General features: G+C 49.1%; 57 protein-coding genes, 1 tRNA gene and 1 pseudogene (1 of these 59 only partly in view). 42 read left to right on the forward strand and 17 right to left on the reverse strand.

What is annotated here, in order from left to right; all coding sequences use genetic code 11:
• Positions 1 to 219 precede the first annotated feature (219 nt).
• From QJ036_RS07850 to QJ036_RS07860, 3 genes are read left to right on the forward strand one after another with little or no spacing between them, the layout of a single operon-like run.
• Entirely contained in the window at positions 220 to 1,323 is a 1,104-nt protein-coding gene (locus QJ036_RS07850) for an ABC transporter ATP-binding protein (RefSeq protein ID WP_283230839.1), read from the forward strand.
• Positions 1,307 to 3,565, forward strand: a complete 2,259-nt coding sequence (locus QJ036_RS07855; protein WP_283230840.1) for an ABC transporter permease — start codon at positions 1,307 to 1,309, stop codon at positions 3,563 to 3,565. The genes QJ036_RS07850 and QJ036_RS07855 overlap by 17 nt, the downstream gene beginning before the upstream one ends.
• The gene (locus QJ036_RS07860; RefSeq protein ID WP_283230841.1) at positions 3,562 to 4,122 is read left to right on the forward strand and encodes a DUF4340 domain-containing protein; all 561 of its coding nucleotides are present in this window, start codon (positions 3,562 to 3,564) and stop codon (positions 4,120 to 4,122) included. Before QJ036_RS07855 ends, QJ036_RS07860 begins: the two co-directional genes overlap by 4 nt.
• A gap of 150 nt (positions 4,123 to 4,272) precedes the next feature.
• On the opposite strand, the gene QJ036_RS07865 is transcribed toward QJ036_RS07860, so the two are convergent.
• From QJ036_RS07865 to QJ036_RS07875, 3 genes are all read right to left on the reverse strand, one after another.
• Complete coding sequence (locus tag QJ036_RS07865) at positions 4,273 to 4,920, reverse strand: helix-turn-helix domain-containing protein (protein WP_283230842.1); 648 nt, start codon at positions 4,918 to 4,920, stop codon at positions 4,273 to 4,275.
• Positions 4,886 to 5,584, reverse strand: a complete 699-nt coding sequence (locus QJ036_RS07870) for a DUF3990 domain-containing protein (protein WP_283230843.1) — start codon at positions 5,582 to 5,584, stop codon at positions 4,886 to 4,888. Before QJ036_RS07870 ends, QJ036_RS07865 begins: the two co-directional genes overlap by 35 nt.
• A 213-nt stretch (positions 5,585 to 5,797) precedes the next feature.
• Positions 5,798 to 6,871 (reverse strand): LacI family DNA-binding transcriptional regulator, encoded by a 1,074-nt coding sequence (locus tag QJ036_RS07875; protein ID WP_331487515.1) that lies wholly within the window; start codon positions 6,869 to 6,871, stop codon positions 5,798 to 5,800.
• A 246-nt stretch (positions 6,872 to 7,117) separates the two neighbouring features.
• Between QJ036_RS07875 and QJ036_RS07880 the strand changes: the two genes are divergently transcribed.
• The 7 genes from QJ036_RS07880 (at position 7,118) to QJ036_RS07910 (ending at position 14,280) form a co-directional block, all read left to right on the forward strand.
• Entirely contained in the window at positions 7,118 to 8,314 is a 1,197-nt protein-coding gene (locus QJ036_RS07880) for an ABC transporter substrate-binding protein (protein WP_283230844.1), read from the forward strand.
• A 156-nt stretch (positions 8,315 to 8,470) separates the two neighbouring features.
• Positions 8,471 to 9,649 carry an amidohydrolase family protein gene (locus QJ036_RS07885; RefSeq protein WP_283230845.1) on the forward strand — a complete coding sequence of 393 codons (1,179 nt, stop codon included), beginning with the start codon at positions 8,471 to 8,473 and terminating at the stop codon, positions 9,647 to 9,649.
• Positions 9,650 to 9,714: 65 nt separating this feature from the next.
• Positions 9,715 to 10,593: a branched-chain amino acid ABC transporter permease gene (locus tag QJ036_RS07890; RefSeq protein WP_283230846.1), complete on the forward strand. Its 879-nt coding sequence runs from the start codon at positions 9,715 to 9,717 to the stop codon at positions 10,591 to 10,593.
• A 15-nt stretch (positions 10,594 to 10,608) separates the two neighbouring features.
• The gene (locus tag QJ036_RS07895; protein ID WP_283230847.1) at positions 10,609 to 11,652 is read left to right on the forward strand and encodes a branched-chain amino acid ABC transporter permease; all 1,044 of its coding nucleotides are present in this window, start codon (positions 10,609 to 10,611) and stop codon (positions 11,650 to 11,652) included.
• A gap of 11 nt (positions 11,653 to 11,663) precedes the next feature.
• The gene (locus tag QJ036_RS07900) at positions 11,664 to 12,419 is read left to right on the forward strand and encodes an ABC transporter ATP-binding protein (protein ID WP_331487512.1); all 756 of its coding nucleotides are present in this window, start codon (positions 11,664 to 11,666) and stop codon (positions 12,417 to 12,419) included.
• A complete protein-coding gene (locus QJ036_RS07905; protein ID WP_331487513.1) occupies positions 12,416 to 13,120 on the forward strand; it encodes an ABC transporter ATP-binding protein in 705 nt (234 codons plus the stop codon). The genes QJ036_RS07900 and QJ036_RS07905 overlap by 4 nt, the downstream gene beginning before the upstream one ends.
• Positions 13,121 to 13,131: 11 nt before the next feature.
• Positions 13,132 to 14,280, forward strand: coding sequence for an amidohydrolase family protein (locus QJ036_RS07910; protein ID WP_283230849.1), 1,149 nt, complete (start codon positions 13,132 to 13,134; stop codon positions 14,278 to 14,280).
• A 211-nt stretch (positions 14,281 to 14,491) separates the two neighbouring features.
• Here the strand turns inward: QJ036_RS07910 and QJ036_RS07915 are convergent, their stop codons facing one another.
• Both QJ036_RS07915 and QJ036_RS07920 read right to left on the reverse strand, forming a co-directional pair.
• Entirely contained in the window at positions 14,492 to 15,616 is a 1,125-nt protein-coding gene (locus tag QJ036_RS07915) for a PTS transporter subunit EIIC (protein ID WP_283230850.1), read from the reverse strand.
• A gap of 12 nt (positions 15,617 to 15,628) precedes the next feature.
• Positions 15,629 to 16,591, reverse strand: coding sequence for a D-isomer specific 2-hydroxyacid dehydrogenase family protein (locus QJ036_RS07920; RefSeq protein ID WP_283230851.1), 963 nt, complete (start codon positions 16,589 to 16,591; stop codon positions 15,629 to 15,631).
• 205 nt (positions 16,592 to 16,796) lie between these two features.
• Between QJ036_RS07920 and QJ036_RS07925 the strand changes: the two genes are divergently transcribed.
• Positions 16,797 to 17,171, forward strand: a complete 375-nt coding sequence (locus tag QJ036_RS07925; protein ID WP_283230852.1) for a metal-sensing transcriptional repressor — start codon at positions 16,797 to 16,799, stop codon at positions 17,169 to 17,171.
• Positions 17,172 to 17,252: 81 nt separating this feature from the next.
• On the opposite strand, the gene QJ036_RS07930 is transcribed toward QJ036_RS07925, so the two are convergent.
• A complete protein-coding gene (locus QJ036_RS07930) occupies positions 17,253 to 18,359 on the reverse strand; it encodes an alanine racemase (RefSeq protein WP_283230853.1) in 1,107 nt (368 codons plus the stop codon).
• A 143-nt stretch (positions 18,360 to 18,502) separates the two neighbouring features.
• Between QJ036_RS07930 and QJ036_RS07935 the strand changes: the two genes are divergently transcribed.
• On the forward strand, positions 18,503 to 19,453 hold the full coding sequence (locus tag QJ036_RS07935) for a 3'-5' exonuclease (RefSeq protein WP_283230854.1): 951 nt from the start codon (positions 18,503 to 18,505) through the stop codon (positions 19,451 to 19,453).
• 27 nt (positions 19,454 to 19,480) lie between these two features.
• Here QJ036_RS07935 and QJ036_RS07940 read toward each other — a convergent pair whose 3' ends face one another.
• Entirely contained in the window at positions 19,481 to 20,965 is a 1,485-nt protein-coding gene (locus tag QJ036_RS07940) for a D-alanyl-D-alanine carboxypeptidase family protein (protein ID WP_283230855.1), read from the reverse strand.
• Positions 20,966 to 21,120: 155 nt separating this feature from the next.
• Between QJ036_RS07940 and trmB the strand changes: the two genes are divergently transcribed.
• From trmB to QJ036_RS07960, 4 genes are all read left to right on the forward strand, one after another.
• A complete protein-coding gene (gene trmB, locus QJ036_RS07945; protein ID WP_283230856.1) occupies positions 21,121 to 21,774 on the forward strand; it encodes a tRNA (guanosine(46)-N7)-methyltransferase TrmB in 654 nt (217 codons plus the stop codon).
• A gap of 63 nt (positions 21,775 to 21,837) precedes the next feature.
• Positions 21,838 to 21,969 (forward strand): hypothetical protein, encoded by a 132-nt coding sequence (locus QJ036_RS07950; protein WP_283230857.1) that lies wholly within the window; start codon positions 21,838 to 21,840, stop codon positions 21,967 to 21,969.
• A gap of 118 nt (positions 21,970 to 22,087) precedes the next feature.
• Positions 22,088 to 22,160: transfer RNA gene (locus QJ036_RS07955), tRNA-Lys, on the forward strand.
• A 205-nt stretch (positions 22,161 to 22,365) separates the two neighbouring features.
• Positions 22,366 to 23,043 carry a beta/alpha barrel domain-containing protein gene (locus tag QJ036_RS07960; protein ID WP_283230858.1) on the forward strand — a complete coding sequence of 226 codons (678 nt, stop codon included), beginning with the start codon at positions 22,366 to 22,368 and terminating at the stop codon, positions 23,041 to 23,043.
• Here QJ036_RS07960 and QJ036_RS07965 read toward each other — a convergent pair.
• Both QJ036_RS07965 and QJ036_RS07970 read right to left on the reverse strand, forming a co-directional pair.
• The gene (locus QJ036_RS07965; protein ID WP_283230859.1) at positions 23,040 to 23,702 is read right to left on the reverse strand and encodes a hypothetical protein; all 663 of its coding nucleotides are present in this window, start codon (positions 23,700 to 23,702) and stop codon (positions 23,040 to 23,042) included. The genes QJ036_RS07960 and QJ036_RS07965 overlap by 4 nt on opposite strands.
• Positions 23,703 to 23,753: 51 nt before the next feature.
• Positions 23,754 to 24,659 (reverse strand): alpha/beta hydrolase, encoded by a 906-nt coding sequence (locus QJ036_RS07970; RefSeq protein ID WP_283230860.1) that lies wholly within the window; start codon positions 24,657 to 24,659, stop codon positions 23,754 to 23,756.
• Between the two features lie 189 nt (positions 24,660 to 24,848).
• On the opposite strand from QJ036_RS07970, the gene QJ036_RS07975 reads away from it, so the two are divergent.
• The 3 genes from QJ036_RS07975 to bioB all read left to right on the forward strand — a co-directional run bounded on the left by QJ036_RS07975 (position 24,849) and on the right by bioB (position 27,063).
• A complete protein-coding gene (locus QJ036_RS07975) occupies positions 24,849 to 25,409 on the forward strand; it encodes a chromate transporter (protein ID WP_283230861.1) in 561 nt (186 codons plus the stop codon).
• Positions 25,406 to 25,975: a chromate transporter gene (locus QJ036_RS07980; RefSeq protein ID WP_283230862.1), complete on the forward strand. Its 570-nt coding sequence runs from the start codon at positions 25,406 to 25,408 to the stop codon at positions 25,973 to 25,975. The genes QJ036_RS07975 and QJ036_RS07980 overlap by 4 nt, the downstream gene beginning before the upstream one ends.
• Before the next feature lie 86 nt (positions 25,976 to 26,061).
• Positions 26,062 to 27,063: a biotin synthase BioB gene (bioB, locus tag QJ036_RS07985; RefSeq protein WP_283230863.1), complete on the forward strand. Its 1,002-nt coding sequence runs from the start codon at positions 26,062 to 26,064 to the stop codon at positions 27,061 to 27,063.
• A 58-nt stretch (positions 27,064 to 27,121) separates the two neighbouring features.
• Here bioB and QJ036_RS07990 read toward each other — a convergent pair whose 3' ends face one another.
• Positions 27,122 to 28,348, reverse strand: a complete 1,227-nt coding sequence (locus QJ036_RS07990) for a DUF401 family protein (RefSeq protein WP_283230864.1) — start codon at positions 28,346 to 28,348, stop codon at positions 27,122 to 27,124.
• Between the two features lie 183 nt (positions 28,349 to 28,531).
• On the opposite strand from QJ036_RS07990, the gene QJ036_RS07995 reads away from it, so the two are divergent.
• Complete coding sequence (locus QJ036_RS07995; RefSeq protein WP_283230865.1) at positions 28,532 to 30,985, forward strand: HAD-IC family P-type ATPase; 2,454 nt, start codon at positions 28,532 to 28,534, stop codon at positions 30,983 to 30,985.
• A 50-nt stretch (positions 30,986 to 31,035) separates the two neighbouring features.
• Positions 31,036 to 31,476: a MarR family winged helix-turn-helix transcriptional regulator gene (locus QJ036_RS08000; protein ID WP_283230866.1), complete on the forward strand. Its 441-nt coding sequence runs from the start codon at positions 31,036 to 31,038 to the stop codon at positions 31,474 to 31,476.
• A gap of 51 nt (positions 31,477 to 31,527) precedes the next feature.
• Here QJ036_RS08000 and glgB read toward each other — a convergent pair whose 3' ends face one another.
• The 3 genes from glgB to QJ036_RS08015 all read right to left on the reverse strand — a co-directional run bounded on the left by glgB (position 31,528) and on the right by QJ036_RS08015 (position 35,061).
• Positions 31,528 to 33,408 carry a 1,4-alpha-glucan branching protein GlgB gene (glgB, locus tag QJ036_RS08005; protein WP_283230867.1) on the reverse strand — a complete coding sequence of 627 codons (1,881 nt, stop codon included), beginning with the start codon at positions 33,406 to 33,408 and terminating at the stop codon, positions 31,528 to 31,530.
• Positions 33,409 to 33,412: 4 nt separating this feature from the next.
• Positions 33,413 to 34,762 carry an alpha-amylase family glycosyl hydrolase gene (locus QJ036_RS08010; protein WP_283230868.1) on the reverse strand — a complete coding sequence of 450 codons (1,350 nt, stop codon included), beginning with the start codon at positions 34,760 to 34,762 and terminating at the stop codon, positions 33,413 to 33,415.
• 77 nt (positions 34,763 to 34,839) lie between these two features.
• The gene (locus QJ036_RS08015; RefSeq protein WP_283230869.1) at positions 34,840 to 35,061 is read right to left on the reverse strand and encodes a DUF2508 family protein; all 222 of its coding nucleotides are present in this window, start codon (positions 35,059 to 35,061) and stop codon (positions 34,840 to 34,842) included.
• 364 nt (positions 35,062 to 35,425) lie between these two features.
• Here QJ036_RS08015 and QJ036_RS08020 point away from each other — a divergent pair, with 364 nt between their 5' ends.
• From QJ036_RS08020 to QJ036_RS08080, 13 genes are all read left to right on the forward strand, one after another.
• Positions 35,426 to 35,974 (forward strand): DUF3786 domain-containing protein, encoded by a 549-nt coding sequence (locus QJ036_RS08020; protein ID WP_283230870.1) that lies wholly within the window; start codon positions 35,426 to 35,428, stop codon positions 35,972 to 35,974.
• Between the two features lie 145 nt (positions 35,975 to 36,119).
• Positions 36,120 to 36,653, forward strand: a complete 534-nt coding sequence (locus QJ036_RS08025) for an A24 family peptidase (protein ID WP_283230871.1) — start codon at positions 36,120 to 36,122, stop codon at positions 36,651 to 36,653.
• Positions 36,654 to 36,670: 17 nt separating this feature from the next.
• Positions 36,671 to 37,696, forward strand: a complete 1,026-nt coding sequence (locus tag QJ036_RS08030) for a hypothetical protein (protein WP_283230872.1) — start codon at positions 36,671 to 36,673, stop codon at positions 37,694 to 37,696.
• Positions 37,693 to 38,886, forward strand: coding sequence for a CpaF family protein (locus tag QJ036_RS08035; protein ID WP_331487514.1), 1,194 nt, complete (start codon positions 37,693 to 37,695; stop codon positions 38,884 to 38,886). Before QJ036_RS08030 ends, QJ036_RS08035 begins: the two co-directional genes overlap by 4 nt.
• Positions 38,876 to 39,562 (forward strand): type II secretion system F family protein, encoded by a 687-nt coding sequence (locus tag QJ036_RS08040; RefSeq protein ID WP_283230873.1) that lies wholly within the window; start codon positions 38,876 to 38,878, stop codon positions 39,560 to 39,562. Before QJ036_RS08035 ends, QJ036_RS08040 begins: the two co-directional genes overlap by 11 nt.
• A gap of 13 nt (positions 39,563 to 39,575) precedes the next feature.
• A complete protein-coding gene (locus tag QJ036_RS08045; protein WP_283230874.1) occupies positions 39,576 to 40,934 on the forward strand; it encodes a hypothetical protein in 1,359 nt (452 codons plus the stop codon).
• Positions 40,935 to 40,956: 22 nt separating this feature from the next.
• Complete coding sequence (locus QJ036_RS08050; RefSeq protein WP_283230875.1) at positions 40,957 to 41,172, forward strand: Flp1 family type IVb pilin; 216 nt, start codon at positions 40,957 to 40,959, stop codon at positions 41,170 to 41,172.
• Positions 41,172 to 43,064 (forward strand): DUF5702 domain-containing protein, encoded by a 1,893-nt coding sequence (locus tag QJ036_RS08055; protein WP_283230876.1) that lies wholly within the window; start codon positions 41,172 to 41,174, stop codon positions 43,062 to 43,064. Before QJ036_RS08050 ends, QJ036_RS08055 begins: the two co-directional genes overlap by 1 nt.
• Positions 43,065 to 43,362: 298 nt before the next feature.
• A complete protein-coding gene (locus QJ036_RS08060) occupies positions 43,363 to 44,070 on the forward strand; it encodes a hypothetical protein (protein WP_283230877.1) in 708 nt (235 codons plus the stop codon).
• Between the two features lie 16 nt (positions 44,071 to 44,086).
• Positions 44,087 to 44,524, forward strand: coding sequence for a prepilin peptidase (locus QJ036_RS08065; RefSeq protein ID WP_283230878.1), 438 nt, complete (start codon positions 44,087 to 44,089; stop codon positions 44,522 to 44,524).
• A gap of 43 nt (positions 44,525 to 44,567) precedes the next feature.
• Positions 44,568 to 45,026, forward strand: a complete 459-nt coding sequence (locus QJ036_RS08070; RefSeq protein WP_283230879.1) for a TadE/TadG family type IV pilus assembly protein — start codon at positions 44,568 to 44,570, stop codon at positions 45,024 to 45,026.
• Positions 44,998 to 46,158: a DUF6382 domain-containing protein gene (locus tag QJ036_RS08075; RefSeq protein WP_283230880.1), complete on the forward strand. Its 1,161-nt coding sequence runs from the start codon at positions 44,998 to 45,000 to the stop codon at positions 46,156 to 46,158. Before QJ036_RS08070 ends, QJ036_RS08075 begins: the two co-directional genes overlap by 29 nt.
• 24 nt (positions 46,159 to 46,182) lie before the next feature.
• The gene (locus QJ036_RS08080) at positions 46,183 to 46,830 is read left to right on the forward strand and encodes a rhomboid family intramembrane serine protease (RefSeq protein ID WP_283230881.1); all 648 of its coding nucleotides are present in this window, start codon (positions 46,183 to 46,185) and stop codon (positions 46,828 to 46,830) included.
• Here the strand turns inward: QJ036_RS08080 and QJ036_RS08085 are convergent.
• The gene (locus QJ036_RS08085; RefSeq protein ID WP_283230882.1) at positions 46,765 to 47,559 is read right to left on the reverse strand and encodes a sensor histidine kinase; all 795 of its coding nucleotides are present in this window, start codon (positions 47,557 to 47,559) and stop codon (positions 46,765 to 46,767) included. The two genes, QJ036_RS08080 and QJ036_RS08085, sit on opposite strands and share 66 nt — an antisense overlap.
• A gap of 142 nt (positions 47,560 to 47,701) precedes the next feature.
• Here QJ036_RS08085 and QJ036_RS08090 point away from each other — a divergent pair, with 142 nt between their 5' ends.
• The 3 genes from QJ036_RS08090 to QJ036_RS08100 all read left to right on the forward strand — a co-directional run bounded on the left by QJ036_RS08090 (position 47,702) and on the right by QJ036_RS08100 (position 50,704).
• Complete coding sequence (locus QJ036_RS08090) at positions 47,702 to 49,786, forward strand: SpaA isopeptide-forming pilin-related protein (protein ID WP_283230883.1); 2,085 nt, start codon at positions 47,702 to 47,704, stop codon at positions 49,784 to 49,786.
• Positions 49,783 to 50,199, forward strand: a complete 417-nt coding sequence (locus QJ036_RS08095; RefSeq protein WP_283230884.1) for a single-stranded DNA-binding protein — start codon at positions 49,783 to 49,785, stop codon at positions 50,197 to 50,199. Before QJ036_RS08090 ends, QJ036_RS08095 begins: the two co-directional genes overlap by 4 nt.
• Positions 50,200 to 50,284: 85 nt before the next feature.
• On the forward strand, positions 50,285 to 50,704 hold the full coding sequence (locus tag QJ036_RS08100; RefSeq protein ID WP_283230885.1) for an HIT family protein: 420 nt from the start codon (positions 50,285 to 50,287) through the stop codon (positions 50,702 to 50,704).
• A gap of 22 nt (positions 50,705 to 50,726) precedes the next feature.
• Here the strand turns inward: QJ036_RS08100 and QJ036_RS08105 are convergent, their stop codons facing one another.
• Both QJ036_RS08105 and QJ036_RS08110 read right to left on the reverse strand, forming a co-directional pair.
• Positions 50,727 to 51,794, reverse strand: coding sequence for an undecaprenyldiphospho-muramoylpentapeptide beta-N-acetylglucosaminyltransferase (locus QJ036_RS08105; RefSeq protein WP_283230886.1), 1,068 nt, complete (start codon positions 51,792 to 51,794; stop codon positions 50,727 to 50,729).
• Between the two features lie 16 nt (positions 51,795 to 51,810).
• Positions 51,811 to 52,059, reverse strand: coding sequence for a TIGR03905 family TSCPD domain-containing protein (locus tag QJ036_RS08110; protein ID WP_283230887.1), 249 nt, complete (start codon positions 52,057 to 52,059; stop codon positions 51,811 to 51,813).
• Positions 52,060 to 52,205: 146 nt separating this feature from the next.
• On the opposite strand from QJ036_RS08110, the gene QJ036_RS08115 reads away from it, so the two are divergent.
• Positions 52,206 to 52,904, forward strand: a complete 699-nt coding sequence (locus QJ036_RS08115; RefSeq protein ID WP_283230888.1) for a 5'-methylthioadenosine/adenosylhomocysteine nucleosidase — start codon at positions 52,206 to 52,208, stop codon at positions 52,902 to 52,904.
• 228 nt (positions 52,905 to 53,132) lie between these two features.
• Positions 53,133 to 53,966 (forward strand): hypothetical protein, encoded by an 834-nt coding sequence (locus QJ036_RS08120; RefSeq protein ID WP_283230889.1) that lies wholly within the window; start codon positions 53,133 to 53,135, stop codon positions 53,964 to 53,966.
• 130 nt (positions 53,967 to 54,096) lie between these two features.
• Here the strand turns inward: QJ036_RS08120 and QJ036_RS08125 are convergent, their stop codons facing one another.
• The gene (locus tag QJ036_RS08125; RefSeq protein ID WP_283230890.1) at positions 54,097 to 54,366 is read right to left on the reverse strand and encodes a hypothetical protein; all 270 of its coding nucleotides are present in this window, start codon (positions 54,364 to 54,366) and stop codon (positions 54,097 to 54,099) included.
• 203 nt (positions 54,367 to 54,569) lie between these two features.
• Here QJ036_RS08125 and QJ036_RS08130 point away from each other — a divergent pair.
• The 3 genes and pseudogenes from QJ036_RS08130 to QJ036_RS08140 all read left to right on the forward strand — a co-directional run.
• Positions 54,570 to 54,779: pseudogene (locus QJ036_RS08130) on the forward strand (transposase); the annotation flags it as partial.
• 288 nt (positions 54,780 to 55,067) lie between these two features.
• Positions 55,068 to 56,156: a hypothetical protein gene (locus QJ036_RS08135; RefSeq protein WP_283230891.1), complete on the forward strand. Its 1,089-nt coding sequence runs from the start codon at positions 55,068 to 55,070 to the stop codon at positions 56,154 to 56,156.
• 82 nt (positions 56,157 to 56,238) lie between these two features.
• Positions 56,239 to 56,454 carry the 5' end (the start) of a C39 family peptidase gene (locus QJ036_RS08140; protein WP_283230892.1) on the forward strand. Its footprint extends 1,095 nt past the window's final position, so the window shows 216 of its 1,311 coding nt (coding positions 1-216); the start codon lies at positions 56,239 to 56,241; its stop codon lies off the right edge, out of view.

The following is a 56,454-nucleotide window of genomic DNA, read 5'->3' on the forward strand; positions in this document are numbered from 1 at the left end:
CTGACGCATAGTATAATTAGTACTGGTATTGTTATTTAGTAGCATAATTAATTATACCAAAAAATCGCTCAGACCTCACGGTCTGGGCGATTTTTCTGTCAGGGGAGTTTTTTTACAGCCCCTGTTTTTTTAATCACAGAATTTTCACAGATTGGTTTCATAATGGGCACAATTTCCCCTTACAATAATTACGGATAATGTCTAAAAGGAGGATGAACCGTGATTGAGGTGAAAGATCTGGTGAAGCGGTATGGGAACCATCTGGCGGTGGACCATCTGAGCTTCACGGTGAAAAAGGGGCAGATTTATGGTTTCCTGGGACCCAACGGGGCAGGAAAGTCGACAACAATGAATATCATTACGGGATATATCGCGTCTACGGAGGGGACAGTTCTGGTAGACGGCCACGATATTCGGAAGGAACCGGAGGCAGCGAAGCGATGCATCGGTTATCTGCCGGAGCAGCCGCCTCTGTATTTTGACATGACGGTGCTGGAGTATCTGCGGTTTGTGGCGGAGCTAAAGCGGGTAAAGAAGAGCGAACGGGACGACATGGTGGAACAGGTCATGGAAATGACCGGCATCACTCCGGTGGCGGGCCGAATGATCGGGAATCTCTCCAAGGGCTTCCGGCAGCGGGTAGGCCTTGCTCAGGCTCTGGTTGGATTTCCGGAGATCCTGATCCTGGATGAGCCGACGGTGGGACTTGATCCGAAGCAGATGATCGAGATCCGGGAACTGATCCGGGATCTTTCCAAAGATCATACGGTGATCTTAAGCTCCCATATTTTGTCGGAGGTCAGTGCCGTCTGCGATCATATTCTGATCATATCCAAAGGGCGCCTGGCTGCAAGTGATACGCCGGAGAATCTGAGCCGTACCATGGCCGGAGCCCAGAGGCTGTCCCTGCTGGTAAAGGGAACGGAGGAGACTGTCATGGAGCTTTTGCAGGGGGCAGATCAGACCATGGGAATTGCCGGATATCAGACGGAGCCCTCCGGTGAAGCGGGAGTCCTCAGCGTTTCTCTGACTGCGGAGCCGGAGCGGGATATCCGGGAAGCAGTATTTTTCCTTATGGCAGATGCCGGTCTTCCGATCCTGGAGATGAAGGCGGCGGGCAGAAGTCTGGAGGATGTATTCCTGGAGCTGACGCAGGACGGCGGTGAACAGCCGGAGGAGCGAGAAACCGGAGCTGACAGCGAGTATCCGGCGGATAATGAGTGTCCGGCAGATGATGAGTATCCGGCTGACAACGAGCTTCGAAATGATGAGGCATCCGAGAATGAGAAAGAGGAGGGAACAGGCCATGAAGGCGATTTATAAAAGAGAGGTGAAGGCATATCTCACCTCCATGATCGGCTATGTGTTTATTGCCCTGAACCTTTTGCTGGTGGGAATCTATTTTACTTATTATAATCTGCGCTACGGTTATCCTTATATGGATTATACCCTGTCGGGTGTCAGCTTCATTTTTCTGATCACGACTCCCATTCTGACCATGAAGGTCATGGCGGAGGAGCGGAAACAGAAAACGGATCAGCTGCTTTTGACTTCACCGGTCCGCCCGGTGGAGATCGTGCTGGGAAAATACCTTGCCCTGGTGACCATTTTCCTGATCCCCATGGCGGTCATCGGTCTGTATCCGCTGATACTCTCTTCTTTCGGAACAGTGCCGCTTTCCGCTGCCTATACAGCACTTCTCGGCTATTTCCTTCTGGGCTGCGCCTATCTGGCACTGGGGCTTTTCCTGTCGTCAGTGACGGAAAGTCCGGTGCTTTCGGCGGTACTGACCTTTGGAGCCTGTTTTCTGTGCTATATGGCCGGTTCTCTGGAGAGCTTCTTTTCCGGCTCTTCCTTTGCAACCTTTATTGCATTTCTTGTGATTGCCCTTCTGGTCTGCCTATTGGTTTACAGCCTCACAAAAAGCGCGGCTGTCTCCGGAGGGGTTCTGGCTTTGGCAGCGGCAGCTCTCTGTCTTTGCTATTTTGTGAAGCCATCCCTGCTGTCCGGCGGCATCCAGAAGCTGATGGGAATCTTTGATTTCGGGGAGGCCTTCAATTCCTTTTTAAACGGGATCCTGGATCTCAGATCTGTGCTTTATTATCTTTCGGCCATCGGACTTTTCTGCTTCTTTACGGTGCAGTCCATTGAGAAGCGGCGGTGGGGGTATCATCACGGCTCCTACAGCATTGGCTGGATGGCGGCAGTGGTGGGAATCGTCCTGGTGGTGAATCTGACAGCAGCGGAGCTTCCTTCCCGGTTTACCAGCCATGATATGACTGCGAACCAGTATTATACCCTTTCTGATCAGACGAAAGAGCTTTTGGACGGTCTTTCCGGGGACGTGACCATTTATCAGCTGACGGAGGACGGAAGCTCGGACGGAATGGTGGAAAATCTGCTGGATCAGTATGCAGGACATTCCGGACATGTGAAGGTGGTAAAAAAGGATCTGGTTCAGTTTCCGACCTTCGCGTCCAATTACACGGATGATACGCTGCAGGCGGGCAGCCTGATCGTGGAATCGGCGGACAGGTACAAAGTGATCTCCTCCGCAGATTTGTATGAATATTCCTATGATTCCTATTATCAGATGTATCAGTCCGGATTTGACGGGGAAGGACAGATCACCAGCGCGGTGGCCTATGTGACATCTGAGGATATTCCGGTCATTTATGTTCTGGAGGGCCACCGGGAGGAGGGGCTGAGCACAGAGCTTACCGGTCAGATCGAAAAGGAAAATCTGGAGCTTGAGTCTCTGAATCTGGTCTCTCTGGAGGCCGTTCCGGAGGACGCGGCCGCGCTTCTGATCTGTTCGCCGCAGACGGATTTTTCTGAGGAAGAGACGGAAATGATCCTGAATTACCTGAAGGCGGGAGGAAGAGCTTTTATCACCAGCACCTATGCGGGAGAAAGCCTGCCCAACTTTAATTCGATTCTGGAGTATTATGGGATCTCTGCCATGGATGGTGTGGTCGCAGAAGGCGATTCGTCCTATTACCATCCGCAGAGCCGCCTGTATCTGCTTCCGGAGCTTGAAGCCGATGAATTGACTTCTTCCCTTTTGGCAGATAACCGACTGGTGTTTATGCCGGTATGCCAGGCAATCGAGCATCTGGAAGAAGTGCGGGATACGGTAAAGATCACAAGCCTTCTTACAAGCTCGGCGTCCTCCTATTTTAAGGCAGATGCCAGGAACATGACCACCGTGGAAAAAGAGGCGGATGACAAAGAAGGCCCCTTTGATCTGGCGGTAAAAATCACGGAACAGGCGGAGGACGCGGAACAGGAAACCCAGATCCTGTATTTTGCTTCGGGTTACCTGCTCGATGAGCAGATGAACCAGACAGTCTCCGGCGGAAATTACGAGCTTGTCATGAACGGTATCAGCAGTCTTGCCGGCCATGAGAATACGGTGGCCATTGCTGTAAAGAGTATGGAGGTTGAATATCTCACCATAACGGCGGCAGGCGTCAATACCTTCAGCATTGCAGTGACAGCGATACTTCCCGGTCTTCTTCTGGTGACAGGAGGAATCATCTGGTACAGGAGGAGGAAACGATGAAAACAAAACGGCTTATTGCAGCAGTCCTGATACTGATTCTCTGCATCGGCGGTTATCTGGCGGTGAAGAGCCTCGATCTTTCGGAAACCGGTGAAGAGGAGCCGGCCGCAGAATACGTGTTTCAGGCAGAGGAGATCACAGGCTTTTCCTTTGAAAGCGGCGGCGAAACGCTGACCTTTACCAAGGAGGAGGATACCTGGGTCTACGGAGACAACAGCGCACTTTCCATGAAACAGACTCAGCTGTCTGCCATGGAGTCCTGTCTGAAGGAGATAGAAGCGCTGAAAACGCTGGAGGAGCCGGAGGCGCTCTCGGAATACGGACTGGAGGAGCCGTCCAACCGGATCACCATAGTCACGCCGGAGGCAGCGACAGTACTTCTTTTAGGCAATGAAAATCCGGCGGCCGGCGGTTATTATGCCATGGTGGAAGGGGAAAGTACCGTCTATCTGATCCCGGACACCATCCCTGACAAGTTCTCACTTTCCCTGGATGATCTGAAGGAAACAGAGGCGGAGACGTCAGCGGAGGAAACCTCGCAGGAAGAAAGTCAATAGAACGATTGAAAGGTGTACAGAAAAAGACCTTTGCGGGATGGGATAAAACCCGGTGCAAAGGTCTTTTTTCAGATGGTAAAATTATCGTCCCGACCGGTTTTGTCTCAGCGTGACCGGAGCCGGAAAGGCGGGGATTTTGAAAGCGATTGGTTATGATTCCGGATTTTCCAGTAAATCTTCAATTGTACAGCCAAGAACTCTTGAAAGCTTATAAACTGTTCCGGCGTGCGCTTTATCAATATCATTCACTTTTTGCTCGTACATTTGAATAGAACGAAGCTTGACTCCTGAAAGCTTTGCAAGCTCCGCCTGCGAGATTCCCCGATTTTCACGAATCGTTTTTAATCGCGTCTCCTGTTCGACAGTGTGATATTTCCTGTTCATATCTTCAATGAAATGGTCGATATCCATTTCATGATATACCCGATACATGGAAATGATTTCTGACAGTGGAATTCTTGAAAAAATGTCTCTGAAACGTTTACCTGTTGCCCATTGATATTCAGCCAATGCCCACCCGGCCCAATATACGTTTGTACGCTCTTCGTAAAAGACTCTCTCCGGAAATTTCCTGTTTGGATAAGCATACAGGATTACTTTTTTTGCCAATTCTATACCAGACATTCCGGAGACAATTGCAGGGTTTCCGCGCTCAAATTTATCCGCATATCCAGATTGAACGAAAAGCTTTGAAAACAAATCTGCATCAAAATCACAGGTAGTGACTGCATAATCAAAAAATTCAGCCAGATTTTGTTTTGCGTCACTCAGATATAATTCGTTGTATGCGCGGATCATTATTTTTCATCTCCTCTCTGAGGATATCCAAAACGAAGATATCGTCTTTGTAAGAGCGGCTTTTTCGAATTTCTTTTGTGTACGTTTCTCTGGCACGGAAATCTCTTGTTATAAACCTGGGGTAATATATCGTTTTATCTGCGGACTCTGCGCCTTCGAAGGATAAGCTTGAAAAAGCTTTTTCTGAAATCAGAACGGTCTGTTCTCCCAGCTTTCCAAGCCGGAGTGCCTGATTTAAACTGCGAAGGGATAATCCGTTTTGAACAAAGGATTCTGCAAATGAGAAATAGGAGTCATCTGCTCTGTAACCAACGACAACATCATAGTATTTTAAATCAATTAAGAAATTATCAATGATATAATCACGGGCATCGACAGCAATTTCATTAGAAAGACGAAAGGTTCTGTTTTTTAATAATAATGCCATCCAATGCAGAATATTATAATCGCCGTCTAAGAGATTTAAAACTTTCAAAGTACCCTGTTCAAGAGCGTATTTATTTACAAATCCGTCTGTATTTTGTTTGCAGGCCCATTCCATGGCCATTTGCAATTCCCGTGTGCAATAAAATCCCCTGCCATAATCGTTGTTTCTTCTGCCGAGATGAAAATCCGGTTTTTCGATGATATGATCAGAACCATGAAATAATTGTGTGGTACTCATTCGGCTCCTCCTTGAATATCATTGTGATGATACGCTTTATTGTATCATTACAATGATATAAAAGCAATAAAAATATTTTGACAACCGATGGCAATCAGGTGGTTGATAGAAAGAGGGGGATAAACAAGACTGACTTTTGATTGAAATCTGATATGTTCTTGCATCACTCCGACTTACTGGCTATTATGAAGAAACCGGAGTGATGCAATCCTATTATGAAATGATTGTATTGGCTTCAATGGGGGTGAGGGGCTTTACTGTGTTTCCGTCGTGGAAAAATGCCGGAAGCTTGAAGATCCGTTTTGGAAGTCTCTTTTTGGTTTCAATTCGTTCCAGAATTAAACGAGCCAGCCGTTCACCCATCTCCTCGAGATTAGTTTCCATATAAGTCGGAGAAATATAGAGATAGTCAAGCTCGTGGCGGTTGCCGATGGTTACAACAGATAAATCATCCGGAATTTTAATCTGTTGTTCACTACAATACTTGAGAACACCTTTCATCATTTCGTTATTGGTTACAAGAAGAGCAGTGGGACGCATTGATGCAGAGGACAACATTTTTTTTGCCGCAAGATAACCGCTGGATACATCGAAGGATCCTTCATAAACCAATGGATTGTCGATATTTATCGTCATACCAAGCACAGCCATTGCATCCTGATATCCGCGGAATCTTTCCCTTGACACGACAAGATTATTAGGACCGTTGATAATTCCGATTTTTCTGTGACCGTTAGATAGCAAATTGGAGGTCAGCATATAAGAGGCTGCATGGTTATCGCTGTCTACAAAATCTCCTATGAAATTTGGATCAGATATATCATTACCAGTTAAAACAACAGGAATTTTTTTGTTGAGCTGAATAATCGACTGTGTGTTGGTACAGGAATTTAAAATTGCTCCATCGATTTTCTGCATCGAGATAAAGCGTAAAATAGAAGCTTCTTTGTCGGGATCTCCATTTGTGGAAAACAGCATCATAGAATAATTATATTCCCAAAGTACATTTTGAATTGCAGCCATCAAGAAGGTAAATACAGTGTTTCGGATATCGGTAACGACATATCCGATGATGTGAGTTCGATCTGTTTTGAGGCTGCTGGCAATTCCGTTCGGAGAATACTCCAGTTCATCTATGACGGACTGAACTAATTTTTCTGTTTCAGGATTAACAGTTCCGCTTGCGTTCATAACACGGGAAACCGTAGCTACAGAAACACCAGCTTTTGCTGCTACATCTTTGATGGTAATATTCTTTTTAATGACGCACCTCCGTGAAAATGTGATGTAACGTTACATGAAGATATTATAATTCGACTTTAAAAATAATACAATAGAAAAACAAAGTTTTGAGAAAATCCTCATAAATTCAGCAAAATAAACAAATATAGAACAAAAAATATATCTGATATGTCAATTTACACTAAGAAAATGAAGTGATAAAATGTGGTAAACGATTACATAAAGTTACATGTGTTTTACAGAGGCGATCGTACAGAACTATTATTCAAGGAGGTATCAGGTATGAGAAAGATGAAAAAGGCAGTATGTTTGATTGTAAGTGTAATGTTATTGGTTCTGGCAGCTGCAGGATGCGGAAGTAAATCCGAGACTCCTGCAAAGGATGAAACAAAAAAAGCAGAGACAGAAGCGAAGGGTGACGGTAAAGCGGAAGACACCTCAAAACCGATTAAGATTGCTCTTTATGGACCACTGACAGGGAATAATGCACAGTATGGTTTGACTTATCAGGCAACAATCAATGCTCTCTGTGAGAAGGTTAATGCTGAAGGCGGAATCAATGGACGAGAAGTAGTAGTGGAAGTATTTGATGATAAAAACGATCAGAAGGAAGCTTTGAACGTTGCAAACCTGATCGTTTCCGATCCGGAAATTGTTGCTGTAATAGGAAGCCAGACATCTTCTCCTACTCTTGCAGCAGCTCCCGTTTTTGAAGAAGCCGGAATTCCGATGATTACTCCTCAGGCCTCTCACGTTGATATTACACCCACAGGAAATCACATTTTCTCAATGTCTTGTCTTGCAACCTTTGAGGGTGGCGTGATCGCACAGAGAATGATCGAGGATAAATACACTAAAGTGGCTGCAATTTATGCCAATGACGATTATGGCCTTAATATTATTGAAAAGTGGAAATCTGATATTACTGAAGCAAATATTGAGATCGTAGACACCGAGGAATACATTTCCGGACAGACTTCCGATTTTACTCCGCTTCTTTCTAAGATCAAAGAGTCTGGGGCAGAAGCACTTTACATCGTACCTTCTTATGCAGATGCCGCAATGATCTGTACACAGATGGATCAGCTGGATATGGGAAACATCCAGAAATATGCATGCTCCATGTGCTATACAGACTCCTTCCTTGAGGCGGCAGGAGAGGCAGCGGAAGGCACAAAGGTATGTAACTTTATTTATCCTGAAACCACAGATGAAACCTTCCTTGCACTGAAGAAACTGCTGACTGAGAAGACAGATATGGAAAACATTGATGTTTACGCGACCAATTCTCATGATGCATTTATGCTTCTTGTAGATGCAATGAAAGAAGTTGGAACTGATGGTGATGCGATCGCACAATGGCTGACTGATGTTAAGGATTGGCCTGGCGCTTGCGGACCGATTACCTTTGATGAAACGAGACATCCGGACAAGCAGTTATTCTGGTTCCAGGTTGAAGGCGGACAGTTTAATTATCTGGGAGAATAAGTAATATTGAAAACAGCAAAAACAGCTTTGATAAAATGATAAAGTTGGTTGATATGCCTGTATATGGATAGGAAAAATGGCGTTGCCTCCCAAGGGCGGGATGGTCGGAGGAGGGCAACGCCATAACTATACTATTTTTCAAAAGTTATGTAATGTGTGGAGGAAAAAATGAAAATTGATTTATCTAATATTCCGGTAATTGATAATCATTGCCATCCGTTCGTATTAGGACGAGAGCCGGAGGTATTTGCAAAGAATTTTTGTATTGGACTTTACCCTGTATCTGAAGAGAATATGAAAAGTACCATTTATTATCAGCAGGTAATCAATGCATTGAGAAAATTTTTTAATCTTCCCGAGACTGCGACAGAGGAAGAAGTGGTTGCTCTCAGAAACAAATATGCACAGGAAGATCGAGTTAATTATGCCCATAAGTTATTTGAAAGCCAGAATATCAAAGGATTTCTTTGTGATTTTGGATTTCCGATTTCACAGATCACCAATCCGGAAAATAAATTGACGGACAGTGAGATAAAAGAATATCGGGATGCCTGCGAAGGTTATACCGACATATATAATATTGATCGAATCGAGTGGGTTGCAAATAGGATTGTTGAAGAAGAACCTTCCTTTGATGAGTTTGAAAGCCGTCTTGTAAAAGACACCAAAAAGCTGGTGCAGGAAAAGAACCTGATTGCGTTAAAATCAGTTGTTGCATACTATACAGGATTGGATGTTCGGCCGCTTTCCAGAGATGAATTTAAAAAAGGCTATTATTTATATCTTTATGATCCGGACAACTGGGAATACAGAAAAATGTTCCATGATTTTATTTTTATCAAGGCATGTGAAATCTGCCGTGAGTTAGATATCCCGCTTCAGGTACATACAGGACTCGGGGACACGCCTCATTGCCATATTGTCCGCGTAAATCCGGCAAATTTGACAGATGCACTGAATGACCCTAGAGTAATGGGGACAACCATTGTTCTGATCCACGGAGGCTATCCTTATTGTGAGGAACTGGGAATGCTGGTGAATCATTTTGAACATGTATATTGTGACTGTTCATCCTTTATTCCGTTTGCCGGAATTGCTGCATATGACAAGCTGAAGGCCTTGCTGGAGCTTTGTCCTACAAAGAAGCTGTTCTTTGGAACGGATGCAGGATTAATTCTGGAAGGATTATGGTTTGGTACAATGAACTTTAAAAAGGTATATGCCCGGATTCTGGAAGAATTAATTGATGATGGATATATCACGTATGAGTTTGCAATGCAAAGTGCTGAAGATATTTTATATAACAATGTTAAGAGAGTGTATAAATTGAAGTAGTATATTGTCCGGTGCTGATAAGGCACCGGACGATACACCATGTTAAGAAAAGGAGGATGTCTTAGGTGTTTCTCCAACAGATTGTAAACGGATTAACAATTGGATCGATATATGCCTTGGTTGCCATTGGCTATTCGTTGGTGTTTGGTGTATTAAGACTGATCAATTTTGCAAATGGTGCAGAATATATGCTGGGTGCATATTTTGTATTTATCATGATGACCACCTTTGGAGCGAAAGCACCTCTTGCCATACCGCTTGCGATTATCGCATTGGGCGTCGTTGGCTATTGCGTTGATCTGGTCGGATTAAGAAGACTGAGAAAGAAAAATGCTCCCAGAATGTCTGCCCTGATTGCTACGTTAGGTGTTGGAACCTTCATTGAAAATGCAATCCAAATATGGGTCGGGACGGAGACAAAATCTTATCCCAATTTCCTGAATTTTGGTAAGATCACTATTGGCAATACAATTATCAGCTGGACACAGATTATTATTTTTATCACCTGTATTTTCTTTATGCTTGCGGTATCTTTTGTAGTGTATAAGACCAAGATAGGAAAATCCATGCTTGCCGTATCTCAGGATCAGATGTGTGCCCGATTGATGGGAATCAATGTATCCTTAGTCATAGCTTTGACATTTGTAGTATCGGCCATGCTTGCCTGTGTTTCCGGTATTTTGGTTGGATCCTATTATCAGAATATTGACACGAATATGAGCTTTACTGTTGGTATGAAAACATTCGCGGCCGCTGTGCTGGGCGGTGTAGGATCTCTCCCGGGTGCTGTAGTCGGCGGATTGATTGTAGGACTTGCTGAGTCTATTGGAGCAAGCTATATCAGTGCCGGATACAGGGATGCTATTGCATTTGCAATTCTGATCATTGTTCTGCTTGTAAAGCCTTCCGGCCTTTTCGGTAAGAATAATGTGGAAAAAATGTAAGGGAGGTAACGGCAGATGAAAAACAACAATTGTTTCAAAAAAGCTTGGAACGGAATCGTTGAGTTCATAGCGATGCACCAGCTCCCGATCATGGCAGTTTTGATTGTGCTGGTCATAGCATTCCCATTTATGACGACCAACAAGTATTTTTTGCGAATCGCTACATTGTGTCTGATTAATATTGTGCTTGGCCTTGCCCTTAATCTTGTTCAGGGATATATGGGGCAAATGTCCTTTGCAACGGCGGCCTTTTGGGGAATTGGCGCATATGCAGGAAGTATAGGCGTTATGAGGCTGGGAATGTCTTCCATGGCAGGAATGGTGTTTGGTATGGCTGTAGCCGGAATGTTTGGTATGCTCATTGCTCTTCCAACATTAAAATTGAAAGGCTATTATTTGTCGATTGTAACCATGGGGTTTTGTGAAATTATCCGAATCGTTGAAATGAACTGGAAGGAGCTGACAAGAGGCTCTCTTGGCATCATGAATATCCCGCCGGTTACCATTTTTGGACATAAATTTAAGTCAGGAAGCGAAACATATATCATTGCGCTGATCATCCTGTTTATCGTTACGATTCTTGTTAAGAATCTTGTAAATTCTAATTTTGGTCTTTCTCTGAAAGCAATTCGGGATGATGATTCTGCTGCCGAAACGATGGGAATCAACATTGTTCATGTAAAACGGGTGAATTTTGTGATTTCTGCATTGATCTGCGGTTTTGTCGGTGCATTTTACGCACAGTATGTTACCTTTATTCACCCCTCTAGTTTTGCCAGTGGAGTATCACAGGAATATATTGTCATGATAATTTTTGGCGGTTTGGGAAGCATCCCCGGAACCTTCTTGGGATGTATTGCGCTTACTGTTCTTCCGGAGATGATGAGAGGTCTGCTGCAGTATCGTCTTCTCATTTATGGAGCGCTTATGGTTATCATGATGAATTTTATGCCCAGTGGGCTTCTGGGAAATCTTGATCTGGGACTTGTTAAGAAAAAGGTGCTGGAAAAAAGAAGAAAAAAGTCGATTGCACAGAAAACAGGAGGTGAAGCAAAATGAGCGCGAACCTTGTGGTGACAAATCTGACTCAGAAATTTGGTGGATTGACAGCATTAAACAATGTTAATATGGAGGTTAATTTCGGCGAAATTGTTGGCGTTATTGGACCAAACGGTGCGGGAAAGACAACTTTATTTAATGTGATTACAGGAGTGTATCATGCAACCTCCGGGACTGTCGTATTAAATGGAAAGCAAATTAATGGCTTGAAACGATATCAGATTACTCGGTTGGGCTTTGCACGTACATTTCAAAACATTCGATTGTTTAAGCAGATGACTGTTTTGGATAATGTTAAAATGGGAATGTGCTGTCGTTCCAAATGTAATATTTTCGATAATATTTTAAATACACCCAGGAGAAGAAGGGAAGACAAAGCGCAGGAAGAAAAAGCATTGGGAATCCTTGAACGTTTAAATCTTCTGGATTATAAATATGATTCTCCGGCAAGTCTTCCATATGGAGAGCAGAGAAGATTGGAAATTGCAAGAGCGATGGCAACAGATGCCACGATTCTGCTTTTGGATGAGCCGGCGGCTGGTATGAATGATCAGGAGACAGCTGAACTGTTAAAGACTGTAAGCGGACTCAGGGACTCCGGATATACGATTATTCTGATTGAACATGATATGAAGTTTGTTATGAATGTATGTGACAGAATTTATGTTTTAAATCATGGAGAACTGATTTCAACCGGAACTCCTGATGAGGTGAAAAACGATCCGGAGGTTATCAATGCTTATCTTGGAAAGGAGGAAGAGAAATGAGTATCCTTTCTATCAAAGATTTAAAGGTACAATATGGAGGCATCCAGGCACTTAGGGGTGTTTCCTTAGAGGTTGATGAGGGAGAGATCATCACATTGATCGGGGCAAACGGAGCCGGGAAATCCACACTGGTCAATTCTGTGATGGGAATCGTACCGAAAAGCTCCGGATCAGTGACCTATAAGGGAACGGATATTACAAAAAAAGACACAAGGCAAATCGTAAAAAGTGGTATTATATTAGCACCGGAGGGCCGTCATATTTTTCCCGGATTCACCGTTAGAGATAACCTCATGATGGGTGGATATTTTGGAAAAGCAGATGCCAACGACAGGGAATTGGAGACAGTATTTAATCTTTTTCCCATCTTAAAGGAGAGAATCAATCAGATGGGAGGAACCTTATCCGGAGGTGAACAGCAGATGCTTGCAGTGGGAAGGGCTCTTATGGCAAAACCGAAGATTATGATGTTGGATGAGCCTTCACTTGGACTTGCCCCTCTTGTGATTGCAGATATTTTCAAACTGTTTGACCGTATTCGGGAAATGGGAGTTACCATTATCCTGATTGAACAGAATGCGCGCATGGCATTGAAGGTCGCAGACCGCGGTTATGTGATTGAATCCGGTCGGATTGTATATGAAGATACGGCACAAAATCTGCTTCGCTCTGATGCTGTTGTGAAAGCATATTTAGGATAAAGGAGATGCTTATGTTAGATTTTTCTCATATTCCGGTTGTCGATGCCCATGCGCATCCATTTGTGCCGACGAGAGAAAAAGCGGATTATTCCTATGCATATTCCATGTGTGTGCACAAAGGCTTCGGCGATTTTCGATATTTGACGTCTTATCGCATGGCTCTTCAGGAATATAAAAGATTGTTTCAGCTTCCCAATGATGCTTCTGAAATTCAGGTGGTTGAGCTTCGCAACAGGACTGCTCAGGAAGACTACAAGAGCTTTGTAAAGCTGTTATATGAGGATGCAGGAATAGAGGCAATGATATCGGATTTTGGATTTCCGATAACAGGAGAAGGTCTCACGGCAGATGAATTTAAAGTGTTTGAAGACGCAGCAGGACCGGTTTGCGATATCTATGATATGATCAGAATCGAAACGACCTGTGATCGGTATCTTTACCGTTATGATATGTCTTTTGAAGACATGATCAATGCCTTTGATTCCTATGTGGAAGAGCATGTCAGGACACACAAGACAGTAGGAATTAAAACAGTAGTAGGATATTATACCGGAATAAAGTGGGAAGCAGTATCCTATGAAAAAGCAAAAAAGAATTTTGAGTCTGCTTATCGTGGGAAATATCTGCCGGGAAGGGAGGATAAAGCCTTTCGGGATTATATGGTATATCATGGACTGGAGCTTGCGGAAAAATATCGCATTGCATTCCAGATACACACAGGAGTTGGCGATCCGCCGGCCTGCGATTTGCGGCTCATGAATCCCAATGACCTTTATGAACTGCTGAATACGGGACTGGCGTCCAAAACAAAGATTGTGATTGTCCATGCGGGATTTCCGTATGGATATGAGGCAGCCTTTCTTGCAGCAAATTATCCGGGGGTTTATACTGATATTTCATCTACCGTTTCCTATCTTGGCAGAGCTGTTGAAGGTGAATTCAGGAAAATACTGGACGTTTGCCCGCACAATAAGATCATGTTTGGGTCTGACGGAGGCGGGTATGCTGACCAGTCGTGGTTTGCGGCAAATTATTTTAAAAGGGTACTATCCGAGGTGTTACAGGAATACGTTACAGATGGCTGTTTCACAGAAACCTATGCCAACAAAATCGGAAAAATGATTTTGCATGATAATGCGGTGAGAGTTTATCAGTTATAACAAACAAACGCCAAATATCAGGGAAGATAATATTACCCTGATGTCTGGCGTTTGATTTTTATGAGTTGTGTTCGTTTCATAATCCTAACATCTCCATTTCCGCTAATATTATACTCCTTTGGGAGTATAATATAAATACTGCTTTAAAAAATTGGCTTTTCTGCAGTTATTCCTTGTCGGAGGAAATGCTTTTCATTGGATCTCGTCTGCTCTATTCTGTATTTTGCTGCTTCTCTTCGCCGTGAAGAACCTTGTCCTCAAAGCCCAGGATCCAGGTCAGGACAAAGGTCACTGCAATGGTGACAGCCACGGCAAGGAGAGTGAAGGGGAAGGTATCCCCCAGAAAGATCGGCAGAGTGATAATGCTGGGCGAGGCGTAGGCCACGGAACGGATCCCTGTCAGACCGGATACGACTCCGCCGATGGAGGAGCCGATGATACTGGCGATGAAGGGCCGCTTGAGGGGAAGGAGAAGCCCGTAGATGGAGGGCTCTGTGATACCCATATAGGCCACAACGGAAGACTGAAGGGCCAGACTTTTTGTTTCGCGGTGCTTTGATTTGAGGGATATGGCGAGGGCAGCGGTGGCCATGGCAATATTTGCCGTCAGAAAAGCCGGACGACTGAAGGCGTCATAGCCCAGAGTCTCAATGGAAGCCAGCGCCGGAGGGAGAAACGCCAGACCGAAGCCGGCCGTCACGAGAAGCGGGGTCAGTCCGGCCAGGAGGACCACCGCAGGCCACCCGATCTTATCGTGGATAAAGATCAGACTGTTGCTCAATGCGTCCCCTATGATCAGGCCCACAGGCCCCAGCACAAGCAGCGTGAGAGGAGCCACGATCAGGGTCGTCAGAAGCGGCACGGCAAAAAAGGAAATAATATCGGGAAGCCATTTCCTCAGATGCTTTTCCACGAATGAGGAGCCCCATCCGATGAGAAAAGCGGGGATAACGGTGGAGCTGTAGGGTTTCATGGTCACAGGCAGCGTGAGGAAGGTCAGGCTGCCGCCATTTTCCACCAAAGAGGTGAAATCCGGGTGGAAAAGGATGGCTGTGAGAAACATGGCCAGATAAGGATTGCCGCCGCACCGTTTGGCTGCGGAGTAAGCCAGCAGGAACGGAAGAAAATAAAAGCCTGCATTTGATACAAAAGAAAAAATATAATAAGTGCTGCTGTCTGACTTCAGAATACCGAGAGAAGCAAGAAGAAGGATCAAAGCCTTCAGGATTCCGGCGGCCGTGATGACCGGAAGGGTAGGGGTAAAGATTTCAGAAACGAAGGCGATCGCCCTGTCCATGGCCGACGGCTTTTTTCTGTCATTTATGGGTTCCATCATGAATATCTCCTGTCATCTGCCGTTTCGGACTGTATTTACGCAGTGTTCAATGGAATAGCGAACCATGTCTCCCACTGCTTCGTCGGTAAAGAAGGCCGTATGGGGTGTCATGAGAACATTGGGCATGGCCTGAAGAATGGCCATTTCGTGGTGGCCCACGGGCTTATATTTGAAATCCTTATAATAAATGGCGCTTTCGCCCTCCACCACATCCAGGGCGGCGGCGGAAATCTTGCCGCTCTCCAGCGCTTCGATGAGGTCCGCAGTTTCGATGAGCACGCCGCGGGCCATATTGATGAGAATGACGCCATCCTTCATGGAATGGATGGTTTTTTTATTGATCATGTGACAGGTCTCTTCGGTGGCCGGGGTATGAAGGGTAATGAGATCCGACTCCCGGTAGAGGGTATCCAGGTCACAGTATTCAGCAAGGGCTTTTACACTGTCCTTCTGATAGATGTCGTAAGCCAGGATCCGGCAGCCGAAACCGCTTAAATTTTTGATGACAGTCTCGCCGATCTTTCCGGTACCGATGACGCCGACCGTCATATTGCAGAGCTCTTTTCCGCGAATATCCTTCAGGGAAAAATCCTGCCCCATGTATCTGGTGAGAATGGTCTTCATTTTTCGGATGGACATCAGCATAGCCATCACCGTATATTCGGCGACGGTGTGGGGCGTGTAGCTTACGTTGGAAACAGAAATGCCCAGTTCTGCGGCATATTTGTAATCCACATGCTCATAGCCTACAGTCCTGGTGGCAATGGCCTTGATTCCATAACTGTGCCAGATGTCAATGAGCTCCCTGCCCACCGGCGTGGTGATGATATCGACAGCATCGCAGCCTTCGGCAAGGCTGGCCGTTTCCGGAGTCGGCGGAAGAGGGGACAGGGAAAGCTCCACATCGTACTCTTTTCCGTATGTTTCAAAAAGGGAGGCTTCATCCTCTCTGCAGTTGTAAACAGCAATTTTCATAACGATATCCTCCTGCTGTAATTTTTGTCCACAAAATTATAGCACAATTTTCGGAGTGAGTACAACCGGTGTCAGAAAAAAACAGACGAAGCCCGGAAGAGGACATAACCGGGGCGGGGGCTTGTGGGGGCGGAGAATTTGTGTTAAAATGTCGGTAATTATCGGCAGGAGAAGTGAATCGCTGATGAGACAGGAGGCAGGTTCGATGGAAGAAAAGAATATGCATACCCATACCCATATAGGAGAAAATGGGGAGGTGATTGTCCATAGCCATGGTGATCACAGCCACGATGGGCATTCTCATGGCGCCCATCCCCATGTTCATACAAATACCAAAGCGGTGTTAAACCGGCTTTCCCGGGCCATCGGCCATCTGGAATCCATCCGGAGGATGGTGGAGGAGGGACGCGACTGCAGTGAGGTGCTGATACAGCTGTCGGCGGTGAAATCCGCCATCAATAACACAGGCAAGGTGATCCTGCAGGATCATATTGAGCACTGCATTGTGGATGCGGTGGAATCGGGAGATCATGAAGCTCTGGAAGAGCTTTCCCGGGCCATAGACAGGTTTGTGAAATAAAACGTGTCGGCGCTCCATGGATAAAAAACGGACAGGAAAAGGAAGTCTGCAAAAAGAGTCCTTTTTCCTGTCCATTTTTGGTTATTGAAGCTTTCCTCGGCAGGCGATGGACAGCTCCTCCACCACCTCCTGACCGGAAATGAGATAGGCCGTGTCATAAAGATTGCAAACCGGGCAGATGTGGACGGGGATGACGCGGATCTTGTCTCCGACGGAAATCTGCTCCCGGAAGTCCCTGTTTAAGATGATGGCGTGCTCGTCAAACATTCTGTCAATGTGGACATCGGGATAATCGAGAAGGGTGCCCTTTCCCGGTGTGGTACAGATGCCTTCCGTGCGGGTCTGCATGGTCAGTCCTTTGGCGCCCACGTCAAGGATTACCCGCTCCTCGGTGGGGCGGCTGATCACGGTGGTGAGGACGGTGGCCGCACAGCGGTCCAGAGTTCCGATGGCGTGGCCCTGTCCTGCATCCATGAGAATGTAGGTACCGAGACGAAGCTCAGTGATACCGTCCAGAACAGGTACATCGTTCATAATGGTGGGGGTCGCGCCGTAGCTTATGACCTCACAGGGCATTCCCGATTCTTCTGCCAGGTGGGCAAACCGGAGGGTACGCTTCTGGGCGCCGATGGACAGCTCCCGGCAGGCAGACACATCCTTTGCGCTGTAGGTATTGCCGTCATGGGAAAACAGTCCCTTGAGATGAACGTGGGGGCAGCGCCGGATGGTGTTGAGAAGAGTCTCGAAATCTGCCTCTTCCACGATACCGGAGCGGTTTTCTCCGACTTCGATTTCGATGAGCACCTCGGCCGGCTTTTCGGCATCAGCGAAAACCTCCTCGATCCCCTCCACCTGGCAGGGGGTATCGATTCCGAAAGAAATCCGGACCGTCTTTGCCAGTTCGCGGATCCTCTCCCATTTCCGGCGGCCGACGATCTCGTTGGCGATGAAAATATCTGTGAGGCCGTGAGCAGCCATCACCTCGGCCTCTCCGACCTTTGCCACTGCAATGCCGCAGGCACCGTGAGCCATCTGAAGCTTCGCAAGCTCCGGTATTTTGTGGGTCTTGGTGTGGGGCCTCAGGGCCACGTGATGTCTGTCTGCGAAATCCTGAACGAAACGAATGTTATCCAGCATGATTTCCCGGTCGATCAAAAGTGCGGGGGTATCAAGATCCTTAAAATTCATGGCGAACTCCTCCTTTGCATTCATCATAAAGGAAAAAAACGGTAAAGTCAATGGAAGGGAAAGTTTGAAATTGCGCCGCCGCCCTGATTGTGGTAGAATGAAAAACGAATATGCGAAAGAGGGCAGAAAGGCGGTGAAAGGGTATGGAGTATATTGTGCTGGATCTGGAATGGAATCAGAGCCCGCGGGGAAAGGCGGGAGAGCGCAGAGGCATGCCCTTTGAGATCATTGAGATCGGCGCTGTGAAGCTGGATGAGTCCATGACTGTCCTCAGTCAGTTTGATGAGGTCATAAAACCGGCCGTTTACCGGCAGCTTCATCATAAAACGAAGGAGATCCTTCATCTGGAGATGGAAGAGCTGGCGAAGGCCAGAAGCTTTAAGGCAGTGGCGGAGGATTTCTTCCGCTGGTGCGGCGACGACTACATGATGTGTACCTGGGGCTCCATGGATCTGACGGAGCTTCAGCGGAATCTCAATTTTTTCTGGGTGAAGAATTCCATGAAAAAGCCGCTCCTCTATTACGATGTGCAGAAGCTGTTCAGTATTCTTTATGAGGACGGAAAAAGCCGCCGTTCGCTGAGAGACGCGGTGGAATACCTGGAGATCGAGGAGGATATCCCCTTCCACCGGGCCATTGACGATACGCTTTATACCGTAAAGATCCTGCAGAAAATGGATTGGGAGGCGGTAAAGCAGTATGTATCCGTTGATTATTTCCGGCCTCCGGAGAAAAAGGAGGAGGAGCTTCACCTGATATTTGCATCTTACGCCAAGGATGTTTCCAGGATATTTGCCGGCAAGGAGGAGCTTCTGTCGGACCGGGAGGTCCTTTCCTCCAGGTGCTATGTCTGCGGCCGCAGCCTGCGGAAAAAGATCCGGTGGTTTTCCGGGAACGGAAAAAATTATCTCTGTCTGGCCCTTTGTCCGGAGCACGGATACATGAAGGGGAAGCTGAGGCTGAAAAAGGCGGAGCGCGGCGGTATCTTTGCAGTGAAAACGAGAAAGCTTGTTTCCGAGGAGGGCGCGGAGGCAGTGCGCCAGAAGAAAAAGGAGCTTGAGAAAAAGAAAAGGGAAAAGAAACAAGCCGTGTGATCGAACACGGCTTGCTGTATGGACGTATTAAAAATCCAGATGATCATCCCGGTATTTGGCCCTTCCGCGGAGCCGTTTCCGCCGTCTGCGGATCTCTTTTCTGGCATTGCGGACGCGGATAATGCTCTTTCGTCTCCTTTTCCGCTTCCGGATGAAGACGACCAGAAGGATCAGAAACAGGATGGCGGCGGCAATGATCGCGACGAGCCAGATGTTGATAAAGAGCGTGCCGTTGGAGGACGGCTTTTCCATACCGACAGGGGACACCGATTCCTCGGCAGTTTCATGCTCCTTGAAATCGAAGTGCTTCTTTCCGTTGTCGATGAGCAGAAGGGTACCATAGCCCAGGGGGGCATTCTGGTAGGAATAGGTGATGTTTGCCACCACATTGGAGCCGGATGAGGTATTGAGGATCAGGGTGCTTTCCAGGTTTTCCGGACTGATCGAATTGGGCAGGATCGCCCAGCTGTCATCGGAGAGCTCCAGGGAAGCCGCTGTGGTATCGAAAACGCCCTGGGAGGAGGAGAGAAAATCATCCTTGTTTATCGTGGTGTGTCCCTCGTCAGCCATGTTGTAGGCCGTGAAATTGCTGAAGCCGAAATCGAACATGGCGATGGTATCCTCATAATGCTTCCAGTTGGATTTCATGGAAACGGCAATGAGTTCCGTATTTCCGCGGACGGCATAGGTTACCAGCGTGTTGCCGGCCTCAGGCGTATAGCCTGTTTTTCCGGCCACAGCCCCCTCATAGGTGTATTCGGACTCGGCAAGCATCTTATGGCTCTGCACCAGATAACGGGCCTCCGGGTTTTTGTTGGTGGGGTCTATGGTGTAACGATCTGCGGAGGAAATTTGAATGAATGTGTCATTGCGGATCAGCTCTTTCATAATGAGAGCCATATCGTGACAGGTGGTATAATGATTTTCGTCGTGGAGACCGTGGGCATTGACAAAATGGGTGTTGGTACAGCCCAGCTGAGCTGCGCGGGCATTCATCATTTCGGCAAAGGCATCCATGGATCCGGCTACATGCTCGGCCAGACCGTTGGCGACTTCGTTGGCAGACTTTATGAGAAGGGCATACATGCACTGCTCTACGGTCAGCTGTTCGCCGTCGGTGACAGAAATATGGCTGGAATCTGCCTCAATGCTGAAAACAGCATCGTGGGAAAAAGTCACCACTTCAGAAAGAGAACAGTTTTCAAGAACTAAAAGTGCGGTCATCAGCTTGGTGATGCTGGCCGGATAAAGCTTTTCGTCGGCATTCTGTCCGAAAAGGACCGTGCCAGTCCTGGCATCCATGAGAATACCGGCTTCCGCCTGGAGGGCGGGACCGGAAGGCCATTCGGCCAGGCTTGCAGGTTCTGTATCAAAGCTGGGAGTCTCTGCCGCAACAGAAGCACCGGCGTCCTCCTGGGCAGCAAGGGCAGTCCTGCCGGCTTTGCCGCAAACAACAGAAAAGAGGCATAATGCTGCAAGAAGCAGACAAAATACCCGGGATAGTTTTTTCATTTATAGACTACTCCTTATAAAAATGATACTATTTGAATTAGATTATAATGGAAAAAGCCTCCGGTGGCAAGTAAATCCCGCCAAAATCCGGGATTTCCGGCGAAAAGTGGGGAAAAAGACCTGAAATAAATCTATAATTGAGAGGAAAACAGGAAATGAGACTGCGAAATGTAAAAGGAGCCAGAGATGTTCTGGCTGAGAGCACCTATGTGGTGGAGGAGCCGGAAGCTCACCGGGGAAACTGGAAGGAAGTTTTCGGAAACGGGAATCCTATCCGAATGGAGATCGGGATGGGCAAGGGCCGTTTTCTCCTGGAGCTTGCATCGCTCCATCCGGAAATCAATTATATCGGCGTGGAAATGTATGCCAGTGTCTTGGTACGGGCAGTGCAGAAGCTGGAGGGGGTACCGGAGATGCCCAATGTGCGGTTTTTGAATGTGCAGGCAGAATATCTGGAAAACTTCTTCGCACCGGGGGAGATCGACAGACTGTATCTGAATTTCTCGGATCCCTGGCCCAAGGCACGCCACGCGAAACGACGCCTGACCTCGCCGGTATTTCTGGAACGGTACGAAAAGATCCTGAAAGAGGGCGGAATCCTGGAATTTAAGACTGACAACCGGGATCTCTTTGAATATTCCCTGGAGTCCGTAAAGGGGACGAGAGGCTGGGAGCTTCTTTCCCATACCTTTGATCTCCATCATGAGGAGGACCTGTGCCGCGGAAACGTGATGACGGAGTATGAGCAGAAGTTTTCAGAGAAGGGGCAGCCCATCTGCAAGCTGACGGCAGGCTGTAAGGAAATCTGAGGGAGTCAGGAGAAAGCCTTCTGCATAGTATGGTACTAAGAAGCCCCGGCGGGAGGCGCCGTTGTGAAAAGAAGGATGAGTTTTCAGGAAAAGCTTTCCCGGATATGCTGTGACAAAAAGAATCTGGACAGGAAGGCCCTTAAGGTGCAGAAATCCCTGAAAGAGATCCAGGAGCTGCTGGATAAAAAGCCCTGATAAAAAATGATAACAAAAAAATTAAAAAATTTTAAAAAACTGCTTGCAATTATAAAAACTATGAGCTATAATAATGTTCGTGCTCAAGAGACAAGCCTCACGGGCACGGACAAGATTTGCGCTGCTAGCTCAGTTGGTAGAGCACCTGACTCTTAATCAGGGTGTCCAGGGTTCGAGCCCCTGGCGGCGCACTGAAAGCACTGTTTTCGATGACGAAAAGAGCACCGGGGACGGTGTTTTTTTTGTGTTCCCTGAAGCAATGATTTTGTATGTATCATAAATTTTTTCTAAAGAAAGCCGGGAAGATCTTGACACATCGGTCTTTTTGTTGTTAAATGGTTTAAAATAAAACCGTTTAAAAGAGAACGAAATCGCAGAGGCGAGAGGAGGAATCCGATGGAAGATAAATATATACCGACCATAGAAGGAAATTTAAGAAAACACATGGTGCTTGTGCCGAAGGTGATCGAGGAGGCCAGCGGGATCCGCATTTTCGGAAAGCTGATCAAATCGCTGGTCTTTACGACTGACATTGCGATCATCCGAAACTGCAATGCAGATGCAGTGCTGGCGGTCTATCCTTTTACACCGCAGCCCATCATCAGCCAGGCGCTGATCAATGCATCCGGCCTTCCGGTGTTCTGCGGAGTAGGAGGCGGCACTACGACGGGGAAGCGGGTCACCAATCTGGCTGAGGACGCGGAATTTCTGGGAGCCCACGGCGTGGTGGTCAATGCGCCGACGCCCAATGAGACTCTGGAATACCTGAGAAGAAAAATTGAGATTCCCATCATCGTGACGGTGGTGTCCGAACGGACTGACATTCGAAAAAGAGTGGAGAGCGGCGCTTCGATCATCAATGTTTCCGGAGCCGCAAAAACGCCGGAGATCGTAGCTTCCATCAGAAAGGAATTTCCGGAGCTGCCCATCATTGCCACCGGCGGCGGCAACGATGAGAGTATTCGAAGAACCATTGAAGCGGGAGCGAATGCCGTCACCTTCACACCGCCCACCAATGGACAGATCTTCGCGGAGATGATGGTCAGATACCGGCAGCAGGAAAACGTGATTTAACAGATCACTTTTTTCCCGTTTTCCGGCGCCTTGTCCTGACTCTTTTCTTTTTCATAGGGCAGCGTCTTTTCGACCCGGTTGATCACATCGATCAGGACGGCAGAGATCAGAAATCCTCCGGCGCTGAGCAGGGTGGAGGATGCCTCGGCAAAGCCGTTGAAACACAGGTGCAGGACAGCGGCAGCAGTGTCTGCCAGTAAGATCGCCATCAGAAACAGACAGAACTTCTGCAGACGCAGAGACGTGGTGCGGTAGTCATAGACCGTCATTTTCTTTGGCGCGATGGTGTAATAAAAGAGAACCACCAGCAGATACAGGTAAAGGAAAATGGTCGGGAGCTCCAGGATCGCCGCGTACCAGGTCAGATTGAAGGAGATGCGGCGGGTGCCGCAGAACAGAAACAGAGCGGCGGAGCCAAGGAGCAAAAGGGCATACAGAGCCCGCAGACCGTACCACTGGGACGAGCTTAAGGGCACGGAATAATAGTCGCCGACGTAGACGGAAACCGTTCTGGTTCCGGAGCGGCCGTTTCCGCGGGGAATCTGATAAAATTCATAGCCTTCTGAATATTTTTTAAAGCGTACACTGCGAATGGTCGGCCACCGTTTTTCGGTGGCCTCTTCTCTTTCTTTCATGGATTTCAATGAAAACAGTCCCATAAAAGCCTCCTTAAACAATCAAAATCATTCCGACGGGAAATTAAATGCAGATCAGGGACGCCGCCGGCCGGCGATGTCCAGGAAAAAGTTGCATTGTTTTTCGTTGACCTCGCGGGCTTCCTCCTCCTTCATGTGGGTGTGAAAATCATGCCACAGGGGAACCTTTCTTCCCACACAGTCGTAAAGCAGGCAGGGAATTCCGAAGGAATCCAGCGCCTCTTTCATCCGGTGGGACTGGGGGCGGAGAAAATCCTGCTCTGCCGTGATCAGGCAGACCGGGGGAAACTTTGCCGAAAGGCCGTCAATGGCGTTGAGAAGCGGAAGAAATTCCACCGGGTCCTCTGTGTGGAAGATCTCTCTCAGGATATCCCGGGTATTGCTTTCGCCATCGACCACCTCCATAAACAGATCAAAAACCCCGCAGTTGAGTCCCAGGGCCAGAGGAGCAAAGTCCTCCGGCGGTTTTATGGAGTAGCGGGCTGCAAAGCCCGGATTGGTGCAGATGCCTGCATAGATGGCAGCCAGATTTCCGCCGGCGGAATCTCCCACCATAAAAATCCGTTCTGCATCCAGCTGATATTCCCCGCAATGGCCGAGAACCCATTTGACAACGTGATCCGTGTCCACAAGCTCGTCAGTGACCGGGTGCTCCGGAGCAAGACGGTAGCTGAAATTCACTACGGCAAAGCCGTACTGCGCCAGACTCATGCAATAATACTGGTACCCTTCCTTGCAGCCATAGACCCAGGCGCCTCCATGGACGCTGATGATCACCGGAAAAGGTCCCTTTTTATATTTCGGCAGATAGACATCAAGCCTGTTCCAGTCAGGGTCCGCGGTGTCATAAAGAATATCGTCGAAGCGGAGCACATCCTCCGGCGAAGCAAGCCCTTCATTTTTTTCACGGTCGCCGGCACTGAATTCGGCACGCAATCTGCTGTAGAGCGTCTCTCTCATAGTAACACTCCTTCCCGGATCGCTCTTTGGGGAACGATCATTTTTGTAGCTTGATTATAGCATATGGAGAGAGAAAAGTACAAGAACAGTCGCCGCAGGACGCTTTTATCAAATGAAGTTTGAAAATGTCCGGGATTTGAGTATAATAAATAGCGGAAGCGAAATCATCCTGTGAGAGGAACTGCGAAAATGAAAGAAAAACGAAAAAAGATCGGTGCGTTGTTTCTTACCTTTCTGAAGATCGGTGCCTTCACCTTCGGCGGCGGCTATGCCATGATCCCGCTGATCCAGAAGGAAGCGGTGACGAAGCGCCGCTGGATCGAGGACAAGGATATTCTGGATATTGTGGCCATTGCCGAATCGACCCCGGGTCCCATTGCCATCAATTCGGCTACCTTTGTGGGCTTCGAGGTGGCAGGCTTTTGGGGGGCTTTTGCGTCTACCTTCGGGGTAGTGCTGCCTTCGTTTCTTATGATCGCGGCGATTTCCCTCGTCCTTAAGGAGTTTCAGCATATGCAGGCGGTACAGTACGCCTTCAACGGAATCCGGGCAGGAGTTCTGGCCCTGATCCTCAAGGCCTTCTGGAGCATGTACAAGCAGTGTCCGAAGAAGCCGATGTCCTATGTGATCGCGGCAGCTGCCTTTGTGGCGGCGGCGTTTCTTAAGGTGGATGTATTGTATATCATTCTCGGCTGCGCGGCGGCAGGCCTCTTATCCACAGCAGTTGTTTCGGGGAGGGCGCGGAAATGATCTATCTGGAATTGTTTTTCACATTTTTAAAGATCGGAGCCTTTACCTTTGGAGGCGGCTACGCCATGCTTCCTTTTATTCAGACGGAGGTTCAGGCCCACGGGTGGCTTTCCATGGAGGAACTGGTCAATTTTGTCGCAGTCAGTGAATCCACGCCGGGGCCCTTTGCAGTCAATATTTCTACCTATGTGGGCATGGAGACCGCCGGGCTGCCGGGGGCACTCTGCGCTACGCTGGGAGTGACCCTTCCTTCCTTTGTGATCATTCTCCTGGTGGCAAAGTGCTTTGCACGGTTTAAGAGCAGTAAGATCGTAGCAGGCGCCATGTCGGGTCTGAAACCGGCAGTGATCGGTCTCATCGGTTCGGCGGTGATCTCTGTGGGACAGACCGTATTTTTTGCTGACGGCTTTTCCGCTTTTCAGGGGATCGATTACGGCTTTGTCTGCTCTCTGGTGATCTTTGCGGCAGCGCTCATTATGATCATTAAGAAGGTCCATCCAATTCTGGTCATTGTTCTGGCAGCGGTGCTGGGAATCGGTTCCGGGTATCTGGGACAGATTTTGTAAACCTTATTATAAAAACGGTTGACAATCTGTAAAAATATTTTTATAGTGTGAAGAGGAAAATCATTTGCAGAAAGGAAGACCGGAATATGGATTTGCAGAACAATACAGCGCTTCAGGACCAGGAGCTGCAGAAAATGAAGCAGCGGGTGCTGAACGGGGAACTCATTGGGAAGGAGGAAGCCCTTTGGCTGGCAGAGCAGCCGCTTTCGAAGCTAAGCAAAGCAGCCGATGAGATCCGACGGCATTTTTGCGGCAATGGCTTTGACATCTGTACGATTATCAACGGGAAGAGCGGGCGCTGTTCCGAGGACTGTAAATACTGCGCCCAGTCTGCTTTTTATCATACAGGGGCGGAGGAATATCCGCTGCTTTCCACAGAGGAGATCACAGAGCAGGCGAAATACAACGATGACAGAGGGGTGCTCCGGTATTCCATTGTCACGTCGGGGAAACGGCTGTCCGACCGGGAAGTGGACAGGATGTGCGAGAGCATCCGCGATATTAAGGAAAAGACGGGGATTGCCGTGTGCGTCTCCTTCGGGCTTCTGAACGAGGAACAGTACAGGCGCCTCAAGGAAGCCGGGGCAGAGCGGGTCCACAATAATCTGGAAAGCTCGAGAGCCTATTTCCCTCAGGTCTGCACCACCCACACCTTTGACGACAAGATAGCTGCCATAAAAGCAGCCCGGGCGGCCGGGATGAGTGTATGCAGCGGCGGCATCATGGGGCTTGGAGAGACCATGGAGGACCGGATCGATATGGTACTGACGATCCGGGAGCTGGGAGTTCGCTCCATTCCGGTGAATATGCTGAATCCCATTCCGGGAACTCCCTATGAACACAACCGGCGTCTGACCGGCGACGATATGAGAAGGATCGTAGCTGTGTTCCGGTTCCTGGTACCGGATGCATCCATCCGGCTGGCAGGCGGCCGGGGACTTCTGCCCGACAAGGGTCGGGCCTGCTTCTGTTCCGGGGCTAACGCCGCCATTTCCGGCGATATGCTGACAACGGCGGGGATCACCATAGAGCAGGATATGAAGCTCCTCGAAGAGCTTGGCTATGAACCGAGGCTTTGGGATAAATAGAAAATAAAAAAAGAACGGCGTATCGGATGGCTTTGAAGCTGCCGATACGCCGTTTTTATCAGAACCCGAGAGCGGTCAGAATACCGTAGTAGACGAACACCGCCAGAGTAAAGAGCGTTACCAGGGGCAGCGTCTTCTTGATCATTTTGCTTAAAGAGACGCCGTAATCTTCTGCACACAGGGTAAGGCAGACATGGACCGGTGAGATCTGCATGGCCACATAGTCAATGCTCATGAGCAGGACGAAAAGGGCCAGTCCGGGTGCGCCCGGCGCAAGGGAAGCCATGGCCATGGGCATGCAGAGGATAACGGCGGCCTGGTTTCCGGCGACCACTGCGGAGAAGAAGAAAATCAGCGCATAGATCAGGAAGGACGGAATCGGCAGGGAGGAAAACAACGCCGGCATCACAGTGACCACTCCGGTGGCGGTCAGAATTTCCTTAAAAATCATCACCAGAAGGCTGCTGATCAGAAGCTTCGGTTCAAAGGCGGTGCGCAGAAAGGAAATCAGCTCCGCCGGGCGGAATCTGTTCACAAAAATGTTGACAACAATACAGATCAGCACGGCGAGGGGCACCCGCAGCCTGAAAAAAAGGATCAGGACAATGGCAAGGGCAATGGGCCAGATGCTTTTTACGAGAAGCTTCCAGTAAAAGGCTTTTGGCTTGTCCGGGACAATACCGCTGTCCTTGGGAATCTTTCGCAGGTAAACGATCCAGCCGACTGCAAACAGAAGGATTACCATGGGGATCATGGCAAGGATGAAGGAGGAGGTCGTTACCCGTCCGCCGGACAGGGTGATGGCAATGAAGATCGTCGTGTAGGTGGGGAGAAAGCTTTCGGAAATATGGCGGAAATAGGAGGTGATGCAGGCCTTTTCCTCGGTGGTAAGCTCATCTCCCACGCTGCCCCGCACAATGGGGCCGCAGATGATGACGGTGCTGGCGGCAGGGAGCATTCCCAGAATAAAGGGGACAATGGAGACATTGATGCGCCGGTTGTTGAACAGTCCGTTCATGGCCAGCTGTGCATTGCTCAGGTTTTTTCTGTCCTCCATCATCCGCTGCAGATAGGTCAGGGTATAGAGCACAAGGAGTACTTCGATGGTCGATGAGGACAGAGCGCCGTCCCTCACCGCCGTGGCAGCAGTGGAAACAGGAAGCTGAAAGAGCAGGACGGCGGCCACGGAGGCTGCGGCAACTGCTATGGAAAGCGGTTTTTTCAACCACATGATCCCGATAATAATGAAAAAAACAAGTACAAGCTTCAGAATTTCCAGATACATATCGTTTCCTCTTTCTCAAATGTAATAGACATGAATTAATTATATAGGCAGGCCTTTCTTTGGGCAAGAAATATTTGTCGAAAAAGCGGTTGTTCTTGTGCTTTTTTGGGGGAAAATGCTATAATGGGCACAACACGTAAAGCATGTAAAGAATGTAAAGCATGAAGAGCGCTTTGCAGAAGAATGGCTGCAAAACAGGGCGTGAAAAAGGGGGCGGCAGGACAAGGGATGTCGGAGTCAAACGGAAAGGGCGGCAGATATGGAACGACAGGACTTTCGTCGGCCCAGGTGCAGGAGCGGATGGCGAAGGGACTGCGGAATCTGCCGGTGGAGACCCCGTCCAAATCAGTGGGGCAGATCGTGGCGGGCAGTATCTTTACTTTTTTCAATTTTATATTTGCGGTGCTGGCAGCCTGCCTGATCCTTGTGGGTCATTATAAGCAGATGCTGTTTCTCGTCGCCGTCATTGTGAACGCAGTGATCGGCATTGTCCAGCAGCTTCGTTCCAAACGGGTGGTGGACCGGCTTTCTCTGGTGGCTCAGGCGCAGTACCCTGTGATCCGGGATGGGCAGGAATTTGAGTGCCCATCTGACGGGCTTGTACAGGATGATATGGTGATCTTTCAGGCCGGCGCCCAGATACCGGCGGATGCTGTGGTGATAGAAGGGGAAGCAAGAGCCAGCGAGGCGCTGATCACCGGCGAGGCTGATGCAGTATACAAAAAACCGGGATCGGAGCTTAAATCGGGCAGCTTTATTCTGTCGGGACATTGTCTGGCAAGACTGACCCATGTGGGAGCGGATTCCTACGCTTCCCGACTCACGGTGGAGGCCAGAAAAAAAGGCTTCGGGAAGAAATCGGAGATGATGAATTCCCTTGATAAAATACTCCGGGTGATCGCCGTTGCCCTGGTTCCCATGGGTCTTCTGCTGTTCTGGAAGCAGCACTGGATCCTCGGCTTTGATATCGGGGGAGCCACGGTGGCTGTCATTGCGGCTCTGGTGGGAATGATACCGGAAGGGCTCTACCTCCTTACCAGTGTGGCGCTGGCGCTTTCCGTCATGCGGCTGGCAAAGGGAAACACGGTCGTCCATGAGATGAGCTGTGTTGAGACTCTGGCACGGGTGGATGTGCTCTGTGTGGACAAGACCGGCACCATTACGGAGCCCAGAATGCAGGTGTCCGGGGTCGTCTGCCTTAATGAAGAAAGAGGAGAGGCTTTTATTAGCCGTTTTTTATACGCTTATTGCGGAGCTCTGGAGATGGACAACGAGACAGCCATGGCCATGGAGCGGTACTGCAGAGACCTGGAGGAAGAAAAGCCGTTCTGCCCCTGGAGGGTACTCCGGGCGATTCCCTTCCAGTCAAAAACAAAATGGAGCGCAGTTACCTTTGAAGAACAGGGGACCTTTGTAATGGGAGCACCGGAGGTGCTCATGGGGAACGCGCTGGACGGGGAGGAGGAACTTTCCCGCCGGCTGAAGAGCTGTGAGGAGCGGGGAGAACGGGCAATTCTGGCGGCGGAGTACAGGGGAAGCCCTGAGGAGGGGAAAACCCTCACGGGACAGACAGTTCCGCTGGCATTGATCGTCATTGCCAACAACATACGGGAAAATGCGGAGGAGACCTTCCGGTATTTTGAAAGCCAGGGAGTCACGGTCAAAGTGATCTCCGGAGACAATCCCATGACAGTTTCCAGAATCGCCGAACAGGTGGGAATTTCCGGAGCGGACCGGTTTGTGGACGCCAGGAGCCTTAAATCGGAGGAAGAGCTTTCCCGGGCGGCAGAGGCTTATACCGTATTCGGAAGAGTGACGCCGGAGCAGAAGCGGGAGCTTGTGAAGGCTCTGAAGGCCGGAGGCCACACGGTGGCCATGACCGGCGACGGGGTCAACGATGTGCTGGCTCTCAAGGATGCCGACTGCGGCGTGGCCATGGCATCCGGCAGCGACGCAGCCTGCCAGGCGGCCCACCTGGTTCTTCTGGATTCGGATTTTTCGGCCATGCCGCGGGTAGTGGCTGAGGGACGCCGCGTGATCAATAATATCGAGCGGGCGGCAGCTCTTTTTCTGGTGAAAAATATTTTTTCCTTCGTTCTCACGGTCATTCTGCTTTTTATTCCGTTCCCTTATCCGCTGATGCCCATTCAGCTTACCATGATCGGAATGTTTGCCATCGGTGTTCCTTCATTTTTGCTTGCTCTGGAACCAAATGAGGAGCTGATCCGGGGCCGGTTTATTTACAATGTGGCAGTGAAGGCACTTCCGGGCGGACTGACCAATGTGGCAGCAGTGCTGGTCGTTTCTGTTGTTTGTACCGTCATGGGCTGGACAACGGGGGTCATGAACACCATGGCCGGCGCAGCCGTGGGCTTTGTGGGCATTCTGGTGCTGGCGCAGGTGTGTATGCCCTTTGACAGAAAGCGGTTTGCCATCTGGAGCTCCATGGCTCTTTTGATGGGAATCAATATTATTATTCTGGGACCGGTGCTGTATTCGCTGGTGAGCCTTACCCTTTTCCAGCTGATGATCCTTGGGATCATCCTCGGAGCAGCCTGGCCGTTTCTGGTCCTCATGAGACGGCTGGTAGATGCGGTAAATGACCGGATCCATAATATTGATGCCAGGCGCTTGTGATTTTTTGGGGATTGTGATAGTCTATATTATATATGCGGGGAGGTGGGGAAATGGACAGCTATGATACCTTCAATCATATCCTGGTGAGCTTGTTCAATGAGATTATGGATATCGAGGAAAAGGCCATTATCACCGAAAGCTTTCAGGATATTACCAACAACGATATGCATGTGATCGAAGCCATCGGGATCGGGACGCCGAAAAACATGTCAGCCATTGCAAAGCAGCTCCATGTGACCACCGGTACATTGACCATATCCATGAACAGCCTGGTGAAGAAGGGGTATGTGAAGCGAGAACGCAGCGAGCGGGACAGGCGGGTCGTTTATATTATGCTGACGGCCAAGGGCAAGCTGGCTTACAGGCACCACGCCGAGTTCCATCGGAAGATGACGGAGGCTTTGGTGGAAGGGCTGGATCCGGAGGAAACGAAGCTTCTGGTGCGGGCCCTCACCAATTTGAAGAATTTTTTCGAAAATTATGCAAAATAAAGATTAAATACCGCCGAATGTACGGGGAAGCCCGTTTTCGGCGGTATAATTTTAATATTTAAAAATTGCAGTCCCGTAAGGAGGAAGAGGATAAGCGAAGGAATAGCTTCTGCCGTCGCAGTCCTTCTTCTCTGCTGTGAAGACCTTCTGCTCCTTCTTTTCCAGCAGACCGTGGTCATTGTCCAGAAGCAGCGTATAGTTTCCTTTTTTGGGTACGCCGACCCTGTAATCACTTCGCTCCACGGGAGTGAAATTGCAGATGAAAAGCAGATTGTTGCGGCGGGTGGGGCTCTTTCTCACGAAGCTGAAAATGCTTCTGTCAGCATCGTCGCAGTTGATCCACTCAAAGCCGTTCCAGTCGTAATCCCTGCCGTAGAAGGCGGGGTATTTTTTATACAGATGAAGCAGATCGCGGAAGTAATTCTGCAAATCTTTGTGAAGCGGCTCCTTTAAGAGGAACCAGTCGAGCTCCCGTTCCTCGCTCCATTCTCTCAGCTGTCCGAACTCCTGTCCCATAAACAGAAGCTTTTTGCCGGGATGGCCCATCATAAAGGTATAGGCTGTCTTCAGGTTGGCGAACTTGTCCGCCGGATAGCCGGGCATCTTGTTTAACATGGAGCATTTCAGGTGAACCACCTCATCGTGGGAGAGTACCAGGATAAAGTTTTCACTGCAGGCATAGGTCATGCCGAAGGTCATCTTATTATGGTTGAACTTCCGGAAATAGGGATCCAGCTTCATGTATTCCAGGAAATCGTGCATCCAGCCCATGTTCCACTTGAAGGTAAAGCCCAGGCCGCCGTTTTTAGCCTCGTCTGTGACCTTGGGCCAGGCAGTGGATTCTTCGGCAATGACCATGGCGCCGGGATTCCGTTTTCCCATGATGCTGTTCAGATGTCTGAAAAACTCGATGGCTTCCAGGTTTTCATGGCCGCCGTATTGGTTGGCTACCCACTGGCCGTCCTGTTTGCCGTAATCCAGATAAAGCATGGAAGCGACCGCATCCACGCGGAGACCGTCCACATGGAATTTTTCTACCCAGAAAAGGGCGCTGGCAATGAGAAAGTTGGAGACCTCATGCTTGCCGTAGTCAAAAATCTTTGTGCCCCAGTCAGGATGCTCGCCCTTCCTGGGATCGGCATATTCATAGAGGGGACTGCCGTCAAAATCAGCCAGTCCGTGGGCATCTCTGGGGAAGTGGGCAGGAACCCAGTCCAGGATCACGCCGATGCCCTTCCGGTGCATATAATCCACGAAATATTTGAAATCGTCAGGAGTTCCATAGCGGGAGGTGGGGGCAAAGTAGCCGGTTACCTGATAGCCCCAGGAGCCGTCGAAGGGATATTCCAGAAGTCCCATCAGTTCCACATGGGTATAACCCATCTCCTTTATGTAGGATGCCAGTTCCACGGCCAGTTCCCGGTAGTTCAGGGACTCCTCTCCCTTTTTTCTCCAGGAGCCCAGATGGATCTCATAAATGGACAGAGGAGCCTGGGTCATCTGGCTTTTTTCTCTCTTTTCCATCCAGTGGTCATCCTTCCAGCGGAAGGATGAGGCGGGACAGATCCGGGAAGCCGTGCCGGGACGAAGCTCCGCCCAGGAGGCATAGGGATCTGATTTGTAAAGCTTATTGCCGGTCTGTGTGGTGATGACGTATTTGTAAAGGCCGCCCGGTTTGGCATCGGAGGTGAAAAGCTCATGGATGCCGGAGGTGCCGATGGGTGTCATCGGATGACTGTCCTCAGACCAGCCGTTAAACTCGCCGGTTACGGATACGGAGACAGCATGGGGAGCCCATACGGCAAAATAAACCCCCTTTTTGCCGTTCCTGGCCATCGGATGAGCGCCCAGCTTCTCGTAAATTTCATAGTGCGTACCTTCTCCAAACAGGTAGCAGTCGGTTTCTGTGATAAACCCCGTTGTTTTCTCCATAGGATTACCCCACAATCTTTAATATTTTGCTTTCACAGCCATCCAAAGCAAGGTTCAGACAGCCGTTATCAATCGCGATTTTTTCACCGGAAACGAGATCCACCGCTTCTTTTCCGCCCATGGGCAGCCGGAAAGAGAGGAAAGCCCCGTTTTCATCAATATTGACGGCGGTGATGATGTGCTCCTCATCCAGGGAGCGGGCGTAGGCATACTGCCGGTTGGTCAGCAGAAGCTCCCGGTACATACCGGTGCAGAGAGCTGGATGCTGCCGGTGCAGCTTTGCCAGCCTTCCGATGTGATCGGTCAGATCATTGTGAAGCTTTGCAAACTGCTCCGGGGCAATGGCCGGACGCAGCATATCGTCACAGGTAGAGGTCCGGGCGCCTTCGATGCCCCACTCGGAACCGTAATACACGGAGGGGATCCCCGGAAGGGTAAACAGCATAGTATAAACCGTGGTGATATGCCGTTTGTTGTTCAGCTTGCTCATGATCCTGTTCTCATCATGATTATCCACGAAGGTATACAGATTAATATTGCGGTAAATGCCGCCGTTTGCTTCAGACTGGCGGCGGATCGTATGGGCGATCTCAAAACAGTTATAATCGTTGTGGCCGGAATACAGCCCCTTATGAAGCTCATAGTTGGTCACGGAATGGAGCATGGAGGGGTTGGCCCAGCGGCTGTAATCGCCGTGGATGACCTCGCCCATGAGCCAGAAATCCGTCTTCAGATGCTCCGTGTGATGACGGAGCGCCTTCATGAAATCAAAATCCAACACGTTGGCGCAGTCCAGCCGGATGCCGTCAATGTCAAATTCTTTAACCCAGAAGGACACGACATCCAGCAGATAATCGCGGACAGCCGGATTTTGGAGGTTCAGGGCCGGAAGCTCATAATGGCCCTGCCACGCCTCATAGGAAAAGGAATCACCGAGGGGACTTCCCTGCCAGAAGTTTATGCCCTTATACCAGTCCCTGAAGGCGGAAGCTTCCCGATGCTCTTTAATATCCTGAAATGCAAAAAATTCCCGCCCGGTATGGTTGAAGACGCCGTCCACGACCACATGAATACCGGCTTCATGGCACAGCTTCACAAATTGTCTGAAATCATCGTTTGTGCCCAGGCGCCGGTCCACCAGGCGGAAATCCCTGGTGTCATAACCGTGCCTGGTGGATTCAAACAGCGGCCCTATGTAAATGGCCGAGATCCCCAGCGCTGTCAGGTGGGGGATCCAGGCATTGAGCTGACGGAACCGGTCGGCAGGAGCTGCCTCGTGATTCTCCTTTGGTGCTCCGGTCATTCCCAAAGGATACATATGATAAAATACGCTGTTGTCGTACCAGGCTGACATAAATTACCTCCAAAATTGTACTGATTTCATTTTACCAACTATAAAGGGGGAGGTCAAGGTACACTTTGGGAGGAGTGTCATCGCCTGATTCTGAATTTTTGCTGCTGCCCGGCGGATGTAGTTCCCTCCAGCTGTTTTGCCTGCTTTAAGAGAAACTGGTACCGGATCCCGGCGGCCTTCAGGGTATAACTGTAATAATCGATGAGGGCCGGATCTGTGACATAGTCGAAATTTCGCAGGGCATTGTCGATGGTTTTCTTTGTCTCGTATAGTTCTCGTTTCAGTTCCATATTTTTCATGGCGGTCACTCCTTCCTGATTCCAAGTATGGCAGAAAATGGATGGGGTTATGCTGGAAAAAAATGGGGAAATTTTAGATGTGGGAAGGAGGGAAGGAAGTTGACGGCAGCGATTCCCAGATCCTTGGGATGTACAAAGTCGTGAAGGGGTGTGCTGTTCTGAATTTACTGCAGGCGTTCCTGCTACAGATTCCGGAACAAGCCAGGAGAAACAGGCGGCATTTTACATTTAACAAGAATATTGTTATAATATAGGCAAACAGTGTTTGTCAAGGAGGCAAACGTGGTGGTAAAAAGCATAATGCCAAATTATGAAAAAATGAAAACAGCATGGCGGATGTGTTTTAAAGTATGATCAGGAAGAAATGATCCGGAAATTTTCACTGGAGCATGACCGGCAATCCTTATTTATCCGTTTTGCAGGAAGAAGATACCGCATTGAACGATCAACAGGAATCGTCAATTGGTTGAATGAAGCTTTACAGACAGAAGAAAAAGCAGATTATAATGAGGTCATGACTATATATGACGTGCTTTGCTATTCCAAAGAGAATTGCCGGCTTGCAAATGAATGGGTAAATGTAGCAAGTCTTTTTGCTGTACAGGGCGGCAGTCTGGAAAAAGGAAGCAGCTTTTTTCAGGAGGCCGGTAAATATTTTGATGGAAACACAAAGGAATTGGCTCATGCATGCGCGGCGCTTCGGGGAAGGAAGCTGGACAAGGGAGATGCTGCATATGAACTTGATCTGTTTCCTTTTCTTCCCCTGATTCTGCGGTTTTGGGAATCAGATGAAGACTTTCCGGCGAGCCTGCAAATTCTGACAGATAAGAATGTTCTTGACTATATGCATTATGAAACCTTGATGTTTGCCATTACACATATTTTTGAGCGTTTAAAAGGGAATATGAGATGATTTGACAATTTCCGGTTTGCAGGGACAAAATAATCCTTGACAAAACCGGATTTTTCGTGCATAATCAGAATCATCAAATCTAAGAAGCCCGATTTCAGGGCGAAGATCCCTATTTTTTAAACTGAACAGAGAACGGAGGATGCCGGTGAAGTGGCAGCTTTTTGTGGTGTGCGCAGTGGCGGCAGTGACGGATATCCGGTGGCGCAGGATCCCGGATTTCTGGCTGGAGATCTGGTTTTTTACCGGTCTTTTGCTGGCAGGTCTGTTTCCGGAAGGGATGGCTCCCTCAGGGGAGCCGGCGGGAACGGCGGCTTCGGCACAAGCAGCTTTTTGCTGCCTGTGCCGGGCAGCGGCAGTATTTTTACTCTTTTATCCTGCGTGGAGGCTGCGCATGACAGGCGCAGGTGATGTGAAGCTTTGCAGTGTCATGGCGGCCTTTATGGGAATTCCGGATTTTGCGGAATGTTTTCTTTACAGTCTGCTTTTTGGCAGTATCTTTTCTTTTTTTTATTTGCTTTTTCACCGCAGTCTGCGGCGAAGGCTTCGATATTTTCTGGTCTGGTTCGGACAATGTATTTCCCAAAACAGATGGCTTCCCTACAGAAGGGAGCAGGACATGGACGGCACGATTCCCTTTGCAGCAGCACTTTTGCTGGGATATGGGATGTGGCTTTTCTGAAACAAGGAGTGAAAGGCATGGGCAGGATATGTATTGGAATTTATGACAGAGAATGCGGCTATGCCAGGCGACTGGCGGGATATATCCGCAGGAGGTGTGAGGACAGTCTGGAGGTCCGGGTGTTTACCTCGGAACAGACATTGAAGGAATGTCTGGAGGGCGGCGGGCTGGATTGTCTGCTTGCCGGAGAAACGGTGCGGAACCTGTGGATAGGCTGTGAAAACCTCCTGGCTGTGCGGCTTTCTGAGGAAGGAAAAGAGAATCTGGATAAAAAAGCTGCCTGTATTGAAAAATATCAGTCGGCGGAACAGATATGGAGGAAGCTTCTCAGGGTGGGAGGAGAAGAACTTTTCGGAGCTGGATTTCTATCCTCCGTTCAGCCGGAGGAGGAAACGGTTTTTATCGGAATCTGTTCTCCGCTGCATGGCTGCGGAAAAACCCGGCTGGGACTTTCCATGAGCCGTCTTCTGGCGGAATACGGAAAGACCCTGTTTGTCACCCTGGATGAGTTTTCCTGTCTTCCGGCTATCCTGGGGGAAGAGACACCGGAAGCGGATCTTTCGGAGATCTATTACTACTATAGCCAGGGAAGCCTTTCACAGACGAGACTTCAGATGGCTCTGTGCCGGTGGGGAAAAGCGGAATATCTGGCGCCGGCCCGCCTGCCGGAGGACCTTTATCCGGAAGGGAAGCCTTATGGTGAAGAATTTATCCGCTGCCTGGCCGGAACTGCGGGGTGTCGCTACCTGGTCCTTGATCTGGGAAACAGTGTCCGGGGGAAGGAGAGCAGTCTGTTTTCTATGTGCCGGAAGCTTTATGTGCCGGACCGGGAAATGCCGGGAGAAGCACTTCGGACAGAGGCCTTTCTCCAGTGGCTGGAGGAAACGGGACTTCCGGGTGGGAGGGTAGAACGATTTGTAATGGAAAAAAGTGAGACAGGCTGGTATGAGACCGCGGATGGGGCCTATTCCGGGCAGCTTGGCGCTGTGGCGGAACGGCTCCTCAGACGGGGCGGACTCATGGAGGGAAAGGAGAAGGAATGAAGCAGGAGTGGGATTGCGAAGAAAGGCTGCGCTGCCGCCTTTTGGTCCGACTGGAAATGGAGGGACAGGCACAGGACGAACGGATCCAGGAAATGATCGATGAGGAGATCGTCGAGGAAAGCAGGCGAAGCTGTTTTCCTCTGGAAGAAAGACTTGCCCTGCGCCGGCGTCTGTTCAACAGTCTGAGACGTCTGGATGTGATTCAGGAGCTTTTGGACGATGAAACGGTGACGGAAATCATGGTCAACGAGCCGGACAGCATTTTTGTCGAGCGGGCCGGAAAGTTGTTCAAATGGGAGAAGAGCTTTTCATCCAGGGAAAAGCTGGAGGATGTGATCCAGCAGATCGTATCCAGAGTCAATCGGACGGTCAATGAGGCAAGCCCCATTGTGGATGCCAGACTGGAGGATGGATCTCGTGTCAATGTGGTGCTTCGGGCAGCGGCCATTGACGGTCCGGCGGTAACGATACGGAAGTTTGGGAAGGAGGCCTTTTCCCTTGCTTATCTGGTGAAGCTTGGAACCATCACGGAGGAAGCCGCAGGTTTTTTAAAGGAGTGTGTGAGATGCCGGAAAAATATTTTCGTATCAGGAGGAACCGGAAGCGGAAAGACCACCTTCCTGAATGCGCTTTCCGCGTGGATTCCCGGGGACGAACGGATCATTACCATCGAGGATTCTGCAGAGCTAAAGCTTCAGAATCTGGAGAATCTGGTCCGTCTGGAAGCAAGGCGTTCTTCGGGGGAAGGGGAACAGGAGATCACGGTACGGGATCTGATCAAGACGGCTCTGCGTATGCGGCCATCGCGCATCATTGTTGGGGAGGTCCGGGACGGAGCCTGTCTGGATATGCTGCAGGCCATGAATACCGGACATGATGGATCGCTTTCTACAGGCCACGGGCGTTCCGCAAAGGATATGCTGGCCAGGCTGGAGACCATGGCCATGATGGGCGGAGATCTGCCTCTTTCCGCCATTCGGGAACAGATCGCTTCGGCCATTGATATTATGGTCCATCTGACAAGGGAGCGGGATGGAAGCAGACGGGTGGAAACGATTTTGGGGGTGAAGAGCTATGACAGGAGCAGGGAAGCATATGATCTCTGTCCCATTTTTGAAAAAAACCGGGAGAGCAGGAAGCTGGAAAGGGTACGAAAAGAGCCATTTTTGGAGAAGTATTTTGAAGGCTGAGGCGGCAGTTCTCATTTTCACTTATCTGTTTTACAGGAGCCGGATGGCGTTTCTGGCAATGCAGCCTCTTTCCGTTTGGATGGCTCGCCGCATGGGCAGAAAGGAACAGGAACGGAGGCGGCAGAAGCTCTGCAGCCAGTTTAAGGATGGGCTTCTTTCCCTGGCGGCATCTTTGCGGGCAGGCCATTCCGCGGAAAATGCCTTTCGGGATGCAGCCGGGGAGCTTGCCTTTCTTTACGGAACAGACGAGACGATAACCCGTGAATTCAGAAGAGTCGTGACCCGGACGGAGATGAATGTGCCGCTGGAGGAGGCGGTCCTTGAAATGGCAGAACGGTGCGGACTTCCGGATATTCAGAATTTTTCGGAGGTATTTTCAGCGGCCAGAAGAAGCGGAGGAGAACTGGGGAGGATCATTCTGGACACGGTTCAGATTATTGCGGGCCGATTGGAGGTTCGGGAAGAAATAGACACTATGCTCCGGGGACGGCAGTATGAGCAGAAAATTATGAGCGTAGTTCCTTTGTTTCTTTTATTCTATATGGATGTCACATCACAGGGCTTTTTTACCGTGTTATATGGAACCGGGCTTGGCAGGGGGATTATGACAGGCTGTCTGGCGGTATATATGACAGCTGTCCTGCTGGCAGAAAAAATTGCCTGCATTCAGGTATAGAAAGGGGGTCATTATGGGGAAAGTCAGCCTGTGGGCGGTGGATAAATACAGAAATTTGAAAATGAAATGTGGGAAACCGCCTGTTTCTGCCGAGCGGATCCGTATTTGTCGTCGGCTTCATCCCCGGGAGGAGCCGGAGGAGTATCTGCGAAGACTTGATGGAGGCCTGTTTGCTCTGGCCGGAGGCGTGCTCCTGACCGGCTGTCTGCTTTGCCTTGCAGTTCTGTGGCTGCGGCAGCAGCCGGAAAGAGTGGACTGGCTGAAACGGCCGGATTACGGGGAACCGGAAACGGCATATGAGCTAGAAGTTCAAAAAGGAAAGGAAGCTCCCCTTTCTGTGGAGGTGCTGGTTGAAGAACGGATCTATACAGAAGAAGAGGCGGAGGAAGCTCTGGAGGCAGCCTATAAGGAGGTCTTAAAAAGCATGCTGGGGGAAAATGAGAGTATCGGACATGTGACGAAAGCTCTGAGCCTTCCGGAAAAGGCCCTGGGAGGCCGGGTCCTTGCCGATTGGAGGTCGAAGACTCCGGAGTTGTTTGATGACTGGGGGGAACTGAAGAAGCTTCCGGGAGAACTTTTGGAGGAGGGAGAGACGGGATTTTACGAACTCACTTTAGTTTGCGGAGAATACAGCCGCGAATATGAAATTGAGCTTACGGTCTGTCCACCGGAACAAACGGAAGAAGAAGTGTTTCTGGAAAGGATCAAAAAGGAAATAGAAGAGAAACTGGAAACACAAAAAGAAGCTGTCAGGATCGAACTGCCGGATCAGTACGATGGGGAGCCTCTGACCTGGTATGAAGAATCGGAGACAGGAGGAGGTATCTGGCTGTTTGGAATTCCCGTACTGTGCTGTGTACTTTTGATTCTCCGTGAAAAGCAGAAGGAAAAGAAGAAGCTGCAGGGAAGGGAGACAGAGATGCTTTTGGATTACCCGGAGTTTGTATCAAAGTTTACCGTGCTTTTGCAGGCGGGGCTGGCAGCCAGAAATGTGTGGGAAAGGATGGTGAAGGAATATGAGGAGAGGAGAAAGCAGGGTGAGAAACCCAGATATGTATATGAAGAAATGCGGATCACCTGGAATCAGATGAAAAATGGGATGTATGAGAGCCGGGCCTACGGGGAATTCGGCAGGCGCTGCGGCATTCACGCCTATATGAAGTTTGGCGCGCTTCTCGAGCAGAACCTGAAGCAGGGAACGACCGGTCTTGTGCTGCGGCTCAGGGAGGAAGCGGAGGCTGCCTTTGAGGAGAGAAAAAATCTGGCAAGGCGGCTTTCGGAGGAAGCGGAAACGAAATTGATGCTGCCGATGTTTATGATGCTTTTTATGGTATTGACTGTGATTATGGTACCCGCGTTTTTATCCTTTTAGGCGGGAGGAGAAAGGAGAGCTTATGAAACTGGGAAAGTGCTTTGGAAAAACAGAGATTGCAGATAGGAGGGAAGAGGTTCCGGATATCTGGCAGGAGGAGACAGCAGTGGGAGTCGTGGAGATCATCCTGATTCTGGTGGTCCTGATCTCGCTGGTCCTGATCTTCAAAAAGCAGCTGACTGCGCTGGTGAAGGGAATTTTTATCCGGATCAACAGCTCGGCGGCAGATATCTACTGATGAAGCGAGAATCCTGCCGGGGAAGTATTACTGTATTTTTTGCGCTGCTTCTCACAACGCTTCTTGCCCTCATCTGTACAGCGCTGGAATCGGCACGGCAGGCGGCAATTTCCTATCTGGCAGCGCAGGCAGAGCAGTCAGCTCTGGAGTCCGTCTTTGCCGGCTATTACCGGCCTCTGTGGGACAGATATCATCTTCTGTTTCTGGCAGACGGACCCGGGATGGAAGAAACCATGCGGGATTATCTGTCCTATTATGAGGAGCCGGAAAAGAGAACCGGCACAGGGGGAATCAATCTGTATGCTTTTCAGGGAAAAACGGTGGAATTTGAGCAGCTGATCACCGCCGTTGACAATGGTGGTCAGGCATTTATGACGGCTGTGGAGGAGGATATGAAAAGCCATGGAATGGCGGAACTGGCAGAGCAGCTGGCGGAACAGTCAAAGCTTCTCACAGAGGCAGAGACAGTCTCCGATTATATGGGACAGCTGGCGGGCTGCACCGAACAGGTTACCTCCATAGAGGAGGATTATGAAAGGATGGAAAAGCAGGGCCGCCATCTGAAGGAGGTCTATGAAAGTCTGGAGGATGCTCTGGAGTCGGAAACCTTTAAGGAGGCATCGGGGGAAGCGCTGATTGCCGAAGTCAGACAGTGTGCAGAGGAGACAGCGGCCGTTGCTTCACAGTATTACGGAGAAATCTGCCTGCAGGCGAAAGAGCTTCAAACGGAGCTGGAGAGGGAGGAAGTCCTGCTTTTGGAAAAACGCGAGCATGTCAGTCAGACCTCTTATGAACAGATGGAGTCAGAGCTGGAAAATCTGAAGGAATATACGAAGGAGAATGGAACCAGGAGGACTGCGGCAGATGATCTGAATGAACTTCTGCAGAGAAATGCAGAACGCCTTGGAAAGACAACGATCTGGGAAGATGGAAACGTCAGCGAGGATTTCTGTGAGGTGATCCGGTTGGGGAGTCGGGAACTTGATGTGATTCCGGATGGGATAGGTGCGGCGGAGAAGCAAAAAAGTTCTCTTCTGGATACGGTAAAGCAGTGGAAAACTGCCGGTATTCTCGGCCTGGTTCTGGAAGATACAAAGACTGTGTCGGCCAAATCCCTTCCGGAGACTTCTTATCCGTCTGACGTGCAGAATACGGTGGGAACAGCGGATGGCAGCGCACTGTGGGGGATACCGGCTCTGTATGCAGTCACGCATCTGGGATATTACGGAAATGAAGAGGAAACTTCTGTACTGGCTTACGAGGTGGAATACATATTGGGGAAAAACGAAACTGACCGGGAAAACCTCGCTGCTGCAGTGGAAAAGCTTTTGGCAGTACGCACGGGTTTAAATTTTCTGTATCTTTTAGGAGATCGGGAAAAGCAGGAGGAGGCAGAACTGGCAGCTGTTTCGCTGGTGGGTTTTACAGGAATTTATCCGCTGGTGAAGGCTGTGAAAGGTGTTCTTCTGGGAGCATGGGCTTTTGCGGAAGCAGTCTGCGACGTGCGGGTCCTTCTGAAAGGAGGAGAAGTACCGTTGATCAAATCGTCTGCAGACTGGAGACTGTCGTTGGAGGGAGCGTCCAATGCGGCTTCCTGCGAGCTTGATTCCGGAGAAAAGGACAGTATGTGGAGCTACAGGGCCTATCTTGCAGTGCTTTTACTGATGGAAAAAACGGAAGATCAGTGCTTTCGGATGATGGATGTCATGGAAGCAAATCTGAGGAGCGAAGATTCCGGATTTTTTATGGAAAACTGCGTTTCTTACGGGAGGGTACAGGTACAGTTTCAGGCAGAGCCGAAGTTCTTAAGGCTGCCTTTTCCGATGCGAATGGAACAGGTCGATTCCTGCTATGTGTTTTCTAAAACGGCTGCTTATGGATATTATGATTGAGCATTTCATGGAAGGGAGGTGGGGACAGATGCCCTTTTCCGTAAATCATTCTGCCGGTTCGGCAAAACACTCTCATTCAAAAAACAAAATAACGGCTTTCCAATTCTTGCCCGGGAAAGCAAACAAAAACACATCTCTCCAAGCGCAAAGTAAAATAAGTCTGAAATCGGTGATAATTCCCGAAAAAATCAACTCTCTTTTGCGGAAAAGGGTGTCTGCTCCTGCCTCCCGGATAAAACGATCAGGCAGGGCATCAAAAAATGTCCGCGGTTCCATGACACTGGAGGCAGCTCTGCTCATGAGCTTCTTCCTGCTGACGGTCAATCTTCTGTTTTATTTCTTTTATCTGATGGAATTCCAGGTGGAGCTTCAGTTTGCATTGGAAAAGGAGGTACGGAAGACCGTCTGTCAAACAGTGCCTTCTGACTGGTCGTCAGGCGTTCTTTTAATGCGGATGAAAAGTGAACTGGAGGGGAAAGAAACCGGAATCACACTTGGAACCGGTGGGATCCGCCTGACAGAAAACAGGAATGACGGGGACGAGGAGATCCTGGATGTGACGGCAGTTTTTGAGGCGGGGCCGGATGCCTCGCTTCTGGGACCGCTGCGGGGCCGTTATCTGCAAAGATGCCGAAGGAGATTCTGGACAGGTCAGAGTTATATCGAACAAAGAGGTAGCGGGGAAAGCGAAGAGGATGCGGAATATGTCTATGTGACTCCGAATGGAACAGTTTATCATGACAGAAGAGACTGTACGTATCTGATGCTGTCCGTGAGGGCAGTATCGTCCGGAGCCCTTTCCGGTTTGCGAAACAGTGACGGGGATAAATATAAGCCCTGCGAAACATGTATGAAGGGAATGACGGTATCCGAGATAGTCTATATCGCCGATTCGGGAAGAAGGTATCACAGCATACGAAACTGCAGCGGCCTGAACAGATGGGTCATGAAGATTGCCAAGACAGAAGCAGCAGGGCTGGGAGCCTGCACAAGATGCGGACGATAGGAGGTAGGAAAGAGGTATGACAGCAGACGGAATCAGAACAGGGGTTTTTGCAGCACTTCTGGTGGTATGCAGCGGTCTGGACCTGTGGATCAGAAAGTTTCCCTTCTGGCTTTTGATGGCCGGATCGGTTCTTGGGACGATTATGGAGCTTTTTCAAAGTGGCCTTGGAAGTCTTTTGTTTTTCAATCTTTTGCCCGGTCTTTTTCTGTTTGTCCTATCCCAGGTGTTTCCGGAACAGATCGGAAGCGGCGACGGTTTTTTGATCATGGCAGTGGGAGCTTTGATGGGGTGGAGGGAAAGTCTTCTTCTTTTGGAGGGAGGCCTGCTTCTCATGGTCCCGGCAGCGCTTTTCTGGATGATCATTCGGAAGAAGCGAAATCAGGAGCTGCCCTTTGCACCATTCGTACTGGCCGGTTATCTGTGCAGGCTGGTTCTCGCTGCACATGTGTCTTAAGAGGAAAAGGGGATGCCGGAGAGACGGAAAGGAGTTTGGTCGGATGAAAAAATGGGGGAGACGTTTCAGGCTGAGAGGGAGTTATACGGCGGAGGCTGCTTTTCTTCTTCCGATGGGCATCGGTCTCATCCTGTTTGTCGTATCCTGCGCGCTGCTTTTGCATGACCGGGTGATGGTCTGCGCCTGGGTTCATGAGACAGCTCAGAGAGAGGCTTTTCAGAAGCTTCAAGCCGATGATGAGGAAGAGTCGGATCTTCGGCTGCTTCTGACACAGGAGGAAAAACGGGTGTGCCGAAATCTTCACAAAATCATTGTAACCTGTGAAGGGCAAAGCAGGTTTTTGTCTTCCATGGTCCCGGACTTGTTTCGGCTTTTATCCGCCCATGGGAAAGAAAAGGAGGAGGTGGAAATGATATATGGAGAGCAGTATGTCCGCCTGCGGGGATTTAAAAACGGAGTATATACAGAGGAACGTGTCATACAAGAGGGAGAAGGGCCGTAATTATATCCTGTTTCATGGTACAGGAGACTGGAGCGGTCAGCTGGAAATGATACGACGGAATCGGATTCCCGGACTGGCCGGCTTTTATACGGAATGGGAGGATCACGATCGGTATTACGGATATGATATTACAGGAGCGCAGCCCCTTGTCCGTCTCCTTGAAGTTCGGTCTGTCACAAAGGAGGAAACAAAGCAGCTGATTGGGCAGCTGGCTGTACTTCTTGAAAAACTGGATTCTTATTTATTGGATCGGGATAAGGTGATCCTTAAGCCGGAATTTCTGTATTGGTATCAGGAGCCGCAAAAGCCGCGTTTTTTCTTTTGTGAGGAACAGGAGGGGAACTTTGGAGAGCATTTAAAGGAACTGATCCTTTTTCTACTGGAACGGTCGGACAGAGAGGACCGGCAGCTGACAGAGCTTCTGTTCCGGCTGTTTGGCATCTGCGGCAGGGAAGAACCGGAACCGGAGCAGCTTTTAAACTGTTTCAGAGAAAGTTCCGGTATAAGGGAAGAAAAAATTCCGCAAACTTCAGATCCTCCGGATGCTGCCAAAGAGAGCCCGATGGCAGAAAAGAAAGAGAATCCGGGAAAGCGGTCAGGGAGAGTGAAGTCTTTCTGGGGCAAACTTTTCCGAAGAAGAAGGGGTGTCACGGAGGAGTGGTGGGATGACCTGGAACCGGAGCCTTCTCGCAGCCTGGAGCCGGAAGAACTCAGGTGGAGCAGTCGTGGGATGGAGGAAACAAGTTCTACGCAGATTCTTTATGTGGAGGAAGATATAGTCAGTATTCCTGTGCTTACCTCTGTTCCCGGAGGGGAACCGATACGGCTTGAAAAGTTCCCTTTTTATATTGGTACACAGGCAGATATGGATTATCGTCCGGAATTTTACGGCGTCAGCCGAATGCATTTGAAGCTTGACCATGCAGATGGATGTTACTGGATCACCGATTTGAATTCGACCAACGGAACCCGTCTCAATGAAAAGCCGCTGAGACCCAATGAGAAATGCAGACTGGCCCATGGGGACCGTCTCTGGATTGCGGGACTGATCTATGAATTCCGGGAGTTTGGTCATGATAAAATGGAGCATCGGAGGAAGGAGCCGTTTGACATGGGTGCAGAATCGTGGTAAGGTGTCCTCAGGAAAAGAGGAAGAATGATGAATGATTCAGCACCGGTTTTGAAAAAACGTTATCCATATGCAACGATCGCGCTGGCAGCGGCCAATATTGTATATTTTCTGCTTCTGATGGCCGTGGGAGCTGTGGAGAGCACGGCAAAAATGGTGGAATGGGGAGCCCTCTATATGGCAAAAGGGACTTATGTGGGAAGTCCCTTCCGTATACTGACTTCCATGTTTATGCATTTTGATATCTATCACCTGGGAAGTAATCTTCTGATGCTGTTTGTTGTAGGTGATATGCTGGAGGAACGCCTGGGACGGGGACGGTTTGTGATCTCCTATTTGATCAGCGGCCTGGTGGGAAATGCGGCGGCTGTATGGTGGTATCACCTGCAGGGAGCGACTGTGGTGTCAGCAGGAGCATCGGGTGCGGTATATGGACTGGTAGGTGTCCTCTGCTGTCTTGTTTTCCGAAAGCGGGGATCCATACCGGGGTTCAGCAGAGAACGGGTGCTTCTTATGATCTTTCTGATGCTTTACAGCGGCTTTGTCAACACAGGTATAAATGTGGCGGCCCATGTGGGTGGTCTTGCTGTCGGGCTTTTGTGCGGACTGTTATTTGGAGGAAGTCGGAAGCGCAGGCAGAACAACCGTGAAAACACTCCCTTTTCCGGGATGTGACGAAGCTGTCAGAGTACCGGAATGGGCATGAATGATTGCCCGGGCGATGGGGAGCCCCAGTCCTGTTCCCTGCGGCTTGTTGGTATAAAAGGGTTTAAAAATTTTTTCAAGCAGATCTTTGGGGATACCGCTGCCGCTGTCCTTGATCTCGACAGCGACGGCCTTTGAACCAATGACAGAAGCTTCTTCTTTTGATGCACTTCTTATCCGGAGGGACACGGTGCCCTCTGTTCCAAGAGCTTCCAGACCGTTTTTGATGAGATTTGTGAATACGTGACAAAGCTTTCCGGAATCTGCATATACAATGGCAGGGAACGGCAGACAGGATAATACCAGCCGTTTGTGCAGGCTGTCAAACAGAGGCTGACAGGTCCGGCAGATCTCGTTCATCATACTGTTCAAATCCAGTAGTTCTCTGGAAAGGGTTATTTCCTGCGCAGATCCGAAAGCGGTCAGATCTGCCAGAAAGGCCTGCATATGGGTCAGGTCGGAACAAAGATTGATCCAGTTTTCATCGGAGGTGATCTTCGGATGCTCCTGCTCCAGAAGTCTGGAGGTGCCCATGAGCAGGGTCAGAGTATTGCATAACTCGTGGGAGACTGTAGACAGAGTCATATGCAGGTTGGTTCCTGCTTCTTCCAGGTGCCGTTTCAGGTCCTGATTTTCCATTTGAAGCCTTTCGTTTTCTTTCAGAAGCTTTTCTATTATATTTCCAATATCTTTTTTCATTTTGATCAGACCTTTCTCATGATGATTCATCAAATTTTCACATAGCAAAGAGTAACATTTCAGGCAGTATAAGGCAAATAGAATCGGTCGACAAAAATCGACAGAGGAGCCGGAAAAACAGCTGTAATGAAGGAGAAACCACATGAAAAAAAGAAGAATGATAAGTATTTTTCTGATTATTATCACAGGAGTGATGTCAGTTCCTCTTGCAGGCAGAGCCCATCCGCAGGGAATTGCAGTTACGGGCGCAAAGCCGGAGGGATGGCTGTTTCATTATATTGACGGTCATACCAGTCCGGGCTGGTATTATTTTGAGGAGAACAGCGGAGAGCTTTTATATTGTATTGAACCACATGCTAACCGGGTAGGAGGACCGAGAACAGAGTGGAGCACACTGGATCAGTATTTTGGAAATGATAAAAAGTTTGCAAACCGATTGTCTTTGATTGGCTATTTCGGGATCCATTCCGGCTGGGGCCTTGATGGCTGGGCGGCTGCCCAGTCTCTGATCTGGAGCTATGTGATGAAAAGAAATGGTGAGACGGGAACCCAGTGGATTTCCACCGGAACGATCACATCGGAAGAAGTACTGCAGACGTATTATGCTGCCATAGAAGAAAAGGTAGAGTTTTATTTGAAAACGCCTGATTTTGGAAGCTCAGCCATTTCTCTGGAAGCCGGAAAGGAGATTACCCTGACAGATAAAAATGGGGTGTTCAGCACCATGGAGGTTCAGGAGGTTTCAGGACCTCTTCAGATATCCCGGAATGGAAACGGGTTGACCATAAAAGCCACAGGGATCCAGGGTGGAACGGGGAGTATCCGGCTGGTAAAGCCGCTTTCGGGAGCCTTATCAGGCACGGGCTTTGCCTATGTTTCCGAAAACCTGCAGGATATGATGACCTGTGGATATTACGAACCTGTTTTTGCAGATATAAAGGTCAGTATCACACCTGCCAGGACAGAAGTGAAGTTTTCCAAACAGGCTGCAGGTACGGGGATGGAACTGCCGGGAGCAGCTCTGAAGGTGACGGCTTTTGATGGAACGGAGATGGATTCCTGGATTTCCGGGGAGGAACCCCATTCAATTGCAGGTCTCCTGGTGGGACAGAAATATGTTTTGACAGAAGCTTTGCCCGCCCCGGGGTATGCGACAGCCGCTGCCATTCCGTTTACAGTGGAGCAAAATACCGGAATGATCATTATGGAAGACGCTATAACGAGGGTGGAAATCTCCAAACAAGACATGGCGACCGGAGAGGAACTGCCGGGAGCAAGGCTTCAGGTCACAAACGAAGCTGGCGAAATCATTGAGGAATGGGTGTCGGAGGAGGAGCCGCATGTCATTGAGGGGCTGGTAGTGGGGAAAACCTATTTTTTGACAGAGCTTCTGCCGGCTCCAGGCTATGCGACGGCGGAGCCGATCCCGTTTACGGTGGAGGATACCGGGGAGGTGCAACAGGCGGTGATGGAGGATGACATCACGAAGGTGGAAATCTCCAAACGGGATATCACAACAGGAGAGGAGCTTTCTGGAGCAAGGCTTCAGGTCAAAAATGAAGCAGGCGAAATCATTGAGGAATGGGTGTCGGAGGAGGAGCCGCATGTCATCGAAGGACTGACGGCGGGGGAAACTTATCTTCTGACAGAGCTTCTGCCGGCTCCGGGCTATGTAACGGCGGAGCCGATCCTGTTTATGGTGGAGGATACCGGAGAGGTACAACAGGTGGTGATGGAGGATGCTGTCACGAGAGTGGAAATTTCCAAACGGGATATGGCGACCGGAGAGGAACTTACGGGAGCAAGGCTTCAGATTACAAATGAAGCGGGAGAAGTCATAGAGGAATGGGTGTCGGAGGAGGAGCCGCATGTCATCGAGGGGCTGAAGGCAGGAGAAACCTATCGGCTGCATGAAGAGCTGCCGCCGGACGGATATCTGGAGGCAGAAGACATTTTCTTTCAGGTGGAGGATACTGCTGAAATTCAGACGGTGATTATGAATGATCAGCAGATACCGATAAAAACCGTATCAGATATGGAAGACACCCGTTCTCTGATCGCTCCGGCTACCGGAGTTTCCCATTCTTTGAGCGCTCCGGCTACCGGAGACGCTCATTCTCTGGGCATTCCGGCTGCCGGTATGATTTTGTCGGCAGTGCTGTTGGGCGGACTGTATGTCTGTACAAAACGGAAACAATATAACGATAAACAGGAGGAACCAAAATGAACAAAGTGATTTTGATGGGCAGACTGACGAGAGAACCGGATATCCGGTACAGCCAGGGAGACACTGCGATGGCGATCGCCAGGTATACGCTCGCCGTAAATCGGGGATATCGAAAAAATAATGAGGAACAGCAGGCGGATTTTGTTTCCTGTGTTGCTTTTCAGAGAAATGCAGAATTTGCAGAAAAATATCTTCATCAGGGAACGAAGCTCCTTGTGACAGGGCGGATCCAGACGGGAAGCTATACCAATCGGGACGGACAGAAGGTTTATACGACAGAGGTGGTGATAAATAAGCAGGAATTTGCGGAAAGCAGGGGGACGTCCGTCCGGGCTGTTTCACAGGAAAAGGAAAACAGCGGATTTATGGATATTCCGGAAGGAATTGAGGAGGAGGGCCTTCCTTTTGCCTAAGCAGCAGTTTACAAATGGGGAGGAGAAGGGTAAACTAGAGAGAGGGGAAAGACCCACGTGATAAGAAAAGACAGGAGTGAAGAATATGAAAGAGGAAAACTGCATTTTTTGTAAAATCGCAAACGGTGAGATTCCGGCGGCAACTCTTTATGAGGATGATTTATTTCGGGTGATTCTGGATCTGGGACCGGCATCAAAAGGACATGCGCTGATCCTTCCCAAAAATCACTTTGCAGATCTTCTTGCACTTGATGAGGAGACCTCTGCAAAGGTGCTGGCTGTGGCGGCAAAGGTTGGCGCTGCCATGAAAAAAAGCCTTCACTGTGATGGCTTCAATCTGGTACAGAATAACGGAGAGGCAGCGGGACAGACGGTATTTCATTTCCACATGCATATCATACCGCGCTATGAGGGCGGCCCCAGAATGGTTAGCTGGGAACCCGGACAGCCGACAAAGGAAGAACTGGCTGAGCTGGCAGAGTGCATCCGGCAGGAATTGAAATGACAAATGAAAATGGGGCGGGCGGTTATTTGCCGCCTGCCTCATTCAAGAGCTTTATGATCGTTCCGACAGCATCAGCTGTGTCGCTGCCGCTCATTGCTCTGATATAGTCCTGCCTGTTGGCATGAACCTTCCGGATCGTTTCCAGAAGTACCTGATCGGTTAAATCTTCTTCCAGAATCACTTCACTGAAGCCCTGCTTTTTAAAAGACTCCGCATTGAGAAGCTGGTCTCCTCTGCTGGCAGCAGCCGACAGGGGGATCAGGATATTGGGCTTTCTCAGAGCAAGAATCTCACAGATTGAGTTGGCACCGGCTCTGGAGATCATCAGATCCGACATGGCGAACAGGTCCTTGAGCTGCGAGCTTATGTATTCATATTGAACATAACCGTTCAGCCCTTTCAGAGATTCATCCAGATTTCCCTTGCCGCACAGGTGAATGACCTGCCATGTTTTCAAAAGCTCCGGCAGAATATTCCGTACAGCGGTATTGACCTTTACGGAGCCTAAGCTTCCGCCGATGACAAGGAGCACAGGTTTTTCAGATGAAAGGCCGGTGAACTTGAAGCCTGCAAGGGGAGAGCCGCTTAAAAGTTCTTTTCGGATCGGCGAACCGGTAAGGACCGCCTTATCGGAAGGAAGATACTTTAAGGTCTCAGGGAAGTTGCAGCATACCTTTCGGGCGGAAGGAATGCACAGTTTATTTGCAAGCCCCGGTGTCATATCCGATTCGTGGATGATGACAGGAATTTTTTTCTTTTTTGCGGCAAGAACCACGGGAACTGCCACGAAGCCTCCCTTGGAAAAGATCACATCCGGTTTTTGTTCCTTCAGAATTCTGCCCGCCTGAGAATAACCCTTCAGAATGCGGAAGGGATCCGTGAAGTTCTTAAGGCTGAAGTAGCGTCTGAGCTTACCTGAGGAAATTCCATGATAAGGGATTCCGGCCTTCTCAATCAGTTCTTTTTCAATTCCATTATAGGAACCGATGTAGCGGATGTCATAGCCCTGTTCCAGCAGTGCGGGAATCAGAGCCAGATTTGGGGTGACATGTCCGGCAGTACCTCCGCCGGTTAAAATAATTTTTTTCATGATATGCTCCTGAGGCTTAATTTGCAGCTTTATATTCCTTTAATGCCTTTGCCAGCTGATCGGGACATGAGGTTCCACGTCCACCACAATCAATGCCGTCAATTCTTCGAATGGCCTCATCCACATCCATTCCTTCGATCAGGCGGGAAACACCCTGAGTATTTCCGGAACAGCCGCCGATAAACTGAACAGTCTTTATTTTATTATCCTCAATTTCAAAACGGATTTCACGGCTGCAGACGCCGCGGGTTTTATAAGTATTCATAAATTTCATTACCTCCTTTTATGCAAGTATAACACAAAATCAGAGAAATGCACCATCTTTTTCATTGCCAGAGCTTCGGAGGATGGATATAATAATGTCAGAACCAAAGTATGATAATGAAAAAGAAACGGCAGGAGGAATCAAATATGATAGGAATTATCGGCGCCATGGAAGAAGAGGTTAATCAGTTAAAGGAAGCGATGGAACAGGTTTCCGTGGATACCAGGGCTTCCATGGAATTTTGCAGGGGAACCCTCGATGGCCGTCAGGTGGTAGTGGTGCGAAGCGGGATCGGTAAGGTCAATGCGGCAGTCTGTACGCAGATACTGGCGGACGTTTATGGGGTAAAGGCGGTTATTAATACAGGAATTGCGGGATCTCTGAAAGCGCAGATCGATATCGGAGATATTGTGCTTTCTACAGATACGCTTCAGCATGATATGGATGCGGAGGCCTTTGGGTATCCTGCAGGACAGATACCCAGGATGGATACCCTTTCCTTCCGGGCAGATGAAGAGCTGATCCGTTGTGCGGAGGAATGCTGCCGGCGGGTAAATCCGGATATCAGGACTTTTCGGGGACGTGTTCTCAGCGGGGACCAGTTTATTGCGGACCGGGAAAAGAAGGAATGGCTGGTAAATACCTTTGACGGATTCTGCACGGAAATGGAGGGAGCTGCCATTGGACAGGCCGCTTACCTTAACGGGATTCCCTTCCTTGTGGTGCGGGCCATTTCCGATAAGGCGGACGACAGTGCATCCATGGATTATCCGGAGTTTGAAGCAAAGGCTATTTCCCATACCGTTGCACTTATGAAGGATATGGTAAAGCACCTGAACCTGTAAAGGAAAAGCTGTTGTAAAGGTTCATGGAATTTTCTGTCGGAAAAATACGAACGATTTTTCTTCTCATCCTGTGTTTTTGTGGTATACAATGGGGACAATCTCCGGAGGCCGATCATGGCCCGGCCGGAGCAGATCCCGATTCACGGCTGCCGCGGAACGTGGAGAAGGGATACCCGAAACGGGAACCAGAAAAACCGGACCGGATCCGGATGAGAAAGGGGAATCATCATGTTACTGGAGTTTTTGGAGACAGGAAAGGTGCTTTATATTATGCTGGCTGTCAGCGTATTGGGAATATTGAGTAAGCTCCTGGTAAACGGAAGATACAAAAAGCTCATCAAACAGTCGCAGAATATGGGAACAGCCAAGGATAAGTATTTGAAACAGTGGAAGGTCAAATTTGAAAACACATACCGTTCAAACAGCGGAATCGGAAACATTCCGGTATATGTAGAGAAAAACCTGGGACAATATAAATTTATGGGAATCCGCCTCTCCCGCCTCTCCCGTTTTAACAGTCTGGCTGCAGCACTTGTGTGTCTGGGCGGCCTGACGGCGGCATTTATGACTTACTGGTATGCCCGCACAACAAGAATGGTGGCATTGTACAGCGCGGCCGGCATTCTGCTGGGAGGCGCCATGGTCCTTTGGGAAAGCATCTGCAATACTCCCGGCAAAGAGGGACGTCTTCTTTTGTACATCCGGGACTATTTTGAGAATACGTTGGTACCCAGGCTGGAGACAGGGCTGGCGGCTTTTGGAGGGCCTGTAACGGAGGGAACAGTCCGGGAAACGGGTTCAGAGCTTAAAGATACTTCCGATACCGAGGCTGTTTCGGAAGTCAGAGCAGCGAAAGAAACGGCATCCGCTTTGGAAACAGAAACGGGATCTGTTGACGGCGCTTCGGAGGAAGCGGCAGCCAGAGAGCAGGATGCACAGTTTTTGAGAAAACGGCTGGAACGGATCGCGTCGGGCCGTCGGGGAGGCGGCAGAGGCCGGAAGCTGACAAAAGAGGAAGAGCATCTGATCGAGGATATTATCCAGGAATATCTGTATGAATAACGGAAGATTGCCTGCTGCTTTGTGCGAATGATAGCAACAGCGCATCCATATGATCAAAACCATACGGATGCGCTGTCATACGGACAGCCGTCTGAGTGCCGGATGCCCCTTTGTCTGAATATCTGCATTTCTAATCTTCTTCAATAATCTGTATTTCCAGATAGTCAAATTCAATCTGTTCAATAAAACAATCCTGGGTAAACCGGCATTTGGAGTGGCGTCGAAAATCGTCGACGGTGGAGTCCAGCCAGATGGGGACGCTCAGATCAAAGGCAACGCAGATTTCCTCCAGACCTTGAAATACCTTTCGGGTACGGTTTAAAGAGGGATCATCGTTGCAGATCACGATGTCTTTTACCAGGTGGTTATTGTGAAATTCTTTTCCCCAGAGACGAAACAAGGTATCAGTCCTCCTTATGATTGACAAATGAAGTAAATGAATAATATGGTTATCCGGAGCGTTTTATATTAAAAGAATCAGTTTTATGCTAATGAATAATATAGATTATTTTATAAGGAAATTTATGAGAAAGCAAGGGAAAGATAAGGTGGCAAAATACTGTTTTTTGATGGCCAAACGTAATATAGATGATAATATAGACGAATTTAAAGTACAAGTATGGAAACAGACATTTCTGGTGTCGCAGATATTATTTAGATACAGTAGGAAAGAATACAGCTGCAATCAAAGCGTATATTCAGAATCAGTTGAAAGAAGATATAGAATACGATCAAATGTCATTAGTAGAGTATATCGATCCGTTTACGGGTGAGCCGGTGAAAAAACAAGAAATAAACCACTTGGAGTGGTAGTAGGAAGTCAAAGCAAACCAGCAAGCCTCTTTTGGGGCTGCGTCGGAGTAAGGAAGCACTGAATAAGCCCCTTTAGGGGGAGCTGTGAATGTGGTGCAGTTGTCAGACCTTCAGTACGCCTTCCGGGCGCAAGCAGGCAACAGCCCCTTATAGGGGCAGAACAAGCCACCTGCTAAGCGGGTGGTCTTGACTTGTCTTTTAAACCGTCCCGTATGAAAAAGGCTTGCCTGTGGGCATAAAGTGGTGTAAACTAGTATAAATAGGCGAGTTGTATACAGGAGGATAACCATGGCACGGGAAATACAGGACAATGTGGGATTTCTTCAGGAAGCAAAAGCGGCCCTTGCTGAGCTGGAGGCAGAGAAAGGAAAGAGCAGCCGCCTGCAGGCAGAGGAAAAACGGTTGACGAAGACTCTGGCAGCAGAAAAAAAGTCTGTAGAGGATGAAATTACATCGACGATCCATAAACGCAAGGATGAGATCACCGTAAGCTATGACCGCGAGATCAGTAAGACGCAGGATAAGCTGAAAAAGGCGAGAGCGCGTCGGGAGAAGGCGAAAAATCAGGGGGTCAAGGAGCGGATCAGCAATGAGACGGCTCAGCTTCGGGAGGAAAACCGTCAGCTGAAGCTTCAGAATTCCACGGCGTTTCATCAGAATGGCATTCCCGCCGTCTGCAATACAAAATTTTATTATTCCCTGTTTTTTACCAAAGGCATAAAGGAGGTCCTGATTTTTCTTCTGACTTTCCTCATTGCGTTTTTGATTTTGCCCTGCGGTATTTACCTGTTGATTCCCAATCATAAGCCCTGGCTCCTGATTGTCATTTATGTTGTTGCGATTGTCCTGCTGTTTGGCCTTTATATTCTGATCAATAACAAGACCAAGGTGAACCACCTGGAGATCATGAAGGATGCGCGGAAAAACCGTGACATGATCGAAGCAAACAAGAGAAAGATCCGTGTTATCATCAAGGCCATTGAAAAGGATAAAAACGAATCCATCTACAATCTGGGCAAGTATGACAAGGAGATCTCCAAGATTGAAGGAGAGCTGCAGGATATCGCCGAGAGAAAGAAGGAGGCGCTCCGAGTGTTTGAGAAGAAAACCCAGGAGGAACTGGAGAAGGAGATTTTTGAAAATAACCGGGCGAAGCTTGAGAATCTGGCAGTCCAGCTGAATCAGGTAACTGCAGCCAACAGAGAGGTGGGAAACAGTGTCCAGCAGAAATCCATTGCCTTTACGGATAATTACGGGCCGTACATCGGTCAGGAGTTCATGAGTCAGGAGAGACTGGACAAGCTGATCGACATTCTGAACCAGGGGCTGGCTTCCAGTATCACCGAGGCTCAGCAGATTTATAAAAATGTAAAATAGTATTATAAGACTGCTGTGAAATGAACCGTATTTTGCAGCAGCTTTCTTTTTGACAGCAAAACTGCCGGTTTGAGGAGGTAACATGCAGAAAGGAAAAGACAGAAAAACGGTAATGCGGACAGGAATTCTTCTGGCGGCGGTGTGCCTGATCCTCTCAGACTGCATGCGTTCTCTCGCGGCATTTCAGGCGGAGGATCCGTTTAGTACTGCGGGAACCGCAGCGGTCGGTGATTTTCTCGTTGGGCCTGGCTGTGATCACGGCGGGAACGACGGAATATTTACCGAAGATATCGGAACA

Source organism: Fusibacillus kribbianus, assembly GCF_030053595.1.
In the GTDB taxonomy this organism is placed as follows: Bacteria; Bacillota; Clostridia; order Lachnospirales; family Lachnospiraceae; genus Lientehia; species Lientehia kribbiana.

Bases quoted from the DNA above. Each gene is read 5' to 3' on its own strand.
- QJ036_RS07855 (WP_283230840.1), top strand. From the start codon at position 1,307: ATGAAGGCGATTTATAAAAGAGAGGTGAAGGCATATCTCACCTCCATG.
- QJ036_RS07860 (WP_283230841.1), top strand. From the start codon at position 3,562: ATGAAAACAAAACGGCTTATTGCAGCAGTCCTGATACTGATTCTCTGC.
- QJ036_RS07865 (WP_283230842.1), bottom strand. From the start codon at position 4,920: ATGATCCGCGCATACAACGAATTATATCTGAGTGACGCAAAACAAAAT.
- QJ036_RS07870 (WP_283230843.1), bottom strand. From the start codon at position 5,584: ATGAGTACCACACAATTATTTCATGGTTCTGATCATATCATCGAAAAA.
- QJ036_RS07880 (WP_283230844.1), top strand. From the start codon at position 7,118: ATGAAAAAGGCAGTATGTTTGATTGTAAGTGTAATGTTATTGGTTCTG.
- QJ036_RS07895 (WP_283230847.1), top strand. From the start codon at position 10,609: ATGAAAAACAACAATTGTTTCAAAAAAGCTTGGAACGGAATCGTTGAG.
- QJ036_RS07905 (WP_331487513.1), top strand. From the start codon at position 12,416: ATGAGTATCCTTTCTATCAAAGATTTAAAGGTACAATATGGAGGCATC.
- QJ036_RS07910 (WP_283230849.1), top strand. From the start codon at position 13,132: ATGTTAGATTTTTCTCATATTCCGGTTGTCGATGCCCATGCGCATCCA.
- QJ036_RS07915 (WP_283230850.1), bottom strand. From the start codon at position 15,616: ATGATGGAACCCATAAATGACAGAAAAAAGCCGTCGGCCATGGACAGG.
- QJ036_RS07920 (WP_283230851.1), bottom strand. From the start codon at position 16,591: ATGAAAATTGCTGTTTACAACTGCAGAGAGGATGAAGCCTCCCTTTTT.
- QJ036_RS07925 (WP_283230852.1), top strand. From the start codon at position 16,797: ATGGAAGAAAAGAATATGCATACCCATACCCATATAGGAGAAAATGGG.
- QJ036_RS07930 (WP_283230853.1), bottom strand. From the start codon at position 18,359: ATGAATTTTAAGGATCTTGATACCCCCGCACTTTTGATCGACCGGGAA.
- QJ036_RS07935 (WP_283230854.1), top strand. From the start codon at position 18,503: ATGGAGTATATTGTGCTGGATCTGGAATGGAATCAGAGCCCGCGGGGA.
- QJ036_RS07940 (WP_283230855.1), bottom strand. From the start codon at position 20,965: ATGAAAAAACTATCCCGGGTATTTTGTCTGCTTCTTGCAGCATTATGC.
- trmB (WP_283230856.1), top strand. From the start codon at position 21,121: ATGAGACTGCGAAATGTAAAAGGAGCCAGAGATGTTCTGGCTGAGAGC.
- QJ036_RS07960 (WP_283230858.1), top strand. From the start codon at position 22,366: ATGGAAGATAAATATATACCGACCATAGAAGGAAATTTAAGAAAACAC.
- QJ036_RS07965 (WP_283230859.1), bottom strand. From the start codon at position 23,702: ATGGGACTGTTTTCATTGAAATCCATGAAAGAAAGAGAAGAGGCCACC.
- QJ036_RS07970 (WP_283230860.1), bottom strand. From the start codon at position 24,659: ATGAGAGAGACGCTCTACAGCAGATTGCGTGCCGAATTCAGTGCCGGC.
- QJ036_RS07975 (WP_283230861.1), top strand. From the start codon at position 24,849: ATGAAAGAAAAACGAAAAAAGATCGGTGCGTTGTTTCTTACCTTTCTG.
- QJ036_RS07980 (WP_283230862.1), top strand. From the start codon at position 25,406: ATGATCTATCTGGAATTGTTTTTCACATTTTTAAAGATCGGAGCCTTT.
- bioB (WP_283230863.1), top strand. From the start codon at position 26,062: ATGGATTTGCAGAACAATACAGCGCTTCAGGACCAGGAGCTGCAGAAA.
- QJ036_RS07990 (WP_283230864.1), bottom strand. From the start codon at position 28,348: ATGTATCTGGAAATTCTGAAGCTTGTACTTGTTTTTTTCATTATTATC.
- QJ036_RS07995 (WP_283230865.1), top strand. From the start codon at position 28,532: ATGGCTGCAAAACAGGGCGTGAAAAAGGGGGCGGCAGGACAAGGGATG.
- QJ036_RS08000 (WP_283230866.1), top strand. From the start codon at position 31,036: ATGGACAGCTATGATACCTTCAATCATATCCTGGTGAGCTTGTTCAAT.
- glgB (WP_283230867.1), bottom strand. From the start codon at position 33,408: ATGGAGAAAACAACGGGGTTTATCACAGAAACCGACTGCTACCTGTTT.
- QJ036_RS08010 (WP_283230868.1), bottom strand. From the start codon at position 34,762: ATGTCAGCCTGGTACGACAACAGCGTATTTTATCATATGTATCCTTTG.
- QJ036_RS08015 (WP_283230869.1), bottom strand. From the start codon at position 35,061: ATGAAAAATATGGAACTGAAACGAGAACTATACGAGACAAAGAAAACC.
- QJ036_RS08020 (WP_283230870.1), top strand. From the start codon at position 35,426: ATGATCCGGAAATTTTCACTGGAGCATGACCGGCAATCCTTATTTATC.
- QJ036_RS08030 (WP_283230872.1), top strand. From the start codon at position 36,671: ATGGGCAGGATATGTATTGGAATTTATGACAGAGAATGCGGCTATGCC.
- QJ036_RS08035 (WP_331487514.1), top strand. From the start codon at position 37,693: ATGAAGCAGGAGTGGGATTGCGAAGAAAGGCTGCGCTGCCGCCTTTTG.
- QJ036_RS08045 (WP_283230874.1), top strand. From the start codon at position 39,576: ATGGGGAAAGTCAGCCTGTGGGCGGTGGATAAATACAGAAATTTGAAA.
- QJ036_RS08050 (WP_283230875.1), top strand. From the start codon at position 40,957: ATGAAACTGGGAAAGTGCTTTGGAAAAACAGAGATTGCAGATAGGAGG.
- QJ036_RS08055 (WP_283230876.1), top strand. From the start codon at position 41,172: ATGAAGCGAGAATCCTGCCGGGGAAGTATTACTGTATTTTTTGCGCTG.
- QJ036_RS08060 (WP_283230877.1), top strand. From the start codon at position 43,363: ATGAGCTTCTTCCTGCTGACGGTCAATCTTCTGTTTTATTTCTTTTAT.
- QJ036_RS08065 (WP_283230878.1), top strand. From the start codon at position 44,087: ATGACAGCAGACGGAATCAGAACAGGGGTTTTTGCAGCACTTCTGGTG.
- QJ036_RS08070 (WP_283230879.1), top strand. From the start codon at position 44,568: ATGAAAAAATGGGGGAGACGTTTCAGGCTGAGAGGGAGTTATACGGCG.
- QJ036_RS08080 (WP_283230881.1), top strand. From the start codon at position 46,183: ATGATGAATGATTCAGCACCGGTTTTGAAAAAACGTTATCCATATGCA.
- QJ036_RS08085 (WP_283230882.1), bottom strand. From the start codon at position 47,559: ATGAAAAAAGATATTGGAAATATAATAGAAAAGCTTCTGAAAGAAAAC.
- QJ036_RS08090 (WP_283230883.1), top strand. From the start codon at position 47,702: ATGAAAAAAAGAAGAATGATAAGTATTTTTCTGATTATTATCACAGGA.
- QJ036_RS08095 (WP_283230884.1), top strand. From the start codon at position 49,783: ATGAACAAAGTGATTTTGATGGGCAGACTGACGAGAGAACCGGATATC.
- QJ036_RS08100 (WP_283230885.1), top strand. From the start codon at position 50,285: ATGAAAGAGGAAAACTGCATTTTTTGTAAAATCGCAAACGGTGAGATT.
- QJ036_RS08105 (WP_283230886.1), bottom strand. From the start codon at position 51,794: ATGAAAAAAATTATTTTAACCGGCGGAGGTACTGCCGGACATGTCACC.
- QJ036_RS08110 (WP_283230887.1), bottom strand. From the start codon at position 52,059: ATGAATACTTATAAAACCCGCGGCGTCTGCAGCCGTGAAATCCGTTTT.
- QJ036_RS08115 (WP_283230888.1), top strand. From the start codon at position 52,206: ATGATAGGAATTATCGGCGCCATGGAAGAAGAGGTTAATCAGTTAAAG.
- QJ036_RS08120 (WP_283230889.1), top strand. From the start codon at position 53,133: ATGTTACTGGAGTTTTTGGAGACAGGAAAGGTGCTTTATATTATGCTG.
- QJ036_RS08135 (WP_283230891.1), top strand. From the start codon at position 55,068: ATGGCACGGGAAATACAGGACAATGTGGGATTTCTTCAGGAAGCAAAA.